The organism is Streptomyces barringtoniae (genome assembly GCF_020819595.1).
Lineage (GTDB): Bacteria > Actinomycetota > Actinomycetes > Streptomycetales > Streptomycetaceae > Streptomyces > Streptomyces barringtoniae.
The window spans coordinates 339,554-396,953 of record NZ_JAJHNP010000005.1 but is presented as its reverse complement, the minus strand read 5'-3'; the positions used below and the strand labels follow the sequence as shown (position 1 = coordinate 396,953).

Annotated in this window: 47 protein-coding genes (2 of these 47 cut by a window edge); 15 read left to right on the top strand and 32 right to left on the bottom strand. The window is 72.1% G+C overall.

The annotated features are described in order from the left end of the window. Both LMU33_RS11140 and LMU33_RS11135 read right to left on the bottom strand, forming a co-directional pair. Window positions 1-1,854: the 5' portion of a fumarate reductase/succinate dehydrogenase flavoprotein subunit gene (locus LMU33_RS11140; protein WP_228619621.1), read on the bottom strand. Its footprint begins 96 nt before the window's first position; 1,854 of the gene's 1,950 nt are visible here — the first part of the coding sequence; the start codon lies at window positions 1,852-1,854; its stop codon lies off the left edge, out of view. Between the two features lies 1 nt (window position 1,855). After that, entirely contained in the window at window positions 1,856-2,527 is a 672-nt protein-coding gene (locus LMU33_RS11135) for a succinate dehydrogenase (RefSeq protein ID WP_228619770.1), read from the bottom strand. 119 nt (window positions 2,528-2,646) lie between these two features. Between LMU33_RS11135 and LMU33_RS11130 the strand changes: the two genes are divergently transcribed. Next, window positions 2,647-3,531, top strand: coding sequence for a LysR family transcriptional regulator (locus LMU33_RS11130; RefSeq protein WP_228619619.1), 885 nt, complete (start codon window positions 2,647-2,649; stop codon window positions 3,529-3,531). A 51-nt stretch (window positions 3,532-3,582) separates the two neighbouring features. Here LMU33_RS11130 and LMU33_RS11125 read toward each other — a convergent pair whose 3' ends face one another. From LMU33_RS11125 to LMU33_RS11115, 3 genes are all read right to left on the bottom strand, one after another. Next, the gene (locus LMU33_RS11125; RefSeq protein ID WP_228619617.1) at window positions 3,583-5,727 is read right to left on the bottom strand and encodes a putative bifunctional diguanylate cyclase/phosphodiesterase; all 2,145 of its coding nucleotides are present in this window, start codon (window positions 5,725-5,727) and stop codon (window positions 3,583-3,585) included. Beyond that, window positions 5,724-6,536 (bottom strand): SAM-dependent methyltransferase, encoded by an 813-nt coding sequence (locus LMU33_RS11120; protein WP_228619615.1) that lies wholly within the window; start codon window positions 6,534-6,536, stop codon window positions 5,724-5,726. Before LMU33_RS11120 ends, LMU33_RS11125 begins: the two co-directional genes overlap by 4 nt. Before the next feature lie 258 nt (window positions 6,537-6,794). After that, entirely contained in the window at window positions 6,795-7,757 is a 963-nt protein-coding gene (locus LMU33_RS11115) for an SCO0930 family lipoprotein (protein WP_228619613.1), read from the bottom strand. A gap of 312 nt (window positions 7,758-8,069) precedes the next feature. On the opposite strand from LMU33_RS11115, the gene LMU33_RS11110 reads away from it, so the two are divergent. Beyond that, the gene (locus tag LMU33_RS11110; RefSeq protein WP_228619611.1) at window positions 8,070-8,627 is read left to right on the top strand and encodes a hypothetical protein; all 558 of its coding nucleotides are present in this window, start codon (window positions 8,070-8,072) and stop codon (window positions 8,625-8,627) included. A 33-nt stretch (window positions 8,628-8,660) separates the two neighbouring features. Next, on the top strand, window positions 8,661-9,425 hold the full coding sequence (locus LMU33_RS11105) for a bestrophin-like domain (RefSeq protein ID WP_228619610.1): 765 nt from the start codon (window positions 8,661-8,663) through the stop codon (window positions 9,423-9,425). Between the two features lie 94 nt (window positions 9,426-9,519). Here LMU33_RS11105 and LMU33_RS11100 read toward each other — a convergent pair whose 3' ends face one another. Then, window positions 9,520-10,272 (bottom strand): hypothetical protein, encoded by a 753-nt coding sequence (locus LMU33_RS11100; RefSeq protein WP_228619608.1) that lies wholly within the window; start codon window positions 10,270-10,272, stop codon window positions 9,520-9,522. 333 nt (window positions 10,273-10,605) lie between these two features. Here LMU33_RS11100 and LMU33_RS11095 point away from each other — a divergent pair, with 333 nt between their 5' ends. Next, on the top strand, window positions 10,606-11,277 hold the full coding sequence (locus LMU33_RS11095) for a class F sortase (protein WP_228619606.1): 672 nt from the start codon (window positions 10,606-10,608) through the stop codon (window positions 11,275-11,277). A gap of 38 nt (window positions 11,278-11,315) precedes the next feature. On the opposite strand, the gene LMU33_RS11090 is transcribed toward LMU33_RS11095, so the two are convergent. Further along, window positions 11,316-12,152, bottom strand: coding sequence for a polysaccharide deacetylase family protein (locus LMU33_RS11090; RefSeq protein WP_228619605.1), 837 nt, complete (start codon window positions 12,150-12,152; stop codon window positions 11,316-11,318). Window positions 12,153-12,322: 170 nt separating this feature from the next. On the opposite strand from LMU33_RS11090, the gene LMU33_RS11085 reads away from it, so the two are divergent. Further along, on the top strand, window positions 12,323-13,807 hold the full coding sequence (locus tag LMU33_RS11085) for an MFS transporter (RefSeq protein ID WP_228619603.1): 1,485 nt from the start codon (window positions 12,323-12,325) through the stop codon (window positions 13,805-13,807). On the opposite strand, the gene lysX is transcribed toward LMU33_RS11085, so the two are convergent. Beyond that, on the bottom strand, window positions 13,752-17,030 hold the full coding sequence (lysX, locus tag LMU33_RS11080; protein ID WP_228619602.1) for a bifunctional lysylphosphatidylglycerol synthetase/lysine--tRNA ligase LysX: 3,279 nt from the start codon (window positions 17,028-17,030) through the stop codon (window positions 13,752-13,754). The genes LMU33_RS11085 and lysX overlap by 56 nt on opposite strands. A 627-nt stretch (window positions 17,031-17,657) precedes the next feature. Here lysX and LMU33_RS11075 point away from each other — a divergent pair. Together LMU33_RS11075 and LMU33_RS11070 are read left to right on the top strand one after the other, a co-directional pair. Next, window positions 17,658-18,131, top strand: coding sequence for a universal stress protein (locus LMU33_RS11075; RefSeq protein ID WP_228619601.1), 474 nt, complete (start codon window positions 17,658-17,660; stop codon window positions 18,129-18,131). 258 nt (window positions 18,132-18,389) lie between these two features. After that, window positions 18,390-19,814 carry an amino acid permease gene (locus LMU33_RS11070; protein ID WP_228619599.1) on the top strand — a complete coding sequence of 475 codons (1,425 nt, stop codon included), beginning with the start codon at window positions 18,390-18,392 and terminating at the stop codon, window positions 19,812-19,814. Here the strand turns inward: LMU33_RS11070 and LMU33_RS11065 are convergent. Next, complete coding sequence (locus LMU33_RS11065) at window positions 19,772-20,023, bottom strand: hypothetical protein (RefSeq protein ID WP_228619598.1); 252 nt, start codon at window positions 20,021-20,023, stop codon at window positions 19,772-19,774. The genes LMU33_RS11070 and LMU33_RS11065 overlap by 43 nt on opposite strands. A gap of 182 nt (window positions 20,024-20,205) precedes the next feature. Between LMU33_RS11065 and LMU33_RS11060 the strand changes: the two genes are divergently transcribed. From LMU33_RS11060 to LMU33_RS11050, 3 genes are all read left to right on the top strand, one after another. Further along, complete coding sequence (locus LMU33_RS11060; protein WP_228619596.1) at window positions 20,206-20,775, top strand: sigma-70 family RNA polymerase sigma factor; 570 nt, start codon at window positions 20,206-20,208, stop codon at window positions 20,773-20,775. A 143-nt stretch (window positions 20,776-20,918) separates the two neighbouring features. Continuing rightward, window positions 20,919-21,434, top strand: coding sequence for a hypothetical protein (locus tag LMU33_RS11055; RefSeq protein ID WP_228619594.1), 516 nt, complete (start codon window positions 20,919-20,921; stop codon window positions 21,432-21,434). Between the two features lie 172 nt (window positions 21,435-21,606). Further along, entirely contained in the window at window positions 21,607-22,260 is a 654-nt protein-coding gene (locus tag LMU33_RS11050; protein ID WP_228619592.1) for an anti-sigma factor family protein, read from the top strand. Window positions 22,261-22,286: 26 nt separating this feature from the next. On the opposite strand, the gene LMU33_RS11045 is transcribed toward LMU33_RS11050, so the two are convergent. From LMU33_RS11045 to LMU33_RS11035, 3 genes are all read right to left on the bottom strand, one after another. Beyond that, window positions 22,287-23,150 carry an Fpg/Nei family DNA glycosylase gene (locus LMU33_RS11045; protein WP_228619590.1) on the bottom strand — a complete coding sequence of 288 codons (864 nt, stop codon included), beginning with the start codon at window positions 23,148-23,150 and terminating at the stop codon, window positions 22,287-22,289. A gap of 38 nt (window positions 23,151-23,188) precedes the next feature. Then, window positions 23,189-25,270, bottom strand: coding sequence for a SpoIIE family protein phosphatase (locus tag LMU33_RS11040; RefSeq protein WP_228619589.1), 2,082 nt, complete (start codon window positions 25,268-25,270; stop codon window positions 23,189-23,191). An 85-nt stretch (window positions 25,271-25,355) separates the two neighbouring features. After that, complete coding sequence (locus tag LMU33_RS11035; RefSeq protein WP_228619587.1) at window positions 25,356-26,618, bottom strand: DUF6777 domain-containing protein; 1,263 nt, start codon at window positions 26,616-26,618, stop codon at window positions 25,356-25,358. Window positions 26,619-26,748: 130 nt separating this feature from the next. Between LMU33_RS11035 and LMU33_RS11030 the strand changes: the two genes are divergently transcribed. Beyond that, window positions 26,749-28,170, top strand: coding sequence for a lipase maturation factor family protein (locus LMU33_RS11030; RefSeq protein ID WP_228619585.1), 1,422 nt, complete (start codon window positions 26,749-26,751; stop codon window positions 28,168-28,170). Between the two features lie 55 nt (window positions 28,171-28,225). Here the strand turns inward: LMU33_RS11030 and LMU33_RS11025 are convergent, their stop codons facing one another. Genes LMU33_RS11025 through LMU33_RS10985 form a run of 9 tightly spaced genes read right to left on the bottom strand, consistent with a single transcriptional unit; the run spans window position 28,226 to window position 36,629 of the window. Beyond that, window positions 28,226-28,726 (bottom strand): cupin domain-containing protein, encoded by a 501-nt coding sequence (locus LMU33_RS11025; protein ID WP_228619584.1) that lies wholly within the window; start codon window positions 28,724-28,726, stop codon window positions 28,226-28,228. Window positions 28,727-28,779: 53 nt separating this feature from the next. Then, a complete protein-coding gene (locus tag LMU33_RS11020) occupies window positions 28,780-29,619 on the bottom strand; it encodes an amidohydrolase family protein (RefSeq protein ID WP_228619582.1) in 840 nt (279 codons plus the stop codon). Next, window positions 29,616-29,963 carry an L-rhamnose mutarotase gene (locus tag LMU33_RS11015; protein ID WP_228619580.1) on the bottom strand — a complete coding sequence of 116 codons (348 nt, stop codon included), beginning with the start codon at window positions 29,961-29,963 and terminating at the stop codon, window positions 29,616-29,618. Before LMU33_RS11015 ends, LMU33_RS11020 begins: the two co-directional genes overlap by 4 nt. Continuing rightward, window positions 29,960-30,931 carry an aldo/keto reductase gene (locus tag LMU33_RS11010; RefSeq protein WP_228619578.1) on the bottom strand — a complete coding sequence of 324 codons (972 nt, stop codon included), beginning with the start codon at window positions 30,929-30,931 and terminating at the stop codon, window positions 29,960-29,962. The genes LMU33_RS11015 and LMU33_RS11010 overlap by 4 nt, the downstream gene beginning before the upstream one ends. Continuing rightward, entirely contained in the window at window positions 30,928-31,683 is a 756-nt protein-coding gene (locus tag LMU33_RS11005; protein ID WP_228619577.1) for an SDR family NAD(P)-dependent oxidoreductase, read from the bottom strand. The genes LMU33_RS11010 and LMU33_RS11005 overlap by 4 nt, the downstream gene beginning before the upstream one ends. After that, window positions 31,680-33,020, bottom strand: coding sequence for an L-fuconate dehydratase (locus LMU33_RS11000; RefSeq protein WP_228619575.1), 1,341 nt, complete (start codon window positions 33,018-33,020; stop codon window positions 31,680-31,682). Before LMU33_RS11000 ends, LMU33_RS11005 begins: the two co-directional genes overlap by 4 nt. A gap of 36 nt (window positions 33,021-33,056) precedes the next feature. After that, the gene (locus LMU33_RS10995) at window positions 33,057-34,085 is read right to left on the bottom strand and encodes an ABC transporter permease (protein WP_228619574.1); all 1,029 of its coding nucleotides are present in this window, start codon (window positions 34,083-34,085) and stop codon (window positions 33,057-33,059) included. Continuing rightward, window positions 34,078-35,568 carry a sugar ABC transporter ATP-binding protein gene (locus tag LMU33_RS10990; protein ID WP_228619572.1) on the bottom strand — a complete coding sequence of 497 codons (1,491 nt, stop codon included), beginning with the start codon at window positions 35,566-35,568 and terminating at the stop codon, window positions 34,078-34,080. The genes LMU33_RS10995 and LMU33_RS10990 overlap by 8 nt, the downstream gene beginning before the upstream one ends. After that, on the bottom strand, window positions 35,565-36,629 hold the full coding sequence (locus LMU33_RS10985) for a sugar ABC transporter substrate-binding protein (RefSeq protein WP_228619570.1): 1,065 nt from the start codon (window positions 36,627-36,629) through the stop codon (window positions 35,565-35,567). The genes LMU33_RS10990 and LMU33_RS10985 overlap by 4 nt, the downstream gene beginning before the upstream one ends. Window positions 36,630-36,792: 163 nt before the next feature. Between LMU33_RS10985 and LMU33_RS10980 the strand changes: the two genes are divergently transcribed. Continuing rightward, window positions 36,793-37,524 carry a FadR/GntR family transcriptional regulator gene (locus LMU33_RS10980; protein ID WP_228619569.1) on the top strand — a complete coding sequence of 244 codons (732 nt, stop codon included), beginning with the start codon at window positions 36,793-36,795 and terminating at the stop codon, window positions 37,522-37,524. A 246-nt stretch (window positions 37,525-37,770) separates the two neighbouring features. Here LMU33_RS10980 and LMU33_RS10975 read toward each other — a convergent pair whose 3' ends face one another. From LMU33_RS10975 to LMU33_RS10950, 6 genes are read right to left on the bottom strand one after another with little or no spacing between them, the layout of a single operon-like run. Continuing rightward, window positions 37,771-40,788 (bottom strand): alpha-mannosidase, encoded by a 3,018-nt coding sequence (locus LMU33_RS10975; RefSeq protein ID WP_228619567.1) that lies wholly within the window; start codon window positions 40,786-40,788, stop codon window positions 37,771-37,773. A 38-nt stretch (window positions 40,789-40,826) separates the two neighbouring features. Further along, entirely contained in the window at window positions 40,827-42,866 is a 2,040-nt protein-coding gene (locus tag LMU33_RS10970) for an endo-beta-N-acetylglucosaminidase (RefSeq protein WP_228619565.1), read from the bottom strand. After that, a complete protein-coding gene (locus LMU33_RS10965) occupies window positions 42,863-44,119 on the bottom strand; it encodes a glycoside hydrolase 5 family protein (RefSeq protein WP_228619564.1) in 1,257 nt (418 codons plus the stop codon). Before LMU33_RS10965 ends, LMU33_RS10970 begins: the two co-directional genes overlap by 4 nt. Window positions 44,120-44,145: 26 nt before the next feature. Beyond that, window positions 44,146-45,051 (bottom strand): carbohydrate ABC transporter permease, encoded by a 906-nt coding sequence (locus LMU33_RS10960; RefSeq protein WP_228619562.1) that lies wholly within the window; start codon window positions 45,049-45,051, stop codon window positions 44,146-44,148. Then, a complete protein-coding gene (locus LMU33_RS10955) occupies window positions 45,048-45,935 on the bottom strand; it encodes a carbohydrate ABC transporter permease (RefSeq protein ID WP_228619560.1) in 888 nt (295 codons plus the stop codon). Before LMU33_RS10955 ends, LMU33_RS10960 begins: the two co-directional genes overlap by 4 nt. A 6-nt stretch (window positions 45,936-45,941) precedes the next feature. Next, window positions 45,942-47,228 (bottom strand): ABC transporter substrate-binding protein, encoded by a 1,287-nt coding sequence (locus tag LMU33_RS10950; protein WP_228619558.1) that lies wholly within the window; start codon window positions 47,226-47,228, stop codon window positions 45,942-45,944. Window positions 47,229-47,447: 219 nt separating this feature from the next. Between LMU33_RS10950 and LMU33_RS10945 the strand changes: the two genes are divergently transcribed. Further along, entirely contained in the window at window positions 47,448-48,515 is a 1,068-nt protein-coding gene (locus LMU33_RS10945) for a LacI family DNA-binding transcriptional regulator (RefSeq protein WP_228619556.1), read from the top strand. A 320-nt stretch (window positions 48,516-48,835) separates the two neighbouring features. On the opposite strand, the gene LMU33_RS10940 is transcribed toward LMU33_RS10945, so the two are convergent. After that, on the bottom strand, window positions 48,836-51,172 hold the full coding sequence (locus tag LMU33_RS10940) for an alpha-L-fucosidase (protein WP_228619555.1): 2,337 nt from the start codon (window positions 51,170-51,172) through the stop codon (window positions 48,836-48,838). Between the two features lie 230 nt (window positions 51,173-51,402). On the opposite strand from LMU33_RS10940, the gene LMU33_RS10935 reads away from it, so the two are divergent. Then, window positions 51,403-52,752, top strand: coding sequence for an amidase (locus tag LMU33_RS10935; RefSeq protein ID WP_228619553.1), 1,350 nt, complete (start codon window positions 51,403-51,405; stop codon window positions 52,750-52,752). A 24-nt stretch (window positions 52,753-52,776) separates the two neighbouring features. Here the strand turns inward: LMU33_RS10935 and LMU33_RS10930 are convergent, their stop codons facing one another. Together LMU33_RS10930 and LMU33_RS10925 are read right to left on the bottom strand one after the other, a co-directional pair. Then, window positions 52,777-53,262 (bottom strand): GNAT family N-acetyltransferase, encoded by a 486-nt coding sequence (locus LMU33_RS10930; protein WP_228619552.1) that lies wholly within the window; start codon window positions 53,260-53,262, stop codon window positions 52,777-52,779. Window positions 53,263-53,324: 62 nt separating this feature from the next. Continuing rightward, window positions 53,325-53,498 (bottom strand): hypothetical protein, encoded by a 174-nt coding sequence (locus LMU33_RS10925; RefSeq protein WP_184966741.1) that lies wholly within the window; start codon window positions 53,496-53,498, stop codon window positions 53,325-53,327. Window positions 53,499-53,909: 411 nt separating this feature from the next. Between LMU33_RS10925 and LMU33_RS10920 the strand changes: the two genes are divergently transcribed. Beyond that, the gene (locus tag LMU33_RS10920; RefSeq protein ID WP_228619550.1) at window positions 53,910-54,305 is read left to right on the top strand and encodes a hypothetical protein; all 396 of its coding nucleotides are present in this window, start codon (window positions 53,910-53,912) and stop codon (window positions 54,303-54,305) included. Window positions 54,306-54,385: 80 nt separating this feature from the next. Here LMU33_RS10920 and LMU33_RS10915 read toward each other — a convergent pair whose 3' ends face one another. Further along, window positions 54,386-55,888 carry an SDR family NAD(P)-dependent oxidoreductase gene (locus LMU33_RS10915; protein WP_228619549.1) on the bottom strand — a complete coding sequence of 501 codons (1,503 nt, stop codon included), beginning with the start codon at window positions 55,886-55,888 and terminating at the stop codon, window positions 54,386-54,388. A 208-nt stretch (window positions 55,889-56,096) separates the two neighbouring features. Continuing rightward, window positions 56,097-57,400, bottom strand: partial view of a wax ester/triacylglycerol synthase family O-acyltransferase gene (locus tag LMU33_RS10910; RefSeq protein WP_228619547.1) — the 3' portion only. 28 nt of this gene lie beyond the right edge of the window; 1,304 of the gene's 1,332 nt are visible here — the last part of the coding sequence; its start codon lies beyond the right edge, outside the window — the gene reads right to left on this strand; the stop codon is at window positions 56,097-56,099.

Here is a 57,400-nt window from a genome sequence, read left to right as displayed (position 1 = left end):
CGCCGCGTAGCCGAACGCGTCGTCCCGGCGGGCGGCTTCGCCGTCCGGGGTCTGGGACTCCTCGCGGAAGTGGCCGCCGCACGACTCGTCGCGGTGCAGCGCGTCGAGGCACATCAGCTCGGCGAGCTCCAGGTAGTCGACGATCCGGTTGGCCTTCTCCAGCGACTGGTTGAACTCCTCGCCGGTGCCGGGCACCTTGATGCGCCGCCAGAACTCCTCGCGGATCTGCGGGATCCGCTCCAGGGCCTTGCGCAGCCCGGCGTCGGTGCGGGCCATGCCGCAGAACTCCCACATCAGTTCGCCCACTTCGCGGTGGAAGGAGTCGGGGGTGCGGTCGCCGTCGACGGACAGCAGCCGGTTCAGCCGGTCCTCCGTCTCGGCCAACGCCTCCCGGACCACCGGGTGTTCGGCGGTGACGGGGTCCTGGTGGGGGTTGCGGGCCAGGTAGTCGTTGATGGTGGCCGGGAGCACGAAGTAGCCGTCGGCCAGGCCCTGCATCAGCGCGGAGGCGCCGAGCCGGTTGGCGCCGTGGTCGGAGAAGTTGGCCTCGCCGATCGCGAACAGGCCCGGGACGGTGGTCTGCAGGTCGTAGTCGACCCACAGGCCGCCCATCGTGTAGTGCACGGCCGGGTAGATGCGCATCGGCACCTCGTACGGATCCTCGTCGGTGATCCGCTGGTACATGTCGAAGAGGTTGCCGTACCTGGCCTCGACGGCCCCCCGGCCCATCCGCCGGATCGCGTCGGCGAAGTCCAGGTAGACGCCCTGGCCGCCGGGCCCCACTCCCCTGCCCTCGTCGCAGACGTTCTTCGCGGCGCGGGAGGCGATGTCACGCGGGACCAGGTTGCCGAACGACGGGTAGATGCGCTCCAGGTAGTAGTCGCGCTCGTCCTCGGGGATCCGGTTCGGCGGGCGGGTGTCGCCCTTGGCCCTGGGCACCCAGATCCGGCCGTCGTTGCGCAGCGACTCGCTCATCAGGGTCAGCTTGGACTGGTGGTCGCCGGTGCGCGGGATGCACGTCGGGTGGATCTGCGTGAAACAGGGGTTGGCGAAGTACGCGCCACGCCGGTGCGCCCGCCAGATCGCGGTCGCGTTGGAGTTCATGGCGTTGGTCGACAGGTAGAAGACGTTTCCGTAACCGCCGCTGGCCAGTACGACGGCGTCGGCGAAGTACGTGTCGACCTTGCCGGTGACCAGATCCCGGGCCACGATGCCGCGGGCCCGGCCGTCGATCACGATCAGGTCCAGCATCTCGGTGCGCGGGTGCATCTCCACGTTGCCCGCGGCGATCTGCCTGCTCAGGGCCTGGTAGGCGCCCAGCAGCAGCTGCTGGCCCGTCTGCCCGCGGGCGTAGAAGGTGCGGGAGACCTGGACGCCGCCGAAGGAGCGGGTGTCGAGCAGGCCGCCGTACTCACGGGCGAAGGGCACGCCCTGGGCCACGCACTGGTCGATGATCTCCACCGAGATCTGTGCGAGCCGGTGGACGTTGGACTCGCGGGCCCGGAAGTCGCCGCCCTTGACGGTGTCGTAGAACAGCCGGTGGATCGAGTCGCCGTCGTTGCGGTAGTTCTTCGCCGCGTTGATGCCTCCTTGGGCGGCGATGGAGTGGGCGCGGCGCGGGGAGTCCTGGTAGCAGAACTGGACGACGTGGTAGCCCTGTTCGGCCAGGGTGGCGCCCGCCGAGCCGCCGGCGAGGCCGGTGCCGACGACGATGACGGTGTGCTTGCGCCGGTTGGCGGGGTTGACCAGCTTGGCCTCGAAGCGGCGCTTGTCCCAGCGCTCGTTGATCGGGCCGGACGGGGCCTTGGAGTCGGTGACCGGCTCGCCCGTCGCGTAGTTCACGTATTCGGTCATGTCAGCTCACCACTCCGGTCATGACGCCCACGGGTACGGCGATGAAGCCCGCCGTGAGCAGCAGCGCGAGGACGTTGGCGATGGTCTTCAGGGCGCGGTCGCGGGCGCGGCTGCCGACGCCGAGGGTCTGTGCGGCGCTCCAGAAGCCGTGCCGGATGTGCAGGCCGAGCGCGAGCATCGCGACGATGTAGATGACGTCGCCGTACCAGGTGGAGAAGGTGTCGACCACGTTCTGGTACGGGTGGCCCTCCTGGAAGCCGCCGGAGTGCACGGTGCCGGTGCTCAGGTCCAGGAGGTGCCAGACGAGGAACAGGCCGAGGATGATCCCGCCCCAGCGCATGGTGCGCGTGGCGTAGCTGGCCCGGGGCCTGCTGTGGACGTACTTGCTGGGCCGCGCCTTGATGTCGCGGCGGCTGAGCTGGTACGCGGAGGTGGCGTGGGCGACCACGGCGACGATCAGGACGACCCGGATGAGCCAGAGCGTCCACTCGTAGTGCATGAAGGGTTCGCCGACGGTGCGCAGCCAGTGGGCGTAGTGGTTGAACTCGCCCGCCCCGAAGTAGATCTTCAGGTTGCCGATCATGTGCGCGACCAGGTAGAGCAGCATGATCAGGCCGCTGACGGCCATCACGGTCTTCTTGCCGACGGTGGAGTCCCACATCGTGCGCGCCATGGACGGCCGTCGGTCCGTCCGCGTTGCCAGAGCCATGGCCAGAACGCTAGGGCCGATGGTCCCGATCAGTCCAAGACATGGTCCAGCTCGTTTCCATAGGCGGTGGCTATCCTTGCAGGATGCAGTTCCAGCAGCTCCAGTACTTCGTGGCCGTCGCCGAGACCCGGCACTTCACCCGCGCCGCCGAGCTGGTGCACGTCGCCCAGCCGTCGCTGTCGCAGCAGATCAAGGCGCTGGAGCGGGAGCTGGGCGCGGATCTGTTCCTGCGCGCCCGGGGCAACATCACGCTCACCGACGCCGGTGAGTCGCTGCTGCCGCTGGCCCGGCGGATCCTGGCCGACGCGGACACGGCCCGGTACGAGGTGCAGGAGCTGGTGCAGCTGCGCCGGGGCCGGGTGCGGCTGGGAGCGACCCCGAGTCTGTGCACGGGCCTGCTGCCGGACGTGCTGCGCGCCTTCCACGACCGCTACCCCGGCATCCAGCTGTTGATCGAGGAGGGCGGCTCGCACGACCTGGTGCGGGAGCTGGCGCGCGGCGCCCTTGATCTTGCGCTGGTCGTCCTGCCGCTGCCGACGCCGGCGCCCGCGCTGTCGACGGTGGAGCTGCTGCGGGAGGAGTTGGTGGTGGTGTCCTCACCCGAGGCGCGGGCTCCCGGGCGGGGCGGGCGGGTCGTGCACATCGCCGATCTGGAGGGCGAGCGGCTGGTGATGTTCCGGCACGGGTACGACCTGCGGGAGCTGACCGTGGCGGCATGTCGCTCCGCCGGGTTCGAGCCCGAGTTCGCCGTCGAGGGCGGTGAGATGGATGCGGTGCTGGGGTTCGTCCGGGCGGGGCTGGGGATCGCCGTGGTGCCGCGGATGGTGGCCACGCGGTCCGGGCAGGGGCTCAGGGTGACCCCGCTGGCCCGGCCCGGGCTGCAGCGGACCATCGCGTTGGCGCACCGCAGTGACGTGGCTCCGCCGCGGGCCGCGCGGGAGCTGCAGCGGATGCTTCTCGAGCGGTGACGGTTACAGCCCCGCGCCGTGTGGGGGGCTGCGCCCCCCACACCCCCGACATCACCCCGTTGCGTCCACCAGGGCCAGGTCGTGCAGGCGGTCCGGTGGGCCCGGGCGGGCGTAGTACCAGCCCTGGGCCGTGTCGCAGCCCAGTATCCGCAACTGTTCGGCCTGGGCGCCGGTTTCCACACCCTCGACCGTGACCGCCAGGTCGAGGCTGTGGGCGAGCGAGACGATCCCTTCGACGATCTTCAGGTCGACGGGGTCGGCGGGGAACTGCTGCATGCCCCGGGTGAAGGAACGGTCCAGTTTGAGGATGCGCACCGGCAGCCGGCGCAGGTTGGCGAGGTTGGAGTAGCCGGTGCCGAAGTCGTCCAGGGCGATGTCGACGCCCATCTCGGCCAGCCGGTGCAAGGGTTTGAGGAGGTCGTCGTCGGCGCCGATGAGCGCGGACTCGGTCACCTCCAGGCACAGGGCGTCCGGGGCGACACCCGCGCGTTCCAGGATGTCCACGGTGTCCTGGACCAGACCCGGATGGCTGAGCTGGCACGGCGACAGGTTGACGTTGATGCGCAGGGGCCCGGCGGTGGTCTCCTCGCCGTGGCGTTCTCGCCAGGCGCGGGCCTGGCGGATGGACTCCTCCAGGACCCAGCGGCCGAGCGGGACGATCAGGCCGGTGTGCTCGGCGAGCGGGATGAAGCGGTCGGGGCCGAGGACGCCGTGCTGCGGGTGCAGCCAGCGCACCAGGGCCTCGGCGCCGCGCACACTGCCGTCGCCGAGGTGGACGAGCGGCTGGTACTCGATGAAGAACTCGCCGCGTTCCAGGGCCGTGGGCAGGGCCGTCGTCAGGCCGTGCCGGGTGATCGCGCGGGCGTCCGCCTCCGGGTCGGCGAGTTCGGAACGGTTGCCGCCCGCGGACTTGGCCCGGTACATGGTGATGTCGGCGCTCCGCAGGACCTCCGCCGCCGTACGCTCGCCCGCCGGGCCCTCGACGATGCCCAGACTGCCGCGCACCAGCAGGTCACGGCCGTCGATGCTGACCGGCGTGACGAGGACGTTCATGATGCGCTCGGCGAGCTCGTCCACCTTGCGCTCGGTGCCCGGTCCGGTGGTCAGGGCCACGAACTCGTCGCCGCCGAGCCGGGCGACCATCTCCCCGGGCGCGGTCGCACAGGACTGCAGCCGGTCGGCGACCTCCACCAGCAGCCGGTCGCCGGCCGCGTGCCCGAGGCTGTCGTTGACGGTCTTGAAGCCGTCCAGGTCGAGGTAGCACAGGCCGAAGCGCTGGCCCTCCCCCGCGTTCAGCGCCTTCTCCAGGCGCTCGAAGAACAGCGAGCGGTTGGGCAGGCCGGTGAGCGCGTCGTGGGTGGCCTCGTAGCGCAGCCGGAGGTTGAGCAGGCGGCGCTCGGTGGTGTCCTCCATGAGGGCGAGCTGGTACTGCGGGTTGCCGTCGGCGTCGCGCAGCAGGGAGACCGTCAGGTTGGTCCACAGCACCGTGCCGTCGGGGCGGTTGAAGGCCTTTTCGAGGTGGTAGTGCTCGCGCTCGCCGCGGACGAGTTCGTCGTAGAGCTTCCAGGTCTGCGGCGCGTCCTCGGGGTGCACCCAGTCCTGGACGCGGCGATCGCGCAGGGCGTGGCCGGACTGCCCGAACATCCGCAGCAGCGCCTCGTTGACCTGCAGGACGTTGCCGTCGAGGTCGGCGATGCCGATCCCTATGGCGGCGCCCTCGAAGACCGCGCGGAAGCGGGCCTCGCTGGTGTGCAGCGCCTGCGCGACCACCCCCTGGGCCCTGAGCGCGGCCTGGGCGATGGACTCCTGCTCGGCGAGGGTGCGTTCGCGCAGCGCCCCGGCGTAGCCGGCGGCCATCGCGTGCTGCAGCCGCGAGGAACGCAGGCGTGCGTCGTCCTGGGGGCCGTCCCCGGCGCAGTACAGCACCAGATAGGCGTCGACGCAGTCCAGGGTCCGGGTGAGCGCCTCGGGATCGGTGCAGTGCGCGCCGACCAGGGCGGCGCCGACCGCCTTCGCACCGTCGCCGTCGAAACCGTGTGCCCGCAGCAGCTCGCTCAACCGGCGTGCGAGCGGAATGAGTTGTTCCTCGAACTCGGCGCGGGTCAGCGACGTGGAGGTCACCGGGTAGACCGCCCGGCTCCAGATCGTCGTGAACCGGCGCAGTCTGTCCTCCGGCCCGTCCGGCTCGGCGCTCACGCCGTGCGCCCCACGCCGGCGAATCCGGAGAAGGCGAACGGATCCTCGTCCTCCGGCGCCGACTCCGGCCGCCAGTGCGGCATCGGCACCAGTCCCGGTTCCACCATGTCGTACCCCTCGAAGAACCGCGCGATCTCGTCGCGCGAGCGCATGATGAGCGGATTGCGAATGTCCTTGTATACGTCCACCGCGCCCTCCGCCCGCTCGGCGGGCAGCGGGATTCCCTCGTACGAGGCATGGGTCAGGATCAGCAGGCTGCCGGGCGCGAGCGCGTCGCGCAGTTCGGCCACCGCACCGTAGGGGTCGTCCGCGTCTTCCACGAAGTGCAGTATGGCAACGAGGAGGAGGGCGACTGGGCGGTTCAGCTCGATCAGCCCGTCCACCTGGGGGCTGGAGAGGATCTCCTGGGGCTTGCGCAGGTCCGCGGCGACGACGTCCGCGGTGTCGTTTCCGGCCAGGACCGCCTGGCTGTGCGCGACGGCGACCGGGTCGTGGTCGACGTAGACCACGCGGGCGCCCGGTACGGCCGCCTGGGCCACCTCGTGGACGTTGCCGAAGGTCGGGATGCCGGAGCCTATGTCGAGGAACTGGGTGATGCCCTCCCCGGCCGCGAACCGCACGGCACGCCGCATGAACGCCCGGTTGGCCTGCATGATCTTCGGCAGGCCCGGCATGAACTCCATCGCCTTGCGGGCCGCTTCCCGGTCCACCTCGAAGTTGTGCGAGCCGCCCAGGTAGTAGTCGTAGATCCGCGAGACGCTCGGCACCGTGATGTCGATGCTCCGTGGGGCCCAGGCGGGGCGCTCCATCTATCTCTCCAAGGGTAGGCGACAGGGACAGGCGATCCGGTGTTCGAGCAGAGGCTACTGATCGCCCGGCAAAGGAGCGACCCAAACCGGAAATTGACCGTCCGTTCCCCGCCACTGCCTGCGGCAAGTGCCCGTATGGCACCGCTGTGTCATGGATTCCCGCACATACAACGGTCCGCCCCCTCCGTGCGGTGCGGAGGGGGCGGACCTTCGGTGGCGCTCCGGGCCGGGCGGGGCGATCGACCCTGGGGAGGTGATCTAGTTGCCCGGCGCGCCGACCGGCTTGCCGTCGGGCGAGACGGCGTACCAGGTGCCGCCCACGCCCTGACCGTTGGTGTCGCCGGGGGCCTTGTCCCCGGAGAAGGTGTAGATCGGCCAGCAGTTGACCGTCATCTGCTGCACACCGTCGGGACGGGTGAAGCCCATCAGACCCTTCTTCTTGACGCCCTGGGTGTCCCCGGGCTTGACGATGCCGACGGCCGGCCACTTCTGCAGGCAGGCCCCGGTGCAGTTGGAGACGGACTTCGGCCAGGCCTTGTCCTTGAGGAAGCGGTAGACCGTCATGCCGTTCTTGTCGACGACGATGTCGCCCAGCTTGGGGTCCTTGCGGACGGAGAGACCGGGCAGGGCGGCCAGGGAGGCCTTCTTGCCGTTCGGGGCCAGCGCGAACCACTTGCCGCCCACGCCCTGGCCGTTGACGTCTCCGGCGTTGACGTCCTTGGCGTAGCGGTAGGCGGGCCAGCCGCCGATGGTGAGCTGCTTGCTGCCGTCGGCGCGGGTGACCTCGCCGAGCAGCGCCTTGTCGATGCCGGCTCCGGCCGTGGCGTCGTCGGCGGGCACGGGCGGCCAGGTGGTGGCGCAGTCGCCGGCGCAGTTCGACTTGGGCGGGTTGGCGGTGTCCTTGTCGAACCGGTAGAGCGTGAGGCCGGAGCCGTCGGTCAGTACGCTGCCCAGGTCGGGGTTGGTGGCCACGGTGAGCTTGCCCGCGGGGGCGGCCGGGGTCGGCGAGCTGGAGCTCTGGTTGCCGTCGGCGCCGTAGCCGTTGCCCGATCCGGTACCGACCCCCGCACCGGTGGTCGGGCTGCCCGCGGGCGCGGTGGCCCCGACGTTCTGGGCCGCCGATGCCGGGGTGGTGCTGTTGTCCTGACCGCACGCCGTCGTCAGCGCCAGCACCGCGGCGGCTGTGGCCACCAGTGAGGCGGTCCGCCAGGAGGTCTTCATTTCCAACTCCCCATATTCGCCTGGATGTTGCAGCGCCCTGCCGCGCCGCCGCACGGCCATGGGTACGCACCGAGGGGGCCGGAGCGTTCAACGGGGAGCGGAAGTTCTTCGGGAAATTCTTTCCGCCTCCTGTGATCCGGTGCCGCACGTGCCGGCGTGCCGGGCGCGTACGGGCGTCCGCATCGCACCAATCGCGCTCTTCTTCGCGTCAAACCATTGATCGCGCTATGTCCTCCCTTCGGAGCAATCCGGGCGCACTGCGGCGTACGACCGCTTTCCGCACCCCATGATCTTGGCGTGCATGGACCCGAAGTGACCCGATGCGCAGCCGCCGCTCGGGTGTTGGCACTGGTGGCGCTGACCTGGACCCTGGTGGGCTGCCCGGTCGGCAGCGCGTCGGCCGACGCCTGCGCGTACGCCTCCACGGGCCCGGACGGCACGGTGGCGGTCGCCCGTGCCGGCGGCCACTGGCCGATTCCGCTGCCCTGTGCGACGCCCGCCCCGCCCACACCCACGCCGACTCCCAGCCCGACGCCCCCTGCGCCGCCGGAGCCGGCACCGCCGAAGCCGAAGCCGGCTCCGCGCCCGGTGCCGAAGCCGACGCCGACGCCGAAACCGAAGCCGCCGGCCCGGCCCGCCCCGGATCCGCCGCGGCCGACACCCCCTCCCACCCCCACACCTGCGCCGACGCCACCGGCCGACCCGAAGCAGAAGGCCACCCCGCTGCCCTCGGCGACGCCGGTGAGCTATCCGGCGTACCACCCGCACCACACCGCGCACCTCGCGCCCGGTCACACCACGCCGGTCACCTATGTCCTGCTCATCACCGTTCCGGCGATCGTCGCCGTCGCGGCCCTGCGCCCGCGCTGACGCGCCGGCCCGCTCACCTTCTGGAGGTATCCGTTGCCGGATTGGCTTGTTCTCGTCCTCGCGATGCTGGCGGCCTGCGCCGTGGTGGTGGTCGTCACCGTCGTACGGCACAAGCGTGCCCCCGAGGACGAGGATCCCAACGAGACCCCGGACGTCATCGAGTACATGACGATGTGGATCGGCGTCGTGTACGCCATCGTCCTGGGCCTCGCCATCGCGGGCGTGTGGGAGGCCCGCAGCTCCGCGCAGGACTATGTGCAGTCCGAGGCCCAGGCGCTGCACGAGATCTCGGAGCGGGTGCGGGTCTATCCGCCGGACGTGCGTGACAGGGTCCGCGACGATGTCAACGCCTATGTCGGCTATGTCGTGCACCACGAGTGGCGGGCCATGTCGCACGACGAGCGCGTCACCGACCGCGGCGCGCAGCTGCTGCAGAAGGTCCGCCAGGACGTCACCGACTACCAGCCGAAGAACGACTTCGAGGCGCAGGCCTACCAGCCGCTGCTGGACCAGATGACCGCCGCCGACCAGGCGCGCAACGCCCGCGCCGACTCCACCGGGGCCACCATGCCGCCGGTGGTGTGGTGGGGCCTGCTCACCGGTGCGCTGGTCACCGTCGGCATGGTGTTCGCGCTGCAGATCCGGCGCACCAGACGCGAACTGGTCCTGGCGGGGCTGTTCTCCGCGACCATCGCGTTCATGCTGTTCCTCATCTGGGACTTCGACGCCCCCTACAGCCGGGGCATCGCGGTGACCGCGGAACCCTTCATGAACATGTTCCCGGGGGTCACCGGCTAGCACCCCACCGTACGATCGCCGGCAGGCCTTCGCCCCGGATCCCCCGAGGGACCGGGGCGACTGCCGTGTCGGCGTCCGCCGGGCGACCGGGGCGTCAGGTCCGCTTCTCGTGCCGGCGGCGCAGCCAGAACGCGCCGCCCCCGACGACCGCCAAGGTCACGAGTCCGGCGCCGATGGCCATGTCGGCCGGCGTGGCGCCGGTGGATCTGCTGCCGCCCACACCGCCCTGGACGCCGCCGAGCACAGTGAACGCGGCCGGGCGGACCAGGGTCCGGCCGTCGCAGTGGATGGTGACGTCGTACCGGCCGGGCGGGGCGTCACGGTCGATCTCGGTGGTGCCGCGCGCGGTGTCGTCGTTGAAGTCGTTGAAGTCGGTGGTGGGGAAGGCACGGGAGGACATGGTGCCGCCGTGGCAGCCGTCCACGCTGACGGCGAGCCGGCCGCCGGCCGGGAGCACGCCGGGCGTGGAGACGATGTTCCGGAGGCCGCCGTCCCCATGGTCGGCGGAGTTGTCATCGCTGCCGCCGGAGTCGTCGCCGCGGCCGGAGTCGTCGGCTCGGCCGGAGTCGCTACCCCGGCCGTCGTTCCCGTTGTCCTCGCCCGGACCGGAGTCCTCCGTCCGGCCGGCCTCGCTGCCCTGCTCCCCGTTGTCGTCGAAGTTGCCGTGCCTGCTGAAGTTGCTGCGGTTGTTGTTTCCGCGGTTGTCGGCGCTTCCGTGGTTGTCGAGGTTTCGGTGGCTGCTCAGGTGGCCGCCGTTGCCCGTGCCGTCCGCGACGGCCACGGGGGCGGCGAACCCGAGCACGGCGGCCGCGGCGCACGCGGCCACCAGGGCGCTTTGGTTTCGCATGGTGATCCTCCGCGGGAGGTGCCCGGGGCCCGTCCCCGGTCGATCGGCGAGAAATCACCTCCCGGGAAGACCCTCTGGCGCGCGGAACACGCCCGCATGTCGAGAATGGTCCGTCCTGGTGAGCCAACAGGCCGCACGAAAAGCACATAATCGGATATTGCTGCAGGTCACGGAGCGTCAGAGATTTTCTGTGAACGGCAACTCGGATGGCGCACCCCAAAGGCCCGTGGGCCACCCGTTCGCCACTCGTCCCGTCGCCCGCCGCTCGTACGGGACTTAGCGTTTTCCCATGCCCGATGGCCGTGGCGAGGCCGCGTCGAGAGGGGATGGCGAATGTCTGCGTACGGGCTGTCCGAGCTCGCCGAAGAGGAGGAGCGGCGGAGGAGGCGCGCTCCGTGGGGCGTCATAGCGCTTGTTCTGCTGACCGGTCTGGCGCTCATCCGGAATGGTTCGGGTGAGTTCGACGTCGGTCCGCCGCAGCCCGCCTCGGCGGCGGCCCCGGACAGCCACGTCGGCGCCGGCACCTTCTCCACGGTTCCGATGCCGCTCGGGTTCTCGGCCGCCAACCGGGTCCGCATCCCCGCGATCCGGGTGAACGCGCCGGTCATGCCCGTCGGTCTGGACGCGGCCGGCTGGGTCGCCGCGCCGCCGCCGGACGATCCCAACCTGGCGGGCTGGTTCACCGGTGCCGTCTCCCCCGGTGAGAAGGGGACCGCCGTCGTCGTCGGGCACGTCGACAACCAACGGGGCCCCGCCGTGTTCTACGGGCTCGGGGCCCTGAAGAAGGGGAACCGGATCGAGGTCCTGCGCAAGGACGGAAAGACCGCGGTGTTCGAGACCTATGGGGTCGAGGTCTTCTCCAAGAGCGCCTTTCCGGGCGACCGCGTGTACGGCTCGAAGGGAACACCGGAACTGCGGGTCATCACCTGCGGCGGCGGTTTTTCCAGGAAGAACGGTTACGACGGGAACGTCGTCGTCTTCGCCCGTCTGGTCGCGGTGAACTGAAACCATCGCGGCCGGGCGGGCGAAGAACCGGGAATCGGTCATACGCGCCGGCGTGGCGGCACGGTCATGTGGTATCCGGAGTCGAGGAGATAGGGCAGCCATTCACGGATCGCGCGGACGGTCTGCGACCGGTCGCCCCCGGCGTCGTGGGAGAGCACCACGACGCCGGGGGCGGCGCCGCTCTCCACCCGGTCGACGATGGTGCCGGTGCCGGGCTCCGTCCAGTCGGTGGTGTCGACCGTCCAGGCCATCGGCTCCATGCCCATCTCGGCGCCCAGCTGGAACGCTGCGCGGTTCCAGGCGCCGTAGGGGGCGCGGAACCACTGCGGGCGCTCGCCGTAGGTGTTCTCGATGACGTCGCTGGTGCGCTTCATCTCGGAGCGGATCTGCTTGCGGTTGAGGGTCGTCAGCAGCGGATGCGTCCAGGTGTGGTTGCCGACGACATGGCCTTCGTCGGCCATCCGGGCCACCAGCCCCTTGTTGTCGACGACGCACTCGCCGCACACGAAGAACATGGCCCGTACGTCGTACTTGGCGAGGGTGTTGAGGATGTGCGGGGTGTAGTCCGGGTTGGGGCCGTCGTCGAAGGTCAGCATCATTCTCCGGCCACGCCCGGAGATCTGGAGGATGGGCTCCTTGCGGACCTTCAGCTGGTGCGGCGCGGCACGCGGCGGTCCGTCCCCGGTGAGCGGTTGGAGCCGGAAGGCGGAGGACTTGGGCACCTGGCGGGCCTGTGGTCCGGGAGCGGGGGCGGCGGTCCCGGCGCCGTCCTCGGCGCCAGTCGCGAGTACGGCCCCGGCGGCACCCGCCGCCCCCAGCGCGGCGGCACCGCCCAGGAGCATCCGGCGCCGTGTGAGCAACTGATCCTTCTGCATGACTCATCAGTCGCCCCACCGGACTTCGGCGCACCACAACGACACCGGTGCGGCGGCGGGAATACACCCGGACGGACCAGTTCCGGGGCCGGCGCGGAACCTGCCGCGGGCTTTTGATAGTCATTCAGTCCGCGACAATGGTCCGACAACGGGTATGGGGGAGAGCCGTGTTGACGCATGCGGGAGCGAGCGGGCTGCGCCGCGGGGGGCCGGCGGTGGTGCTGCTGGCGGCCGCGCAGGTCCTGGTCGTCTTCGACACCACCGTCTTCACGGTGGGGCTGCCGTGGATCGCAGTCCGGTCGCAGATGTCCTTCCAGGGGCTGACCTGGCTGCTGAGCGTGTACAGCGTGTGTTTCGCCGCGCTGCCGGTGCTCGCGGGGGCGCTGGGTGAGGCGATCGGGCAGCGACGCGTGCTGATGGGCGGCCTCGCCCTGTCGAGCCTCGCCGCCGTGGCGGCGGCGGTGACGGCGGACTCCGAGGTGCTGCTCGCCTCGCGGGCGGTGCAGGGCGTCGCGGCGGCGGTGATCACCGCCGGCGCGCTGGCGCTGATCGACTCCACGCATCCGGAGGGACCCGGCCGGGACCGGGCGCTGAGCGTGCATTTCGCCGTCGTCGCCTGTGCCGGACCGGCCATGCTGCTGCCCACGGCCATGCTGCTGGATGCCTCGATGCGGGGCGAGACGGTGTTCTGGCTGCAGGCCGCCGCCGGGGCCGTGCTGCTGGTGCTGACCCCGGTGGTGCTCACCGAGTCCGTGCCCCTGCCCGCGGCCGGGGCACGGGTGGGCCGTGCGGCGCTGGGCGTCGTCCCGCTGGGCTTCCTGGCATGGTTCGCCGACTGGCTGGGCGGCCACAGCGTGTCCGCGACGACGGTCGTCGTCATCGCGGTGGCGGGCGCGCTGGTGCCCTCCGCGCTGGGCCTGCTCGGCCGGGGCGAGCGGATGCCGGAGCTGTTCGCCCGGCTGGACCGGGAGCGAGCCGCGTTCGGCGGGTACACGGTGGTGGCGTTGCTGGCGTCCGGTCTCGCCGGTGTCCTGTACGCCCTCACGCTCGCCCTGCAGGTGATCGGCGGGCTGTCCGTGATGCAGGTCGGCTGGGCCCTGCTGTCCACCGTCGCCGGGGTGCTGCTGGGCTGCCTGGTCCTGCCCCGGCTGGCCGCGCGCATCGGGCTGGGTGCGGCGGTGGCCGGGGCCTGCGGGGTCGCGGCCGTCGGCTTCGTCCTGCTGAGCCGGGAGGACGCCTTCCGCTTCGCCGATGTGCTGCTGCCGCTGCTGCTGGTCGCCTTCGGCTGCGCGGTGCTCGCCCTGCCCGCCGGTTTCGCCCGCTCCGGGAGCGGTGCGCTGCCCCGGGGCCTGAACTCCTCCCGGCAGCTGGGCGCCGGCCTGGGCGTGTCACTGTTCGCCGGGATCGTCTCCGTCGCCATGCAGCGGATACCGGCGTCCGCCCCCACCGGGGACTCCTACAAGCACTACAAGGCGTTCATGACAGGGGCGGTCCGGGACTGCTTCGAGCTGGGCGTGGCGCTGTGTTCGGCCGGCGCCGTGGTCGCGCTGCTGACCCTGCCCCGGCGCCGCTTCCCGGCCCCCGCCGCGGACCCGACGCTCAGCGGCGGCGCACCAGCGGGAACGGCAGGGTCTCCCGGATCGTCAGGCCGGTGAGGAACATCACCAGCCGGTCGACGCCCAGGCCGAGGCCGCCGGTAGGGGGCATCGCGTACTCGAGGGCCTCCAGGAAGTCCTCGTCCAGCTCCATGGCCTCCGGGTCGCCGCCGGCGGCCAGCAGCGACTGCTCGGTGAGCCGCCGGCGCTGCTCGACGGGGTCGGTCAACTCCGAGTAGGCGGTGCCGAGTTCGGTGCCGAAGGCGACGAGGTCCCAGCGCTCGGCGAGCCGTGGGTCGGTGCGGTGCTGCCGGGTCAGCGGAGAGACGTCGGTCGGGAAGTCCTTGTAGAAAGTGGGGAGTTGGGTGCGCTCCTCGACGAGCCGCTCGTACATCTCCAGGACGATGTCACCGGGCCCGTCGTCGGCGGTGTACGGCACTCCGGCCCGGTCGCACAGCCGGTGCAGCCGCAGCAGTTCGGTGCCGGGGCCGATCTCCTCCCCCAGCACCTCGGAGATCGCGCCGTAGACGGTTCTGACCGGCCACTTCCCGGAGATGTCGTACTCCTGCCCGTCCTTGCGGGCCACCGGGGAGCCGAAGGCGGCGGTCGCCGCGCCCTGGATCAGCTCGCGGGTCAGGTCGAGCATGACGTCGTAGTCGGCGTACGCCTGGTAGGCCTCCAGCATGGTGAACTCGGGGTTGTGCTTGTAGGAGACGCCCTCGTTGCGGAAGGTACGGCCCAGTTCGAAGACCCTCTCCAGGCCGCCGACGCACAGGCGCTTCAGGTACAGCTCGGGGGCGATGCGCAGATAGAGATCGAGGTCGTAGGCGTTGATGTGGGTGGTGAAGGGGCGGGCGTTGGCGCCGCCGTGGATCTGCTGCAGCATCGGGGTCTCGACCTCGACATAGCCGCGGTCCAGCAGGCCCTGGCGCAGCGCCTGTACGGCGGCGGAGCGGGACCGGATCACGGTGCGGGCGGCGGGGCTGGTCGCGAGGTCGAGATAGCGGCGGCGGACTTTCGCCTCGGGGTCGGTGAGGCCGCGGCGTTTGTCGGGCAGCGGGCGCAGACACTTGCCGGTGAGCTGCCAGGAGGTGACGAAGACGGTGGGTTCGCCCCGGTCGCTGAGGCCGGTGCGGCCGGTGGCGGTGATGTGGTCGCCGATGTCGGTGCCGGCGGTGAAGCGGTCGAGGGCGGCGCCGGAGCGGTCGCGGGTGAGGGCGATCTGGTGGTCGCCGGACCAGTCGCGCAGCACGGCGAAGACGACGCCGCCGAAGTCGCGGATCAGCATGAGCCGTCCGGCGACGGTGACGTCCTCCTCGGGGGGCACATCGGCGAGGGCGTGGGTGGGGGCGGGGACGCCGACCGGGTAGGGGTCGGTGCCGCCGGCGCGCAGCCGGTCGAGCTTGTGGTGCCGGACACGGACCTGGTCGGGCAGGCCGGCGGCCGGTGCGACGGTCCCGGCCTCGCCCCCTCCGCCGAGGCCGAGCGCCGTCAGGGACGGCAGCCCTGCCGTGGTGGCGGGCGGCTGCCCGGCCTTCGGGTGCCCCTTTCCCCAGAGTTTGCGCAACGACGGTACGGAGACGAAGCCTTCGGCGATGCCGGAGGCCAGGCCGATGCGGGCGAGGGCGGCGGTGTCGCCGTAGCAGATGAACCGCGGGTACCACTCCGGGTGGTACTTGGCGTTGGAGCGGTACAGGGCCTCCAGCTGCCACCAGCGGGAGAAGAACAGCAGCAGGCGCCGCCAGAGCCTGAGGACGGGCCCGGCGCCGATGCGGGCGCCCTCCTCGAAGACGGACCGGAAGACGGCGAAGTTCAGCGAGATCCTGCGGATGCCCAGCTTGGGGGCGGCGGCGCACAGTTCGGCGACCATGAACTCCATGACCCCGTTGGGTGCGGCGCGGTCACGGCGCATCAGGTCCAGGGAGATGCCGTCGCGGCCCCAGGGCACGAAGGAGAGCAGGGCGAGGAGCCGGCCGTCCTCGCCGAGGGCCTCCACGAGCAGGCAGTCGCCGTCGGCAGGGTCGCCGAGCCGGTCCAGGGCCATGGAGAAGCCGCGCTCGGTCTCGGTGTCGCGCCAGGCGTCGGCCTTGTCGACGACCTCCTCCATCTCCCGTTCGGTGAGGGTGGCGTGCCGGCGGATGCGGCAGGTGGCGCCGGTACGGCGGACGCGGTGCACGGCCTGCCGGGTCACCCGCATGTCCCGGCCGTCCAGGTCGAAGGAGGCCACGCACACGATCGCCTCGTCGCCGAGCTGGAGGGCGCCGAGTCCGGCTCGGGCGTAGGCGCGGGCACCGTCCTCGGAGGCGCCCATCACGGCGGGCGCCCAGGCGTAGCGGCGGGCCACGTCCAGCCAGGCGGCGATGGCGTGCGGCCAGGCCTCGGGGTCGCCGACGGGATCGCCGCTGGCCAGGCAGACGCCGGCCTCGACACGGTAGGTGACGGCGGCCTTGGCGCTGGGTGAGAAGACGACGGCCTTGTCGCGGCGGGTGGCGAAGTAGCCGAGGGAGTCGCGATCGCCGTAGGCCGCGAGGAGGGCGCGGATACGGGCCTCCTCGTCGCCGTGCAGGGCGGCTTCCAGGCGCTGGGAGCGGAACAGTGCGGCGGCGGCGTTCAGCAGGGCCAGGGCGCCGAGCAGGCCGAGCACGAAGGTGACGTGGCGGGGCGGGCGGCCGGAGAAGGAGCGGCCCGAGACCAGCCCGCCGCACACCCGGTCGGCCGCCCAGGCCAGGTGCTCGTTCGCCGGGAGCGTGCCCGGGAACAGCATGACGAGCCCCCACCCCAGCAGAATCGCCACCACCAGACCGCCCACCAGCACCGCGAGCGCCCGCCAGACGGCGCCGTGGCGGGAGGCGGCGTAGAACTCCCCGCGGGCCACCACGAGCAGGAGCAGCAGCAGGCCGCACAGCACCAGGGACGGCAGCGACTCGGCGTACATGCCGAGGCCCACGCCGACCGCGTCGGTGAGGACGACCAGGCCGAGATAGACGACTACCAGCCACCAGGCGACCTTCTTGCGGGCGGCGGTGGCGCCGGCCAGCAGGAACAGGAAGACGGCGTAGGCCAGGTTGGCACTGATGGGCAGGAGCAGCAGGTCGAGGGCGTGCACGAGGGGGCGGAGCAGGCGGCGCAGCGGTTCGATGAGCGCGAGCAGGGCGCACAGCAGGCCGAGCGCGGCGAAGAGCGTCGCGAAGGCCTCGGGCATCCAGCCGAGCCGCCCGCCGGCGGGCGGGCGTATCGGGGCCGTGGGGTCCCTCCGTGCGGCGGGCTCCGCGCTGGCGGTCATGGTTCCGACTGTAGGAAGGGCTCGCGCGCCTCGCCCGTCGAGGGGCCCGGGGAGACCGACGGACTCATGCACTGGGACGCGGGGAATGCCAGGGGCGGCTCCGGGGAGACCGACGGACCCGCGCGCCGAGACACAGCGAATGCCAGGGGCAGCGCGGGGAGCACGACGTACCCGCGCGCCGAGTCACAGGGAATGCCGGGGGCGGCCCCGGGGAGACCGACGGACCCGCGCGCTGGGACGCAGGGAGGCCGGGCAGCCCCAGGAAGACCGACAGACCCGCGCGCCGAGACGCGGGAGGCCGGGCAGGGCGGGAGTCCGGCGTTCCGTGCTTCGCGGCGGCTCGGGGTGACCGCCGTCCCGTGGGCCGGAACGGGCCCGGGAGACCCGCATCCCACACGCAGGGTCGGTGGCGGGGCCCCCGCCGGCCCGGCATCCACCCGTCGAGCCGGTACCGCACGGCCGCCGGCCCCGCGCGCCGAGACCACGCCCGCGCCCTGCTGCCCGCCCCGCCCGCCGAGACCACGCCCGCGCCCTGATGCCCGCCCCCAGCACCGCACACCACCGCCCGGCACTCGCCGGGCGCCCCACGGCTCTGCAGGAACAGCGGATTCCGATAGCCTCGCGATCGTGACGGAACAGCACTCGCACACGCCCTCGCACCAGTTCGAGCGAGGTACGGACGGGCCGAAGGTCATCCTCGTCGGGGTGGACGGCTCCGACTCCTCGCTGCGTGCCGCGGCGTACGCGGGCGGGCTCGCCCGGCGGCAGCACGCGCTGCTGGCCGTGGTGTACGTGCAGCCGGTGCTGGCCGCCGGGGCGGCGCTCGGGGCGCCGGTGGCGGAGACCACCGACGAGATCGCCGAGGACCTGGTCACCTACATCCGGGAGGCGGCCGAGCGGGTCAAGGGGATATTCGAGGTGCGCTGGGAGTTCCACACCTTCCGCGGCGACCCGTACAGCGGGCTGGTGAAGGCGGCCGACGAGCTCAAGGCGGACGCGGTGATCGTGGGCGCCTCGGAGCAGGCCGGTCACCGGATCATCGGCTCGGTGGCGATCCGGCTGGTGAAGGCGGGGCGCTGGCCGGTGACGGTCGTCCCGTAGGGCCGCGCGCAAGCCCCGCGGGTCGGTCACGGCGGCGGTGACGGCCTTGCCGGCCGCTCGGCGGGGGCGCGGCCGTACTGCCGGAACTGGTCGCGCTGCGCGCCCGTCCCACCGCCCTGCTGCGGGCCCGGCCCGATCCGGCCCCGCGGCACCAGCCTGGACGCCCGCCCGGGCCATGCGTGGCGTCTTCCCTGTGCGAGGCCCCTGAGCCATCATGATCCGCCGTCAGCCGTTGCCGTCGGCGAAGAGGTGAGGCGCATGGCCAGGCTCCGCGCGGGTGAGGGGATTCTCCGCCGCAAACCCATCGAACACATCGAGGAGACCGAGGTCGGCGAGGGCACCCGGCTGGACCGCTCGCTCGGACTGTGGCAGCTCACCGCGATCGGGGTGGGCGGCATCATCGGCGCCGGCATCTTCACGCTCGCGGGCACGGTCGCCAACGGCACGGCGGGCCCGGCGGTGATGGTGTCGTTCCTGATCGCCGGTGTGGCGAGCGCCTGTGCGGCGCTGTCGTACGCCGAGTTCGCCGGACTGATCCCGAAGGCGGGATCGGCGTACACCTACGGCTATGCGGTGCTCGGCGAGTTCGCGGGCTGGTTCATCGGCTGGGACCTGCTGCTGGAGTACACCGCGATCGTGGCGGTGGTGGCGATCGGCATCTCGGGCTACTTCGGCTTCCTGGTCCAGGAGATGGGCGCGAATCTGCCGCAGTGGATGCTGGGGGCGCCGGGCACCGGGGCCGGGCACCGGGTGGACCTGTTCGCGGCGATTCTGTGCCTGCTGATCGCCTGGCTGCTGAACCGGGGGATGCGCAGCGCGGCCCGCTTCGAGACGTTCGTGGTGGCGCTGAAGGTCCTGGTGGTGCTGCTGGTGATCGGGGTGGGCGTGTTCCACATCGACTCGGCGAACTACCACCCGTTCTTCCCGTTCGGCATCGGCGGCGCCGTCACCGGCGCGGCGACCGTGTTCTTCGCGGTGTTCGGCTACGACGCCATGTCGACGGCCGCCGAGGAGTCCAAGGACGCCCAGCGGCACATGCCGAAGGCGATCATCTACTCGCTGGTGATCTCGATGGTGCTGTACGTGGCGGCCTGCCTGGTGCTGACGGGCATGCAGGACTACAAGCACATCGACCCGGAGAGCGGCTTCTCGAGCGCGTTCAAGTCGGTGGGTCTGAACGTGCTGGCCGACGTGATCGCGGTGGGCGCGATCATCGGCATCCTCACCGTGATGTTCACGTTCATGCTGGGCGTGACGCGGGTGTGGTTCTCGATGTCCAGGGACGGGCTGCTGCCGCGGTGGTTCGCCAAGACGCACCCGACGCGGCACGTGCCGACCCGGGTGACCTGGATCGTCGGTGCGGCGTCGGCGGTCATCGCCGGGTTCGTCCCGATCGGCGAGGCGGCCGAGCTGACCAACATCGGCATCCTGCTGGCGTTCGTCGTGGTGTGCACGGCGGTGATCGTGCTGCGCTACCGGGCGCCGGATCTGCCGCGGACCTTCCGTACACCGTGGATGCCGGTCGTGCCGGCGCTGGGTGTCGTCTTCTCGGTCTGGCTGATCACGTTCCTGATGTGGCAGACGTGGGTGCGGTTCGCCGTGTGGTTCGTGATCGGCTGCGTGATCTACTTCGGCTACTCCTACAGGCGCTCGGTACTGGCTGAGGTACGGCCCGCCGCATGACCGGCCGCGGGGTCGTACCGGTGCGGGACGAACCCGGCCCCGGTGACCTGCGGGCGGGCGGCCGCTCCCGGCGGGGCCGGGTGCCGGGACTGCTGTCGCTCGTGGTTCTGGCACGCGGCGGCGGCCGCGAGGACGGCGGTGAGGGCCAGCGCCACCTGTTGTCTGCGTCCGATCATCAGCTCACCCCAGGGATGTCGTATGACCGACAAGCCGTTGACGGTATATGGGTATGAATACGACTCGTCGGATAAACGGCCCGAGGGCCCTCATTAGCCCGTCCGGTGCCGCGCCGGACCGTTGACCCGACCGTTCGCCGACGGGATCGACCGCCCATCGCAGAGCCGTGCGCGCACCCTGTCCCCCGGCCGCGCCCTGCGCTGCCATAACGGCCATGACGGCCGGAACCTCACTGATCCACAAGGCGGCGGCACGGGCTCACCGGACGACGACCGCCGAGCACGAACTGGCCGCGCTCCAGCGCGAGCACGGCGGACCGCTCTTCGCCCTGCTGCTCAGGCTCTGCGACGGCGACCGGCAGCGCGCCGAGGACCTGCTCCAGGAGACCCTGGTGCGCGCCTGGCAGCATCCCGAGGCGCTGCACGCGGAGGACTTCGACTCCGTACGGCCCTGGCTGCTCACCGTCGCCCGGCGGCTCGCGATCGACGCCCGGCGGGCCCGGCAGGCCCGGCCCCGGGAGACCGGCGCCGAGATCCCGGAGAGCGCCCGGGTGACCGCCGATCACGCCGAACGGGCCGCCGCGATGCTCGATGTCCGGCAGGCTGTGAAGACACTCACGCCGGAACACCGTGACGTGCTCGTACTCGTGTACTTCCTCGGGGCCAGTGTGGCGGAAGCGGCGCAGACCCTGGGCGTTCCACCCGGTACCGTGAAGTCCCGCGCGTACTACGCGCTGCGCGCGCTGCGCCGGGTCCTTCCGGATTATGCGGCCGACCTGCACTGAAACCGGAGGCCGGGTCAAACCTCGGCAAAGCGCCTTGCTGTGGGCCCCGTTCGGGCAATGGGCTGTCCTCATCCGCGTTCCGGGCGGGCGGCCGGACCCAGGGGCCGGGCGACGCGCACGTACCGGAGGAAGGGCAGGAAGGGATGCTGCACAGAGGGCACGAGAGCACGGACGGCACCGACGGCGGTGAACTGGTCGTTCCCATGGCCTGGTTGTACGCCGAGTACATCGCCGACGAGCTGCTGCGCACCGGCGACCTGATGCCGCCGACGTCCTTCGAGTTCCGGGCCGGCCGGGACGCGCTGGCGCTGACCGTCTTCCTGTCCGACACCGACGGGGAGCTGTCCGGCATCCGGGTGATCTCCCAGCTGGAGAACTGGCTCTCCCTGACCGCCTACGACCAGCCGTGGCGGGACTGGGTGGGCGAGCGCATGGCCGAGCTGGCCGAAGGGGCCGACCGGTCCGGTACCCGCTCGCCCGACCTGGCCCTCGCCGCGGACGCCTGGCGCTGGCTGGAGGAGACCGAGCTGCTCGCGCCGGACCTGGACGCGGTGCCGGGCGGCGGAGGGCCGGCCGGCGAGGACGACGGGCCGAAGGTGTGGACACCGGCCTGGCGGCTCGGGCTGCCCCTCGGGCACCTCGCGATCCACCTGTTCTGACCCCCGCTCCGGGGCTTTCCGAAGTTTTCCGGAATCGGACCAATCCGCGGGCCGTGCCGCTCCGAATCTCTCGTCCGGGATTCTGCGGTGGCTTGAGTGATTCGGCTGTCGGCTGCGTACGGATGGGTGCACGGAGTAACCCCACCCCCACCCATCGGCACGAGGATTCGGCATGAGGTCCCTGGAAAGGCATCGCGACGTCGGCGCTTACGCGCTCGGCGTGCTGGACGAGGCGGAGGCCTTCCGCTTCGAGGACCACCTCATGGAGTGCCCTCAGTGCGCGGCACAGGTGACCGAATTCGGTCCCGCCACACGGCAGTTGATGCTGTACCGCCGGGCCACGCCGCGTTTTGTGCACCCCATGGCACAGCCCGGTACCCCGCTGCTGGACCGGCTGCTCGGCGAGGTCGCGCACCGGCACCGGGCGCGCCGCCGGCGCTTTCTGTACGGCCTGGCCGCCTCCGTGGTGCTGGCCGTGGCCGGTCCCGGGATCGTCGCCTTCACCGGCCATGAACAGCGGGCCGCGCACGTCACCGCGGCGACCGATCCGAGCACCGGGGTGTGGGCCGAGGTCACCGCCGACGACGGGGACACGGGCAGCCGGCTGATGCTGAAGGTGAAGGACGGCACCGGCCCGCACGCCTGCCGGCTCGTCGTCGTGGGCCGCGACGGCACCGAAGAGGTCGCCGGCACCTGGATGGAGCCCGGCCACGCCACCGGCACCTTCACCACGCTCGGCTCCTCCACGATGCACCCCGACGAGATCGCCCACTACGACGTGCGCACGACGGACGGGCAGCACCTGGTGTCCGTCGACGCGCCCTAGTCACGCCGCATCGCGGTCGCCGGGCCTCATTTCAGCAACCGGGACAGTCTGCGGTCCGCCAGGGGCTTGCCGCCCGTCTGGCAGGTGGGGCAGTACTGCAGCGAGGAGTCGCTGAAGGAGACCTCACGGATGGTGTCGCCGCACACCGGGCAGGGCTCGCCGGTCCGGCCGTGGACGCGCAGGCCGCTCTTCTTCTCTGCCTTCAGCCGTCCGGCGGCGAGGCCGCGGGAGCGGTCGACCGCCTCGGTGAGCGTCGAGCGCAGCGCCTCGTAGAGCCGGTGGGTCTCCTCCGGGGTCAGGGAGGCGGCGAGCTTGAACGGGGACATCTTCGCGGCGTGCAGGATCTCGTCGCTGTAGGCGTTGCCGACGCCGGCGATCAGGGACTGGTCGCGCAGGGCGCCCTTCAGCCGGCGTCTCTCGTCCTTCAGGAGGGCGGCGAGGCGTTCCTCGTCGAAGCCGGCGGCGAGCGGATCGGGGCCGAGCCGGGCGATGCCCTCGACCTGCTGCGGATCGCGGACGACGTACACCGCGAGGCGTTTCTGGGTGCCGGCCTCGGTGAGGTCGAAGCCCTCGCCGGTCTCCAGTGCCACGCGCAGCGCGAGCGGGCCCTTGCCCGGCTTCGGCGGGCCGTCCGGCAGCCGGTCCTTCCACTGCAGCCAGCCGGCGCGGGCCAGGTGGGTCACCAGGTGCAGCCCGCTGTCCGCCGCCAGGTCCAGGAACTTGCCGTGCCGGTGCACGGCCGTCACCTCGCCGCCCTCGAAGGCGGTGACGGGAGGGTCGTACGTCTTCAGGACGCTGACGGCGACCGGCAGCACCCGCACCACCCGGCGGCCGACCAGGTGCTCGGTGAGGAAGTCCTTCAGCGCTTCTACCTCGGGCAGTTCCGGCATGGGTCCAGAGTGCCATCCGGCACCGACAATGCCGCGCTTCAGCCGCCCCGGCGGAACTCGCACCACACCGCCTTGCCGCCGCCGCGCGCCTCCACGCCCCACTCGTCGGCGAGCATGTCCACCAGCAGCAGACCCCGGCCGGAGACGCCGTCCTCTCCCGCCTCGCGGCGGCGCGGCAGGGCGCTGGAGGAGTCCTCGACCTCGATGCGCAGTCTGCGGTGACCGCCGTCGAGGGCCCGCAGGGTCACGATCGCGGAGCCCTCGGTGTGCATCAGCGCGTTGGTCATCAGCTCGTCGGCGACCAGTTCGATCTCGTCGGCGCGGTCGCGGTAGCCCCAGGAGCGGACCGCTGCGCGGATCAGGTGCCGGGCCTGGCTGAGCGCCGCCGGGTCGCCGGGTGCCACGTGCTGCTGGAGCCGGCCGCCGGCGGGCGGGGCCTCCGGGGCCCGCCGGCGCAGCAGGAGCAGCGCCACGTCGTCGTCGCCGCCCCGCTCCTCGGCCAGCAGGATCAGCCGGTCGGCGAGCGCACGCACGTCCTCGGGGCCGGCCGCGACGAGCTCCGAGAGACCTCGCATGCCGTCGTCGAGGTCGGCGCCGGGCTTCTCGACGAGCCCGTCGGTGCACAGCAGCAGGGTGTGGCCGGGGTCGAGTTCGAGGGTGGAGACGGGGTACTCCAGCCGGCCGAACTCGGCGGACAGCCCGAGCGGCAGCCCGCCCTCGACCGGCACCCGGTGGCAGCTGCCGTCGCCGTGCCGGATCAGCGGGTCGATGTGCCCGGCGCGGACCGCCTGCACGACTCCGGTGGACAGGTCGGCCTCGGCGTACAGGCAGGTGGCGAAGCGGTCGGTGTCGAGTTCGTGCAGGAAGACGGAGGCGCGGGCCATCACGGCGGCCGGGGTGTGTCCCTCCGCGGCGTAGGCGCGCAGCACGATCCGCAGCTGGCCCATGACGGCCGCCGCGTGGGTGTCGTGGCCCTGGACGTCGCCGATGACCGCGCCGACCCGGCCGCCGGGCAGCGGGATCAGGTCGTACCAGTCGCCGCCGATGTCCCGGCCGAGGGCGCCCGAGGCGGTGCCGGCGCGGTAGCGGACGGCGACGTCGGCGCCGCGGACGCTGGGGATGGTGCGGGGCAGCATGGCCTGCTGCAGGCCCTGGGCGAGGTCCTTCTCCTGCTCGTAGAGCATGGCGCGCTGCAGGCTCTGTGCGACGGTGCTGCCGAGCGCGACCAGGACGGCGCGTTCCTCGGTGGAGAAGCCGCGCCGGTCGCTGTAGAGCAGTCCCATCGCGCCGACCGGGCGGGCCTGGGCGATCAGCGGCAGATAGGCGGCCGAGGTGATGTGCAGGTCGGTGATGTGCGGCCAGAGGATCGGATAGCCCTCGGCGAACTCCTCCGGGGACTCGATGAACCGTGGCAGGAGCGTCCGGACGACCTCGCTCATCGGGTACGGCTCGTCGATCCGGGTGATCCGGGTGCCCGGGACGGACGCTTCGACGGGCCCCTCCGCGACCAGCCGGATGCGTCCGGCCTCCACCAGCCCCATGACCAGGCTGGCCGCGCCGAGATGGCGGATGCCGCGGGTGTCCTTGAGGGCGTCGATGACGTCCTGGACGCTGCGGGCGTGGGCGAGGGCGGCGGAGACGGCCTGGACGACGTTGGTCTGCTGGCGGAACGCCTCGTCCTGGGCGGCCCGCAGGCTGCGCACCTCGCTCTCGGCGAGTTCCTCGGTGGCGTCGCGGACGATGCCGACGACCCGGCGCGGGCGGCCGGTGTCGTCCCGGCGGATGTAGCCCTGGGTGTGGGTCCAGCGGAGCCTGCCGTCACGGCAGCGGATGCGGAAGTAGCCCCCGTAGTTCTCGCTGCCGTCCTTGATGGCCTGGGCGACCATGGCATCTATTCGGGCCACCTCGGGCTGCGGCACCCGGGCGTACAGGGACTCGGGGTGTCCGTCGTACTCCCCGGGCAGCAGGTCGAACACCTCGTGGGCCTGGGCGTCCATGTGGAACAGGCCCGTGTCCAGGTCCCAGTCGAAGCTGCCCATGCGGTTGAGCGCCAGGATCGGATCCGGGTGGGCGGGCCAGTCCTCCGGGAGTGACACGGCACTCGCTCCCCGAACTGCCATGGGCCCACCTTGCCAGGATTCGTCCAATTCTTCGACCTGTTTCTGCGGCCGGCTCCCGGGCGTGGGCGGCCGGTGCAGGAGGGGCTCAGCCGCCGGGGAGGTCGGCGGACGGGTCCGCCGCCGTCGGGCGAGCCGGGGGTGTCGGGGACGCCCGGTGAGCCGGTCCCGTCTCGCCCGGCGGGCCGATCCCGTCCGGCGGGCCCGAGGCGTCGGGCACGCCCGGCGGGCCGATCCCGTCCGGCGGGCCCGAGGCGTCGGGCCCGCCCGGCGGGCCGATCCCGAAGGGCGGGCCGGTCCCGTAGGGCGGGTCGGGGCTGCCGGGGGCTTGCGGAACGGGACCGCCGGAGGGCGAGGTCCGCGGGCCGGCCGTACCGGCGGCCGGGGTGCTCTGTCCGGTCGGGGTGGCGGCCGTGGGCGGAGGGGTTCCCGGCCGGCTGTGCCGTGGACCGGGTGCGGTGGGGTACGGCGGTGCGGTCAACGGGGAGACGGTGTCGGCCGGGTCGCGGCCGCCGTCGGGCGTCGCGGTGGCCCAGGCGGGCGGGGGTACGACCCGGTCGTGGCGTACGTCGGAACCGACGCGGCGTTCGATCCAGGTGCGGGTCTCGGCGTTGACGATCGTGATGCTGGTGACCGCCCGGGGTGCCGGTGTCACCGCGATCACCCGCACCGGACGGTAGCCGGACCAGGCGCTGCCACGCGCCCCGAAGCCGCCGCCGTGGGCCGGCGCGGGTGACCCGAGCGGGTTGCCGCAGGCGCAGCGCAGGCGGGGCATTCCTCGGTTGTCGACGAGGATCGGGGTGCCGGCCTGGAGGACGGCCTGGTAACCGACGACGTTTCCTTGGCGGTAGCCGCGGTCGGTGACCCGGGTGTCGGCGCGCAGCACGACGGGGGTCAGGCCGCGCAGATAGCCGGGCAGGCCGCTCGTGGAGACACCGGCCGCGTGGGCGAAGGCGTCGGCCTTGGCCCGGTCCGCCGTCAGATACCGGATCTGCCGTTCGACGTCGCAGCCGGCGACGCGTGCGGTACCGCCGTAGAGGCCGGGGGTCGCGCCGGACAGGACGCGCATGGCGCCCAGGGGCACGACGACCAGCCCGGCGGGCAGCGCCGGCGGGGAGGACCCGGCGACGGGCGGTCCGGTGGCGGGGGAATCGGCGCTTCCCGCGCCGGACGTCACCGGCGCGAGGACCGTGGACCCGGTGAACGGGTCGGGTCCCTGGACCGCGGCGGGCAGGAGATAGACCTCCTCGGCCATCCGGGCTTCCCTGACGCCGGGGCGGGCGCAGCCGGCGACGAGGAGCGCCATCGAGAGGGCGCAGGCCATGGCAATGGATCCGAGGGGTATCCGCACCGTACACTCCGCATCACTGTGGGTGATTTCACCCCATTGTTTGCATCGTGCCCGTTTGGCTGGCAACTCGGGGGCAGGTCATGATGAAGACGACACGACGGCTCAGCCGCGACGAAGGGCGCGCACGGCCGTGAACTGGTTCACCGCTGCCGACTACTGGCTGACCCGGCTGGTCTTCCAGCGGGCGCTGGCCGCCCTGTACCTGGTGGCGTTCCTCACCGCGGCGCTTCAGTTCCGGGCGCTGCTGGGCGAGCGCGGCATGCTGCCGATCCCCCGCTTCGTGGCACGGATCCCCTTCAGACGGGCGCCGAGCCTGTTCCATCTGCACTACTCCGACCGCTTCTTCGCCGGCTGTGCCTGGGCCGGCTGCGCGGTGTCGGCGGCGCTGCTGGCCGGCGCGGACTCCCTGCTGCCGTTGTGGGCCGGGATCCTGCTGTGGCTGGTTCCGTGGGCCCTGTATCTGTCGATCGTGAACGTGGGCCAGACGTGGTACGCGTTCGGCTGGGAGTCGCTGCTGCTGGAGACGGGCTTCCTGGCCGCGTTCCTCGGCAACGACGAGGTGGCGCCGCCGGTCGTCGTGCTGTTCCTGCTGCGCTGGATCCTGTTCCGGGTGGAGTTCGGCGCCGGGCTGATCAAGATGCGGGGGGACGCGTGCTGGCGGAAGCTGACCTGCCTCGACTACCACCACGAGACGCAGCCCATGCCGGGCCCGCTGAGCTGGTTCTTCCACCATCTGCCGAAGCCGCTGCACCGGGTGGAGGTGGCCGCCAACCACGTGACGCAACTGGTCGTGCCGGTGCTGCTGTTCACACCGCAGCCGATCGCCTCGGCCGCCGCCGCGCTGATGATCGTCACCCAGCTGTGGCTGGTGCTCTCCGGAAACTTCTCCTGGCTGAACTGGATCACCATCGTGCTGGCCGTGTCCGCGCTGCGGCTCCCCGGTTCCGCGCCGTCCGTGCCGGCGGCGCCACTGTGGTACGAGGTCCTGGTGCTCGCGGTCGGCGCGCTGCTGCTCTTCCTGAGCTACCGCCCGGTGGTCAACATGATCTCCCGCCGCCAGGTCATGAACCGCTCCTTCGACCCGCTGCACCTGGTGAACACCTACGGCGCGTTCGGCAGCGTCAGCCGGGTCCGCTACGAGGTGGTGGTCGAGGGCACGCTGGACGACGTACCGCGCGAGGACTCGGAGTGGCGGGAGTACGAGTTCCGCGGCAAGCCCGGTGACACCCGGCACTGGCCCCGCCAGTTCGCCCCCTACCATCTGCGCCTGGACTGGCTGATGTGGTTCGCGGCGCTGTCCCCCGCCTATGCCGGCGACTGGTTCGGCGGGCTGGTGGAGCGGCTGCTGGAGAACGACCGCGACACCCTGCGCCTGCTGCGCCGCTCTCCCTTCCCGCCGGACACCCCGCCCCGGTACGTCCGCGCCCGCCTGTTCCAGTACCGGTACACCACCTGGCGGGAGCTGCGGGCCAGCGGGGCCTGCTGGGAGCGGCGGTACGTCCGGGAGTACATGCCACCGGCGCGGCTGACGGCGGTGGCCGAGCGGTCGTGAGCGGCCGGGCCTCCGACACGCGGCTTCGACCCGCGGGATCGGCCCGATGCTCGGCCTACGGCTCCTTTCGGCTCTCCGAGGGGACCGGGTAGGACCGGGTCCGGTAGCGGCTGCGGAACTCGGCCAGCAACGCCTCGGTCGCCTCGGCCCCGGCGCTCACGGCGGCGTGCACGTCACGGAAGTAGTTCTCGTACCCGGCCGGGGTGAAGAGGCACAGTGCGCGTGCCGGGTCCGGGCCGGCGTTGCGGAAACCGTGCGGGGTGCCGCGGGTGGCGGCGAGCAGGTGCCCGGGGCCTGCCGTCACCTCGCCGTCGCCGGTGTGGAGCGTCAACTCGCCCTCGAGAACGTAGAAGTACTCGTCGTGTCCGTCGTGCACATGGGGCCTGGCACCGATGGTGCCGGGGGCGAGGCTGAACTCCTCGAAGGCGAAGCGTCCGCCCGTGTGCTCGCCGGTGAGCCGGAAGAAGTGCGCGACACCGGCGACGTCGATGTGTTCACCGTCCTCGGGGGCGCGGAGCAGCGGAGCGACGGGAGTGCGCGGCTGGTCATCGGTCATGTCGGCAATTGTGGGGCAGACGTTGCCGAGACGCCCGTCGCCCACGCCGCGCGTCACAGACCGTAGACGGCTGTGGCGGTGCCCTCGAAGAGGGCATGGCGGTCCGCATCGCCGAGGTCCGCGGTCAACTCGGCCATGGCGGTGCACACGTCGCTGTAGGTGGCCGCCAGCGTGCACACCGGCCAGTCGGAGCCGAACATCAGGCGGTCGGGGCCGAAGGCCTCCAGCGCCGTGTCCGTGTACGGCCGTAGGTCGGCCGTCGTCCAGGAGGCGGGGTCGGCCTCGGTGGCCAGGCCGGAGAGTTTGGCGACGGTGTTGGGCAGGGCGGCGAGTGCGCGCAGGGCGGACGCCCAGGGGTCGTGCTCTCCCGCGGCGATCGGCGGTTTGCCCAAGTGGTCGAGGACGAAGGTCAGTTGTGGCAGGGCGTGGGCGACCTCGGCGCAGGCCGGCAGTTGGTGGGGCAGCACCACCAGGTCGTACACGAGCCCGGCCGTCGCCACGGCCGCGAGGCCGCGCTGTACGTCCTTCCGCAGCAGCCACTGCGGGTCCGGCTCGCCCTGGACCTGGTGGCGGATGCCCTTCAGGAAGGACCCGCCGGGCAGTTCGCGCAGCCGGGAGAGTTCGTCGGCGATGTCGGGGCGGGTGAGGTCGGCCCAGCCCACGACCCCGGCGACGAGATCGTGTCCGGCCGCGAGCGCGAGGAACTCGGGCGTCTCCTCGGCGACGGTGACCGTCTGGACGAGGACCGTACGGTCCACTCCCGCCGCGCGGGCCTCCGGCGCCAGATCGGCGAGGGTGAAGTTCCGGCGCAGCGGCCGGAGTCCGGGCCCCTTGATCCAGTCCTGGTCGCGGACGGACAGGTCCCAGACATGGTGGTGGGCGTCGACGGTCACGGCAGCTCCCGGACGTGCTGGGCGCCGGCGCTTGGCAGCTCCCAGACGACGGGCAGCCCGGCGTCCGCACCGTCCCGGGAGTAGTCGTGCACGACGTCGAGCAGCTCGGCCATGCGGGCCTGCCAGGCCACGTTGACCGGCAGGTGCTCCAGTTCGGCGAGCAGGCGGGTGTAGTCCGCGCACTCCAGCAGGTGGAACAGGTCGGTGCCGCTGCGCCAGATGGTCCAGGAGGTGGCACCGGCGGCACGGATGGCGTCGGTGAGCTCCTTCGGGACCTCGCGGTGGGCCGCCTCGTACGCGGCGATCCTGTCGGAGCGGACCTTGGTGTGCAGGGCGACCCTCATGACGGGCCCTCCTCTCGGGGCAGCAGAGCGGACTCCCGCAGCTCGTGCCAGAACTGAGCCGGGACGGCGGACGCGAACTGGTCGGCGCAGTCGTGGACTTCGGGCGCGGAGCGCGGCCCGGGCAGGACGCTGGCGACGGCCGGGTGGGCGGAGGCGAAGGCCAGCGCGGCGGCGCGCAGGGTGGTGCCGTGCCGCTCGGCGACCGCCTTCATGCGCAGGACCCGGTCCAGCAAGCGTGGTGGGACACGGCTGTAGTCGTACGTCGACTCGGGCGTCGGGTCCGCCAGCAGGCCCGAGTTGAAGACGCCGCCGAGGACGACCGACACTCCGTGCTCGGCGGCCGCGGGCAGCAGTTCGGCGCCGGCGCTCTGGTCGAGCAGGGTGTAGCGGCCCGCGCACAGGACCACGTCCACGTCGGTGTCGCGGACGAACCGGGTGAGCATCGCGGTCTGGTTCATGCCGGCGCCGATCGCGCCGACGACGCCTTCGGCGCGCAGCTTCTCCAGGGCCGGGTAGGCCTCGCGGAAGGCCTGCTCGGCGTGGTCGTCGGGGTCGTGCAGATAGACGATGTCGACGCGGTCCAGGCCGAGGCGGTCCAGGCTCGCCTCCAGGGTACGGCGGACGCCGTCGGCGCTGAAGTCCCACACCCTGCGGTGGGCGGCGGGTACGGCGAAGCCGTGCGCCAGGTCGTCGCCGGTGCCGTCGGCGGGTTCGAGGCGGCGGCCGACCTTGGTGGAGACGGTGAACAGGGCGCGGTCGTGGTCGCGCAGGGCGGCGCCGAGCCGGCGTTCGGACAGGCCGAGCCCGTAGTGCGGGGCGGTGTCGAAGTACCGGATGCCGCGCTGCCAAGCGGCCTGTACGGCCCCCCGCGCCTGCTCGTCGTCCACCGGGCGGTAGAGGTTGCCGAGCGTCGCGGCGCCGAAGCCGAGCGGGGTGACCTCGACGCGGCTGCGGCCGAGCCTCGTCACCGGCCCACCGGCCGCAGCCTGAGGCCCTGCATGCCGCCGTCGACGGCGAGGGCGGTGCCGGTGGTGGCGCCGGACAGCGGACTGGCCAAGTAGGCGATGGCGCCGGCGACTTCGGCGGCGGAGACCAGCCGGCCGGTGGGCTGGCGGGCCTCGAGGGCGGCGCGTTCGGCGGCCGGATCCGGGGCCGCGTCCAGCAGCCGTCCGATCCACGGGGTGTCCGCCGTACCGGGGTTGACGCAGTTGACCCGGATGCCCTCACGGACGTGGTCGGCGGCCATGGCGAGGGTCAGGGAGTACACGGCGCCCTTGGTGGCGCTGTACAGGGCGCGCTGGGGCAGTCCGGCGGTGGCCGCGATGGAGCAGGTGTTGACGATCGCGGCGCGGTCCGAGCGGCGCAGGTGCGCAAGGGCGGCGCGGGCGGTGCGGACCATGCCGAGGACGTTGACGTCGAAGACGCGTTGCCACTCGGCGTCGTCGTTGTCCTCGACCGTGCCCTGGGCGCCGATCCCGGCGTTGTTGACCAGGACGTCCAGCCCGCCGAGGTCCTCGGCGGCCCGCTCGACGGCCGCGCGGACCGAGGCGTCGTCGGTGACGTCGGCGCGGTAGGCGAGGAGCGGCTTGTCGACGTCCGCCGGGTCCCGGTCGAGGACGGCGACCCGGGCGCCGCGGGCAGCGAGGAGGTCGGCGGTGGCCCGGCCGATGCCGGACGCGCCGCCGGTCACCAGGGCCCTCAGACCCTCGAAGTCGCTCATGCGGCCTCTCCCTTCCGGGTGTCGGGGTCGGCGGCCCAGTAGGTGCCGCCGGGGAAGGTGTACCGCGCGACGGACTCCGGGCGCAGGGCGGCGGAGAAGCCGGGCGCGGTGGGTGCGGTGTAGTGGCCGTCGTGGATGACGACCGGGGTGACGAAGTGCTCGTGGAGGTGGTCGACGTACTCGATGACCCGGTCCTCGGTGGTGCCCGAGACGGCCAGGTAGTCGAACATCGACAGGTGCTGGACGAGTTCGCACAGGCCGACGCCGCCCGCGTGCGGGCAGACGGGCACGCCGAACTTGGCGGCGAGCAGCAGGATGGCGAGGTTCTCGTTGACGCCGGCGACCCGGGCGGCGTCGATCTGGACGATGTCGAGGGCGCCCGCCTGGAGGAGCTGCTTGAACATGATCCGGTTGTGCACGTGTTCGCCGGTGGCGACCTTCACCGGGGCCACCGCGCGGCGGATCGTGGCGTGGCCGAGGACGTCGTCGGGGCTGGTGGGCTCCTCGATCCAGTACGGGTCGAACTCGGCGAGGGCCTTGGTCCAGCGGATCGCCTCGTCCACGTTCCAGCGCTGGTTGGCGTCGACGGCGAGCCGGATGTCCGGTCCGACGACCGCGCGGGCGACCCGGCAGCGCCGGATGTCGTCGTCGAGGTCGGCGCCGACCTTCAGTTTGATCTGTGTGAAGCCGTCGGCGACGGCCTGCGCGGCGAGCCGGCCGAGCTTGTCGTCGTCGTAGCCGAGCCAGCCCGGGGAGGTGGTGTAGGCGGGGTAGCCGCGCTCCAGCAGCCGCACCCGGCGCTCCCCGGCTCCCTCCCTCCCCCGCCTCAGCAGGTCGAGGGCCTCGGCGGGGGTGAGCGCGTCCGCGATGTACCGGAAGTCGATCTGCCCGACCAGCCACTCGGGTTCGGCGTCGGCGAGCAGTTGCCACAGCGGCTTGCCGGCCCGGCGGGCGGCGAGGTCCCAGACGGCGTTGACGACGGCCCCGACCGCCATGTGCATCACGCCCTTCTCGGGACCGAGCCAGCGCAGCTGGCTGTCGCCGATCAGGTCCCGGAAGAGCGAGCCGGGGTCGGCGCACAGCTCGGCCACGTCGCGGCCGAGCACATGGTCCCGAAGCGCGTCGATCGCGGCGACCTGGACGTCGTTGCCCCGCCCGATGGTGAAGACGAACCCGTGTCCCTCGTGCCCGTCGGCGGCGTCGGTGCGCAGCACGACGCAGGCCGCCGAGTAGTCGGGGTCCGGGTTCATCGCGTCGGAGCCGTCCAGCTCGCGCGAGGTGGGGAAACGGATGTCGTGGGTGTCGACCGCGGTGACGCGGGCGGGGGCCTGGGACACTGAAGTCCTTTCGTTCGTGGGGCACTTGGCGGCGGGTCAGTCCTGGGCGCGGCCCGTCGTCACGCGCGCGATCACGAGGGCGACGAGGATGATCCCGCCGTAGATGGCCTGGATCCAGAACGACGGGACCTGGGCGAGGGTGAGCAGGTTCTGTACGACGCCCAGGAGGAGGACGCCGGTCAGCGCGCCGAACATGGTGCCCTTGCCGCCGTCCAGGCTGATGCCGCCGATCACCGCGGCCGCGAACACCGTGAAGATCATGTTCTGGCCCTGGTTGGCGCTGATCGCACCGACGTAACCGGTCTGCAGCAGTCCGCCGAGCGAGGCGAGGACGCCCGCGACGACGTACACCCCGAGCATGACCCGATCCACCCGGACGCCGGCCGCGCGGGCGGCGTCCGCGTTGCCGCCGATCGCGTACAGGGCGCGGCCGGCGCGGTGGTACTTCAGCACGAACCCGGCGACGGCGAAGGCGACGGCGGCGAGCCACACCGACAGCGGCACGTCGAGGAAGGTGGTGGTGGCCAGGGAGTAGAAGCTGTCGGGCATGCCGAACAGGGTCTTGCCCTTGGTGGCGCCGACCAGCAGGCCGCGCAGCACGATGAGCATCGCGAGCGTCACGATGAACGCGTTGAGCCGGAACTTCACGACGAGGACGCCGTTGAAGGCGCCGATGACCGCGCCGACCACGGGGATCGCGAGCAGGGCGAGTCCGGCCGGGAAGCCGGTGCCCCAGCCGGACTGGCTCGCGGGCAGCACCAGCAGGGCGCCGACGGCCGGTGCGATGCCGACCACCGACTCCAGGGACAGGTCGAACTTGCCGGTGATCAGCACGAGCGACTCGGCGAGCACGACCATCGCGAGTGCGGCGGAGGCACCGAGGATCGAGATCAGGTTCCGCTCGGTCAGGAACGAGTCGTTGACCGCCGCGCCGAGCACCATGAGCAGCAACAGCGCGGGGACGAGTGCGAGTTCACGGGCCCGGCGCAGCAGTACGGTCCTGGCCGACCGGGCGTCCGGGGTCTTCGGGGGCGCGAGCGGCGGGGCGGCCCGGGTGTCAGCCATGGTCAACTCCTTCGATGGAGGCGATCAGCTCGTGGTCGCGCCAGCCGGCCGGGTGCTCGGCGACGACACGGCCGTGGAAGAGGACGAGGACGCGGTCGCAGCGGCGCAGGTCGTCTAGCTCGTCGGAGACGACGAGGATCGCGGTGCCGTCCTCGCGGGCGCTGTCCATGCGGGCGAGCAGTGACTCCTTGGACTTCACGTCGACGCCGGCGGTGGGGTTGATCAGGACCAGCAGGCGCGGGTCGGAGGCGAGGGCGCGGGCCATGACGACCTTCTGTGCGTTGCCGCCGGACAGGTCGGAGACGGGCTGGTCGGGGCCCTCGGCGTGGATGTCGAGGCGTTCGATCAGCTCGGCGGCGAAGCGGCGCCGTGCGTCGGTGGAGACGAATCCGGCCCGGCCCAGCCGGTCCAGCACGCTCAGCGTGGCGTTGTCGCCGATGCTCAGGCCGGACACCAGCCCCTGCTCGTGCCGGTCGCGCGGCACACAGCCGACCCCGGCCCGCAGGGCGGCCCGTACGTCCCCGAACGGCAGTTTCTCGCCGCCGAGTCGGGCGGTTCCGCCGGTCGGGGTGTGCAGCCCGGCGAAGGACTCGGCGAGCTCGGTCTTGCCGCTGCCGCTGGAGCCGGCGAGCCCGACCACCTCGCCACGGCGGACGATGAGGTCGACGCCCTCGTACGCCGGTGAGCTGAGCCCCTGTGCCTCCAGCAGCACGGGGGCGCCGGTCTCGGCTCCCCCGCCGTGTACGGCCTGCTCGGCGACGGACTCCCCGGCCATGGCCTCGACCAGTGCCGCCTTCGGCAGGTCGGCGACGGGTGCGGTGGTGATCCAGCGGGCGTCGCGCAGCACGGTGACCGTCTGGCAGACCTCGTACACCTCCTGGAGATGGTGGGAGATGAACAGGAAGGTGACGCCGGAGTCCTGCAGGGAGCGCATGCGGGCGAACAGCCGCTCGATCTCCCGGTTGTCGAGCTGGGCGGTGGGTTCGTCCAGCACGATGAACCGGGCGCCGAAGCTCAACGCCCGTGCGATCTCCACCATTTGCCGGTCCTCGACCCTGAGGTCGGCGGTGCGCGCCTCGGGGTCGACGCGCACGTCCCAGGTGTCGAGGAGTTCGGCGGCCTGCCGGCGCAGCCGGCGCCAGCTGATGACGCCGCGGCCGGTCGGCTGCCGGTTGAGGAACAGGTTCTCGGCGACCGTCAGCTCCGGCACGACGGTGGGCTTCTGGTAGACGCAGGCGACCCTGCGGCGCCAGGCGTCCCGGTCGCCGAGCGAGGGCGCGGGCTCGCCGTCGAAGCGGACCGTGCCCGCGTCCGGGGCCTGCAGGCCGGTGAGGACGTTCACCAGGGTCGACTTGCCGGCGCCGTTGCGGCCGACCAGGGCGTGGGACTCGCCGGGCAGGACGGTGAGCCGGCCGTCGGCGAGGGCGACGGTGGGGCCGTACCGTTTGACGATGCCCTCGGCTGCTACAAGCGGTGTGCTCATTTGACCGTGTTGCCCCACAGCTTGGGGTCGTCGACGTTGGCCTTGGTGACCAGTGGCGCGGGCAGCTGGTCCTCCAGGATCCCGCCGGGCAGCCTGACGATCACGGAGCCGTGGTCGGTGGGCCCGGTCTTGAACGTCTTACCGGCCATCGCCGCCTTGATGTAGTACAGGCCGTACTTGGCGTAGGCGTCGGCGGGCTGGGAGACCGTGGCGTCGATCTGGCCCTTGCGGATGGCGTCGAACTCCTGCGGGATGCCGTCGTTGGAGACGATCGCGATGTGGCCCTGCTGCCCGGCCGGTTTCAGCATGCCCTTGGACTTCAGGGTCTGCAGGGTCGGCGCGAGGTACACACCGCCCGCCTGCAGGTAGATGCCCTTGATGTCCGGGTTGGCGCCCAGCAGCGTGTCCAGCTTGGCGGCGGCCGTGTCGGACTCCCACTTCGCGGGGATCTCCAGCACCTTGAGCTTCGGGTACTTCTTCTTCACGCAGGACCGGAAGGCCTCGGAGCGGTCGCGGCCGTTGACCGAGGCAAGGTCGCCCATGACCTGTACGACCTTGCCGGTGCTGACGTGCTGTCCGAGGTAGTCGCAGGCCTTCTCGCCGTAGGCCACGTTGTCGGCGCGCACCACCATGGCGACCTTGCCCTTGTCGGGCGCGACGTCCACGGCGACCACGGGCACGCCCTTGCGCTCGGCCTGGTCGAGTCCGGCCTGGATGGCGGCGCTGTCCAGCGGGGCGACGACCAGTCCCTTGACGCCCTGGGTGAGTTCGTTGTCTATGTCGGTGATCTGCTGCGACGGGTCGCTGTTGGAGTTGACCGTCTTCAGCACCTGGACGCCCTCGGACTTGGCCATCTTGGGCACGTAGTCGTTGTACGACTGCCAGAACGGCGAGGTCAGCAGCGGCAGGATGACGCCGACCTTGCCGGTGCCGCCGCTGCCCGCGCTCGCGGTGTCCTTGGTGCTGCCGCAGGCGGCGAGCATGAGCGAGGCGCCGGCGGCCAGAGCCACCGCGCCGATGATCCGGGACCTGCTGCGCTTCCTGACAGTGCTGGCGGGCATCTCGCGGCTCCTCGTCGAGGGTGTTCGAGCAGACGCCGCATATTTATCAGACCAATCAGCCGAGTCAACACCCTCGTGCACGGAAAATTCGAGGATTCCGGGCGTAGTGGTCGGACCACTTGGCTGACTAGACTGCGGCCCACCGGGGGGAAGGAGGAACGGCGTGGACGAGGAAGAGGTGCCGCAGAAGGGCACGGTGACGCAGCGCGCCATCGAGGAGATCAAGGCGATGATCGCCGAGGGCCGGCTGGAGCCCGGCGAGCGGCTGCCCACCGAGCGGGATCTGGCGGCCCGGCTGGGCATCTCCCGCAGTTCGATGCGGGAGGCGATCCGCGCCCTGACCGTGATGGGCGTCCTGGAGGCCCGGCACGGCTCCGGGATCTACGTCACCGCGCTGGAGGCCGGGGACCTGCTGGAGACCTTCGGGGTGGTCGCGGACCTGTCCCGGGGGCCACGCCTGGTGGAACTCCTCGAGGTGCGCCGGATCCTTGAGTCGACGGCGACCGCGCTGGCCGCCGCGCGCATCACCGAGGACCAACTGGCCGCCGTGGGCAAGCACCTGGCGGCGATGAACGCCACCGACGACCCCGAGGAGATCCTCGCCCACGACCTCGCCTTCCACCGCGAGATCGCCGCGGCCGCGGGCAACGAGACCATGGCCGCCATCCTGGAGGGCCTGTCCTCCCGCACCTTCCGCGCCCGCGTCTGGCGCGGCTACCAGGAGGAGGGCGCCTTCGCCCGCACCCGCCGCGAACACGCCGCCATCCACCGCGCCCTCACCGCCCGCGACCCGGAGGCGGCACGCGCGGCGGCAGCGGCCCATGTCGGCGAGGTGGAGGAGTGGCTGCGGGCACAGCTCGGGGGGCAGAGCGGGGGCGGACAGGCCGGCGAGTAGGCGACGCCGGGGTCGGACGGGGCCGGGGAGCGGGTCAGGCCGGGGTCCGGCGGCGGGCGGGGCCGGGACGGCGACCCGCACGACCGGGCCCTGCCGGCCGAGCTGCCGCGCTGCGGGTGTCCGGCCGCGAAGTCGGTCGATGATTCTCTGCGCAAGGAGGTCGCCGCTGCGCCATGAGCATCCGTCCGGCGATCCGGTGCCGCCCGCGTCACCCCGGGGGCTGACGCGGGCGGCACCCGCCTCGGGTCAGCGCCGCAGCCGCAGCGTCATCAGCTGGAACGGCCGCAGTCGTACGGTGATCCGCTCGCCGCCGCGCTCCGGTGGCTCGGTGTCGCCGCCCGGCCGTTCCAGCAGGTCCGTCACCGTGACGTCCGCGACCTCGAAACCGGCCGTGAGGGTCGCCCGGGCCCGGCCGCCGTGGGCCTCGTGGAAGCGGACCACCACGTCTCCGCTGCCGTCGTCGGCGAGTTTGACCGCCGTGATCACGACGGCGTCGTTGTCCACCGCGACCAGCGGCGCGACCTCGTGGGCGCCGGTCAGGTGCCGTTCCGGCAGGTTGATCCGCCAGCCCTCGCGGACCGCGTCGCCGATCGAGGCGCCCGGGACGAGGGCGTGGCGGAAGCGGTGGACGCCCTGGTCGGTCTCGGGGTCGGGGAAGCGCGGGGCGCGCAGGAGGGAGACGCGCACCGTGGTCGTCGTACCGCGGTCGCCGTCGGCGCGTACCGTGCGGGTCACGTCGTGTCCGTACGTCGAGTCGTTGACCACCGCCACGCCCCAGCCGGGCTCCTCCAGGTGGACGAAGCGGTGGTTGCACGCCTCGAACTTGGCGGCCTCCCAGGAGGTGTTGGTGTGCGTGGGGCGGAAGGCGTGCCCGAACTGGGTCTCGGAGGCGTACCGTTCGGCGTGCAGGTCGAGCGGGAAGGCCAGCTTGAGGAACTTCTCCGTCTCGTGCCAGTCGACCTCGGTGTCGATGACCAGCCTCCGCTCGTCCGGCGGCAGCGTCAGCACCTGGGTGACCCGGGAGGCGCCGAAGCTCCGTACGATCCGCACCGACGCGCCGTCTTCGCCGGCCTCGACCGACTCGGCGTCCGTGAGGTCGGTGACGGTGTTGCGGTAGAAGGAGTCGACGTCCCAGGCGTCCCACATGTTCGGGAAGTCCGGGTGGAGTTGGAGCAGGTTGGCGGCCCGGCCGGGGGCGACGGTCTCGCGGCCGGCGTCGAGGTCGTACGCGGAGACGACGAGGCCGTGGGCGTCGATCCCGATGCGGAGCAGGCCGTTGTCCAGGACGTGACCGCCCGAGGTGCGGGGGGTCACGTGCGTTCCCTGCGGCAGGCTCGGCGTCCCGGCACCTCCGGCGGGAACACCGTGCCGGCTGTGCGGTGCCGGGTTGAAGACCAGGTGCCGGGTCCCCTCCCCCGCCAGGGCCCGCTGCGCCGCACCGGTGATCGCCTCCAGCTCTGCGGCGATCCGCTCGTACGTCGCCCGTGCCTCCCGGTGCACCCAGGCGATGGACGAGCCGGGCAGGATGTCGTGGAACTGGTGCAGCAGGACCGTCTTCCAGATCCGGTCCAACTCCTCGTAGGGGTAGGGGAATCCGGTGCGGACGGCCGCGGTGGCCGCCCAGAGTTCGGCCTCCCGCAGCAGGTGTTCGCTGCGCCGGTTGCCCTGCTTGGTCTTCGCCTGGCTGGTGAGGGTGGCGCGGTGCAGTTCGAGGTACAGCTCGCCGACCCAGACGGGCGGCTCGGGGTACTCGGCCTCGGCCTTGGCGAAGAAGGCGCGGGGTGTCTCCCAGACCACGGTGGCCGAGCCCTCGAGGTCGCGCAGCCGGGCCGCCTTGGCGACCATCTCGCGGGTGGTGCCGCCGCCTCCGTCGCCCCAGCCGGTCGGCGCGAGGGAGTGCCGGGCGCGGCCCTTGTCCTTGAAGTTGCGTGCCGCGTGGGCGAGTTCGCGACCCTTCATGGAACAGTTGTAGGTGTCGACGGGCGGGAAGTGCGTGAAGATCCGGGTGCCGTCGATGCCCTCCCACTGGAAGGTGTGGTGCGGGAACTTGTTCGTCTGGGACCAGGAGATCTTCTGCGTGAGCAGCCACTTGGCACCGGCCGCCTTGATGATCTGCGGGAGCCCGGCGGCGAAGCCGAAGGTGTCGGGCAGCCAGGCCTCCTCGTTCTCGATGCCGAACTCGTCCAGGAAGAACCGCTTGCCGTGCACGAACTGACGGGCCATCGCCTCCGAACCCGGCATGTTGGTGTCCGACTCCACCCACATCCCGCCGGCCGGCACGAACCGCCCCTCCGCCACGGCCTTCTTCACCCGTGCCCACACCTCGGGCCGGTGCTCCTTCACCCAGGCCCACTGCTGTGCCTGGGACATGGCGAAGACGAACTCCGGCTCGTCCTCGATCAGCGCGGTCATGTTGGAGGTCGTACGGGCCACCTTGCGCACCGTCTCGCGCAGCGGCCACAGCCAGGCCGAGTCGATGTGCGCGTGCCCGACGGCGCTGATCCGGTGCGCGGACGGTACGGCGGGGGCCGACAGCACACCGGTGAGCTCGGCGCGGGCCCGGCCGGCCGTGCCGTTCACGTCCTGGAGGTCGACGGCGTCCAGGGCCCGCTCGACGGCGCGCAGGACGTCGTGCCGGCGCGCGGAGTCCACGGGCAGCTCGGCCATCAGCTCGCCGAGCACCTCCAGGTCCATGACCAGCTGCCACACCGGCTCGTCGAAGACGGCGAGGTCCATGCGGGTGAGCGTGTACTGCGGCTCGTGCCCGGCGGTTTCCCTGTCGCCGAGCTGGGTGGGCAGGAAGGGGTGGTAGTCGAGGATGACCGGGTTGGAGGCGGCCTCGATGTGCAGGACCACCTCCTCGCCGCCCGCCACCGGGGTGCCGATGCGCACCCACTGGTTGCGGGGGTTGAGGCCCTTCACCGGGGTGCCGTCGGGCCGGTAGACCAGGCCCTCGCACTGGAAGCCGGGCATGTTCTCGTCGAAACCCAGGTCGAGCAGGGCCTCGACGGTCCTCCCGGCCCACGCCTCGGGCACGGTCCCGGACACCCGGAACCAGCTGGTGCCCCAGGGAGCACCCCACCGGGCGCCGACCTGGACGGGCTCCGGCTCGGCGGCGAGTCCCTCCTCGACCGGCACGGGTTCGCCGGGCGCGTGCCACACCGCGACCTGCAGCGGCACGGACTCGGGGTACACGGCGGGGCGGATGCGTTCGTCGAGGACACGCCTGAGGCGGGCTTCCACCAGAGTGCGGTCGTCATGCATGCGGGGTGCTCCCTGCGGGTTCCGGGTGATTGCGGTCGTTACCAGGGGTGGGTGACGGTGACGGGGGTGGAGGTGGTGTAGAGCTCCCCCACGGCACGCAGTTCGAATCGTGCGGCGGTCTCCCCTTGCTCGGGTTGCAGTCCGGTGAGGAAGCAGGCGCGCTGGCAGGTGCCGCCGAGGAAGCGGCGGGTGCCGTCGGGCAGGAGGCGGTGCAGTTCGTAGTGGCGGACGGCGCCGGGGGCGGCGTTCCAGGCGAGCCGGAGGTCGCCGCCGGTCGCGGCGGTGACGCGGGCGCCCGTGGGGGCCTCGGGGGCGGTGGCGGTGTCCCGGACGGCGAGGCCGCCGAGGCGCCAGCGCACCGGGCCCTCGGTGGCGGTGAGCCGGACACCGAGGGCGTGGACAGTGCCGGTGCCGGTGCCGGTCAGCCCGGTGAGCGGAAGTGTCACGGTCTGCCAGCCGTTGACCGACCTCACAGGCCTGCCCCTGTTGATCGAGTTCACAGCCAGATAGGTGTACGGCGGTGTCGCCCCGGCCGCGCTCGGCTCGGCCGTCGCCACCGCCAGCTCGACGTTCACCGCGCCGGCATCGGTCCGGTGCGTGAGCTCGACAACCGTGTTCACACCGACCGGCAGCCGGGTCGCGTACACGTCCACCACGACCGGTTGATCGAGTTCACCGTCCACCAGCACGCTGCTGCCGCCCCGCCAGGCATCGGCGAAGTCGAAGGAGACCGCCGGCCGCTGCCCCGCCGTGCGCACCACCCACCGCCGGGCCGGCAGCCGGTCCTGGAGCCCGAGGTGGTTCCAGGCCGCGTCCGAGGTGACCGCCCCGTCCTCGTACCAGCGCAGCCCGTGCCCCGTGTTGAACACGCTCGCGAACGGCAGCGAGGTCACCGTCGACCGGTCCGCGACCGACACCGCCGGCGCCCGCCACGGGTCACTCGCGTCCGGCCGGGACGGGTCCAGCGAACGCCCCGTCCAGAACCGGTCGTCCGCGGCGTGGAAGTCCTCCGGGGCGCGCTGGCCGGCGGGCAGGTGGTTGCGGGTCCACTCCGGCCGGTAGAAGCCGATCGAGGTGACGTGCGGCTTGCCGGACGGCACGATCGCGTCCCAGTCCACCGGCGTACCGGACCCGTTCGACTCGATGTCGACACCTGCCCACAACTCGTACCGGCTGCGGTTCAGTTGATCCGCTTTCGCCCCCGAGGAGGCGAGCGTGGCCGCGCTCCACCGGAAGTCCACGAACATGTCGTCGGCGGCCTGGAAGAAGGCCTGGTTCTGGCTGTTCAGCGCGCCCTGCCAGCTGACCGTGCCGTTCACCGTCATCGCGTCGTACCAGGTCACCCGCTGTCCGCGCGCCGCCCCGAGCGTCCGCAGCTCCTTGACGAACCCGAGCACGGCCCGGCCGAGTGCCGTGTTCCCGCCGCCCGTCTCGGCGTTCACGAACCAGCCGTCGAAGCCGTGGGCCGCCGCGACCGCGACGAGTTGCGCGGCGAGCGGACAGTGCCCGGAGGCGTCCTTCTGCACGAGGTCCCGGGTCCACTGGAGCTGTCCGCCGTACGCCACCGGTGGCAGGAAGATGTTCCCGAGCACCGGCACGCCGTGCCGGTGGGCCGCGTCCACGATCGGCGCGTTCGGCGCGAGGATCAGGCCCTCCCCGGCCGAGCCGCCCCAGAAGACCAGTTCGTCCAGGTAGGCCCAGTGGGTGAGGGCGTAGTAGTCGGCGGTGGCCGAGCCCTGGGAGGGGTTGGCGGAGGTGGGCCCGAAGGAGACCAGGGCCTGGACGCGGGCCTGGCCGGCGCGGGCGGTGGTGTTCGCCGGGGTCGGGGTGAAGCGGGCGGCGAGCGGCACGGACGCGGCGTTGAAGGCGAGGTCGGGGTCGTCGGCCGCGCGCCAGCTCTTCAGACTGCGCCAGGTGATGCCGGGGCCCGGGCTGCCGGCGGGCAGGGAGTCCGGGTACCAGTAGGAGGCGTACGGCGGGGTCGCCGCGGCTTTGGGGCGGGCGGCCGCGAAGGCGGGCAACGGGAAGAGGCCGGCGGCAGTGCCGGCGATCAGGACGGTACGTCTGCTGGGGTTCACGAGCGGGTTCCTCCATGTGGGGTGGGGAGTACCTGATCGGGAGTGACGACCTCGGTGATGCCGCGCGCGGCGAGGTGGTCCTTGTCGTCCGCGCGGCCGTCGAGGACGGTGGTGGGGCGGGCGCCGTCGGCGACGAGCCGGAAGAAGGCGTCGAAGACGACCCCGCCGGGGGCACAGCGGGAGCGGCGGCCCGGATCGTCGGGTACGACGAGGGCCGTGGTGCGCGGGGCCGGGGCCGGGCGCGGCCGGTGTGCCGCCTCGGCCAGCACGCGGGCGATGTCCTTGGGCCGGCGCTCGTCGGTGAACAGGCCCAGCCCGTATTCGAGTTCGGGGAAGTCGGCGAGGTCGCGCGAGACGTCGTAGGAGCACCACCAGGTGATCCCCCACAGGTCGGGGCAGTCCAGGACGTTTACCGTCGTCGCCTCGGCGAAGGCGGCGGCGTGCTCGGCGGGCACGAGCGGCGCGGGCGCCCCGACCTCCTGGAGCCATACGGGCCGGTGCGGTTCCTTGGCCCAGGCCTTGCTCAGCTCAACCAGGTAGGCGGCGTGGTGCTCGGCCGGCACGGAGGTACGGCCGTGGCGCTGGGCGGTGCCGTTGAACACCCAGGAGTGCACGGCGGTGAGGTCGCCGAGCCGGGCGGAGTGGCCGGGGGTGAAGGGCTGGTCGTCCTGGTACCAGGCGGCGTCGTAGGAGGCGTGCAGATGGAGCCGGCCGGGGGCGCCGTCGGCGCAGGCGGCCAGCATCCGTACGAGCCATCGCTCGGCCTCGTCCGCGGTGATGCGGTCGGGGTCGGGGTGGGGGCCGGCGGCGAACTGGTTGACCTCGTTGCCGACGGTCATGCCGAGGAAGTTCGGCCGGTCGGCGAGGGCGGCGGCGAGGGTGCGCAGATAGGCGGCCTGGCCCTCGACCACGTCCGGGTCGGTGAAGAGGTTGCGCCGGTGCCAGGTGCGGGTCCACGCGGGCAGGAAGTCGAAGCTGCTCAAGTGTCCCTGCAGGCCGTCGGCGTTGACGTCCAGGCCGCGTTCGGCGGCCGCGTCGGCGAGGGCCACGAGCTGCTCGACGGCGCGCGGGCGGATCAGGGTCCGGTTGGGCTGGAAGTAGGGCCACAGCGGGAAGACCCGGATGTGGTCGAGGCCGAGCGCGGCGATCGCGTCGAGGTCGGCGCGCACGGAGTCGAGGTCGAAGTCGAGCCAGTGGTGGAACCACCCGTCGCTCGGGGTGTAGTTGACGCCGAAGCGCACGGCAGGGGGCATGGAGTGTCCTTGTGACGTACGGGTGTTCAGCCCTTGACGGCGCCCTCGCCGACCCCGCGGAAGAAGTACCGCTGCAGGCAGGCGAACAGCGCGATGAGCGGGGCCACGGCGATCACGGTGCCGGCGGCGACGAGGCGTTCGTCGTTGGCGAAGGTGCCGTGCAGGTAGTTCAGGCCGATGGTCAGGGTGAACTTGGACGGGTCGCTGAGCACGATCAGGGGCCACAGGAAGTCGTCCCAGGCGCCCATGAAGGCGAAGATCGCGACGACGGCCAGCGTCCCCTTCACCGAGGGCAGGGCGACCCGCAGGAACCGCTGCCAGACGTCGGCGCCGTCGACGTAGGCCGCCTCCTCGATCTCGTAGGGCAGATTGCGGAAGGCGTTGCGCATCAGCAGCACGTTCATCGCGCCGATCGCACCGGGCAGCACGACCCCGATGAGCGTGTTGTTCAGGCCGAGTTCGCGCATGGTGGTGAACTGGGCGATGACGATGCCCTCGACCGGCACGAGCATGGCCAGCACGAACGCCAGCGTGGTCACGCGCCGGCCGCGGAAGCGCAGCCTGGCCAGGGCGTACCCGGCGAGGGCCGAGCCGACGCAGTTGGTGACGACGTTGGCCGTGGCGACCTTCAGGGAGTTCAGGGCGTAGTCCCAGACGGGGATGGTGTCGGCGACCCGTGTGTAGTTGTGCAGGGTGGGACGGGCGGGCAGGAAGCTCGGCGGCGAGCTGTAGATGTCCTCGGTCGGGCCCTTGAGGGAGGTGGACAGCTGCCACAGGAACGGGCCCACCGTCAGCGCGAGGACGACGAGGAGCAGCAGATAGCGCCAGACCAGTTCGCCGACGTGGATACGGCGGCCGTGTTCGTCGGTGACGCGCGGCTCCTTGCGCACGGTGACCGGCGGCTCGGGCCGTACCTTCTCCAGGACGCTCATGACTCGTCCCTCCGGTCCGCGCGCAGCACGAGCAGCATGAGCGCGACGGTGACGACGAACACGACGACCGAGAGCGCGGAGGCGTAGCCGACGCGGCCGGTCAGGCCGGTGCCGGTGCGCTGGACGAGCATGACGAGGGTGGTGTCCTCGCCGGCCGGGCCGCCGCTCGGGCCGGCCATCAGGTAGACCTCGGAGAACACCTTGAAGGCGGCGACCGAGGAGAGCGCGGCGACCAGCACCATGGTCGAGCGGACGGCGGGCACGGTGACCGACAGGAAGCGGCGCACCGGGCCCGCGCCGTCCACGGCGGCGGCCTCGTGCAGTTCGCGCGGCACGTTCGCCAGCGCCGCCAGATAGATGATCATGTAGTAGCCGAGGCCCTTCCACACCGTGACGGCCATCGCGCTCAGCAGGAGCAGCCACTGGTCGCTGAGGAACCCGACCCGGCCGATCCCGACCGTCTCCAACAGCGAGTTGACCAGGCCGCGTTCGTCCAGCAGCCACACCCAGATCAGCCCGACCACCACGATCGAGGCGACGACCGGGGTGTAGAAGGCGGAGCGGAAGAAGGTGATGCCGGGGATGTTCTTCTGCACCAGCAGCGCCAGCAGCAGCGGCAGGATCACCAGGGCGGGTACGACCCCGAGGATGTACAGGGTGCTGTTGCGCAGGCCGGTCCAGAACATGTCGTCGTGGAGCAGCTCGCGGAAGTTGGCGAGGTCCACGAAGTGGCCCGGCAGCAGGGTGCGGCGGTCGGTGAAGGAGTTCACCAGGGTGGAGACGAACGGGTAGAGCACGAAGGCGCCGGTGACGAGCAGCCCGGGTGCGGCGAACAGCCAGGGGCTGAACGGAAGCTGGCGCCTGATGCGGACAGGCGTGGCCATGGCCGGTCAGCCCTGCTGCAGGAGGCGGTTGGCGGCGTTGACAGCGTTGTCGAGAGCCTGCTTGGGACTCTCCTTGCCCTGGAGCGCCTTGGCCACCTCGTTGCGCAGTGCGGTCTTCATCTGGTCGCTGAACAGCACGGGTGTGTAATTGACCGCGCCCTTCAGGGACTTGGCGGCGGCGATGCGCACCCGGGTCTCGTCGGTGCCGTCCTCCTTGGTGAAGTACGGGTCGTTCAGGGAGCCGGCGGTGCTGGGGAAGATGGCGACCTTCTTGGCGAAGGACATCTGGTTCTGCGCGTCGGTGACGAAGTGGGCGAAGGCGACGGCGGCCGGGGTGTGCTTGGTGCGGGAGTTGACCATCACGCCCATCACGTACATGTTGACGTGTCCGGTGCTGGTGATCTGGTCGGTGATGCCGATGTTCCTGTAGAGGGTCGGCGCGTTCTTCTTGAAGTTGTCGAGGTCGAGGGCGCTGCCTGGGTTCATGGCGACGGCGCCGGTGAGGAACTTCTTGCCGGAGGACTCCGGGGTGGCGGTCAGGGCCTGCGGGTCGAGCGCCTTGGCGTCGTACAACTCCTTGTACTTGGTGAGGAGTGCGACTCCCTTGGTGTCGTTGAAGGCGAAGGCCGTGCCCTGCTTGTTCATCAGGGTGACGCCGTAGCGGCCGAAGTCCTCGATGGTGGGCACGTTGGCGAGGGTGGCGACCTTGCCGCCGCTCTTCCTCGCCATCTGCAGGGCGTCGGCGAAGAGTTCGTCGTACGTCTTCGGCGGCTGGTCGGGGTCGATCCCGGCCTTTCGGAAGAGGGCCTTGTTGTAGAAGAGCGGGCCGGTGTTCAGGTACCAGGGGAAGGCGTACGTACCGCTCATGCCCGGCACCTGGTGGCTGGCCCAGGCCCCGTCCAGGTACTCGGGCTTGTACTTGCCGGCCGCCTTGTCGAGGTCGAGCGCGAGGCCCGCCCTGGCGAGCGGGGCGACCAGGTCCGGGGAGACGTTGACGACGTCGGGCAGGGTGCCGCCGCCGGCGTCCGCGCTGAGCTTGTCGGGATAACCCTCGGCCGGCTGGTCGATCCACTTCACGTGCGTGCCGGGGTACTTCTTCTCGAAGTCGGCTATGAGACCGTCGAAGTACGACTTGAAGTTCGCGCGCAGATTCCAGGTCTGGAAGGTGATGTCGCCCTCGACCTTGCCGGAGGCGTCGGCCGAGCCGCCGCCGTCGCCTCCCGAGCCGCAGGCGCTCAGCGGCAGGACGAGGGCGACGGCAGCGGCGGCGAGGGCTCTGCGAGAGATGGGCACGGGACACGGCTCCCTTGCGACTGTCGGGCGGTGGGGTGGCGCGAGAGACCTTGCCCGCGCCGTTCGAGGAAAGTCAATGCATTCCACCCAACTAAAGAAATCAGCCCTTCATCAGTGCAGGTCAGAGACGTTTGGCCGAGAGCTTGCGGTCAATTGCTAATGCGCTTTAGGGTCTTGACACTCAAGCGCATTAGCGAGCACTGTCAGGAAGGGGGAGACGTGCCGACCAAACGGTCACCCGCACGCCGGCCCACGATGAAGGACATCGCCCGGCGGGCCGGCGTCTCCGAGAGCGCCGTCTCCTTCGCGCTCAACGACCGCCCCGGCGTCTCCGAGGCCACCCGGGCGCGTGTCCGCCGGGTCGCCGAGCAGCTCGGCTGGCGCCCCAGCACGGCCGCCCGCGCGCTGTCCGGCGAGGGTGCGGCCACGGTCGGTTTCGTCCTGGCCCGCCCCGCGCACACCCTGGGCGTCGACTCCTTCTTCCTCCAGCTCGTCTCCGGCATCCAGGAGGTGCTGGCCGAGCGGCACCTGGGCCTGCTCTTCCAGGTCGCGGAGGACGTGAGCGAGGAGTGCGCGGTGTACCGGCGCTGGTGGGCGGAGCACCGGGTGGACGGAGTGCTGGTGGCCGACCCCCGCGCCGACGACCCGCGCCCCGGCCTGCTGGACGAACTCGGCCTGCCCGCCGTGGTGATCGGCGGCGCACCCGACGTACGGCACCCAGGCCTGTCCACGGTCTGGGCGGACGACGCCGGGGCGATGGCCTCCGTGGTGGACGAGCTGACGGCGCTCGGCCATCACCGGATCGTGCACATCGCGGGACTGCCCGAACTGGCCCACACCCAGCGCCGTGTCGCCACGCTGCGCGCGGAGGCGGAGCGGCGCCGGCTCGCCGAGGTCCGCTCGGTCACCACCGACTACTCCGACGCGCAGGGCGCCGCCGTCACCCGCCGCGTCCTCGGCGACTCACCCGTTCCGACGGCCCTCATCTACGACAACGACGTGATGGCCGTGGCCGGCCTGGCCGCCGCCGCCGAACTCGGCTTCCGGGTACCGCAGGACGTGTCGGTGGTCTCCTGGGAGGACTCGGCCCTGTGCCGCATGGTCAGCCCCCGGCTGTCCGCCCTCTCCCGGGACAGCGCGGAGTTCGGCCGCACGGCGGCACGCGAGCTGCTGGCCCTGCTGGACGGCGACTCCGCCCGCTCGGTGGGGGTGCCGGTGCCACGGCTGACGGGGCGGGGCAGTACGGGACCCGTACCGGGCAACGCGCCGACGGGACGGGCTTCTTGAGCCACCGGCCCGCCACGACGATGAGCCGTCCGGCTGACGCTGTCACGGGGAAGGTGCCAAGGCCGCCGCCCCGCTCGCCGAAGACCGCCTACGCCGGGGACGGACTGGACGTGGGCAACGAGGCGGTGGCCGCCTACCGCAGGGTCCTGGAGTCCGAACCGGCGCAGCCCCCGCACCGCGTCCGGGCGGCACGGGGACGCGCGGCGTACCGCCCGGTCCGCGACCTGGCCGGGGAAGCCCCGAGGACGGTGCCGGCGGGCACCTCCGCCCCCGTCCCCGCCCGCGTCGAGGCCGCCCGGACCCTGCTCGGGTTCGCCCGCTCAAGCCCGCCAGTTCACCTTGAACACCCACACGTACCGTCCCGCGTTCCGCGCGGCCTCCGGTACGTCGATGACCAGTGAACCGTTCGTGACGGTCCAGGTCAGGGGCCGGTCGTAGCCGAGCATGGTCACCTCGTCCCCCGCCCGTACCGGCACCGGTGCCTCGACGATCAGCTTCGCGCCCGGGCGGGCCAGCGAGTGGACGTAGAACGCCTCGTCCGGGCGGACCGTGAAGCGCAGGTCCTCCCCGAGCTGGGCCGTACGGGACCAGTACGTGGTGTCGTACACCGCCTCCCCGTTGACCTTGAGCCACTCCCCCGTCTCCCGCAGCCGGGTCTGCATGATCTCCGGAATGGTGCCGTCGGCGCGCGGGCCGATGTCGAGGAGGAAGTTGCCGTTCTTGGAGACGATGTCGACGAGGCTGTGCACGACCTCCTCGGCCGTCATGTAGGCGTCGTCCGGGGTGGCCCGGTTGTAGCCGTAGGAGCGGGGGTCGAGGCCCCGGCTCGCCTCCCACTTGGCGACGACCGTGTTGGCGTACGTCGTGTACTCGGGCGTCGTGAAGTCGTGGAATGCGATGCCGGAGCGGTCGTTGACGGTCACGTCGATCGGCCGGGCGCGGTTCTTGGCGTGGTTGAAGTACTCGGCGAGGACGTGGACGCTGTCGTTGTCGCCGCCGATGTCGCACCAGATGATCTCCGGGTCGTAGCCGTGGATCAGTTCGAGCATCTGCGGGGCCTGATAGTCCCTCACATAGTCCTTGCCCGCGGTGTATCCCGTGTACGGGACCGGCTGCAGGGTGTACGGATTGCGCGGGGCGTGGCCCATCCAGGGGTGGTCGGGGTTGAACCACTCGGGCATCGAGAAGTACAGGCCGCGGTGGAGTTCGGGGGCGTGGCGGCGGCTCGCGTCGAAGAGTTCCCGCACCAGGTCCCGCTTCGGGCCCATCTTCGCCGCGTTGCGGTCGGAGACCTTGGTGTCCCACAGGGCGAAGCCCTCGTGGTGCTTGGAGGTCAGGACGTGGTACTGGGCGCCGGCGTCGCGGAACAGCTCCACCCAGGCGCGCGGGTCGAAACGCTCGGCGGTGAAGCGGGGGATGAAGTCGTCGTAGGCGAAGTCCTCGCCGTAGGTGGTGCGGTGGTAGGCGTACGTGGGGTTGGCCGGGTCCTGTATCTGGTCCCAGTACCACTCGGCGTACTGCACGCCGACCGGCGCCCACGCGGGCACCGAGTAGACGCCCCAGTGGATGAAGATGCCGAACTTGGCGCCCTGGAACCAGTACGGCGCCTGGTGGCCCGAGAGGGAGGCCCCGGTCGGCTGGTAGTCGGCGATTCCGAGCATCAACTCCGCCTGCCGCAAGGCGACTTGGGCGCCACGGCCGCGGACTGTCACCGTGCCGCCCTGGCGGGTCCCGGGTGCGGTGCCCGTGCGGTTGCGGATGCCGACCCGGACGCGGGCCTGTTCACCGGGGTCGAGACGGCGGACGCGGGCGGGCTCGACGGTGCGGGCGCCGGCGACCTCGACGCGTACGGACACGTCGTCGCCGGACAGGATCGGGACGGTGCCCGCGTTGACCACGGTGGCCTCGACGCTCTGGGCACCGGTCGCGTCCATGAGGGAGTTGGTGGAGTGCGCCTCACGCAGGGCCAACGCCCGCCCCTGGGCGACGGGTTGCAGGGAGAGCGCGAAGACGTGCAGGGAGGTCTTGTTCGCCGCGGCCGGGTTGGTCACGGGCAGGGTGACGGCGACCGCCTCGCGCCGCGGGTCGGTCCACACCTCCGACGTCCCGATCCCCACACCGTGCTCGTCCTTGGTGCCATCCGGTTTGTAGCGGTACGGCGCCGAGAGCGGGCCGCCCGCCGAGTACCAGTCGGCACCGCTCAGGCCGGCGGTGGTGGTGGAGCCGTCGGCGTAGTGGACGGTGGCCGTGCCGGTGGCGTTGCCGTAGCTGCCGGCGGTCAGGAAGACGGCCGACAGGTAGCGGCCCGGGGGCAGTTCGATGCGCTGGCCGAGGGCGACGACGTTGTTGTGGGCGCCTGCCGCCGCCCCGGGGAAGTCGAAGGGGACGCCGTCGACCTCGACGCGGCCCGCGGGCAGTTCCTCCCCCGGGAACGTGTAGCCGGAGCCGTCGAAGTCGCCGCCGCGCGCGGAGGCCGTGTCGATGCCGTCGTTGTCGTAGAGGGCGTCGAGCGGGACGGGCACCGGGTCGGGGACGGCGGCCCAGGGGCCCTGCTGTCCGGCGGCCCGAGCGGGTGTGGTGAGGGTGAGCGGCAGGGCGGCCGCGGCGGTCACACCGACTGCCGCGCCCAGGACCGTACGTCTGGGACACGTGCTCATGAGCGGCTCCCACGAACTCCGATTCATCGGACCTCTTGATGATTGTGTGGCGCCGACCAGCCTGTCAACGGGGCTGCACGGTAAGGAACTTGCCCCATTGATCGGATGACAAGCGGGTTGCCGGGAGCGAGCTCTCGACGTACCGCGCCCGACCAGGCACAGTTCTCCCTGCGCCGTGATTCGTACCAGCGAGTAGCCGACGGCCGAGCGAGACCGAGCGAGGAGTGCCCGTGGGTGACTGGGCCGGGCGGAGTGCCGCCGAGATTGCCGCCGCCGTACGCGGGAAGCGGGTGACGCCCCGGGAGGTGGCGGCCGAGCATCTCGCGCGGATCGAGCGGCTCGACGGCCGGATCGGGGCGTTCCGGAAGGTGCGGGCCGAGGCGGCGCTCGCCGAGGCCGACGAGGTGGCCTCCCGCGCCGAGCTGCCCGAACTGCCGCTCGCGGGCGTGCCGGTGGCCGTGAAGGACAACCTGGCGGTGCGCGGCGAGTCCCACCGTGACGGCTCCGCCGCCACCCCCGACACCCCGGCCGCCGAAGATCATGTCACGGTGGCCCGGCTGCGGGCGGCCGGCGCGGTGGTCGTGGGCCTGACGAACGTGCCGGAGCTGTGTGTGTTCGGCACGACGGAGGGCGTGTTCGGCACCGCCCGCAACCCCTGGGACACCTCCCGCACGGCGGGCGGCTCCTCCGGCGGCAGCGCGGCCGCGGTGGCCGCGGGCCTGGTCCCGATCGCGCTCGGCAACGACGGGATGGGGTCGCTGCGCATCCCGGCCGCGAACTGCGGCCTGGTCACGCTGAAGCCGGGGCACGGCCTGGTGCCGGCGGGGATCGGCAACGGCGACTGGTTCGGCATGTCGGAGAACGGCCCGCTGGCCACGACGGTCGAGGATCTGCGGCTGATGCTGGGCGTCCTGGCGGGCGCGGAGGTCCCGGGTGCGGCGGAGCCCCCGCGCCGGCGGATCGCCGCCGCCGTGCGCAGTCCGCTCGCCGGGGTGAGTGTGAGCAGACCGTATACGACCGCGGTCCGCGAGGCCGCCGGGGTGCTCACGCGGGCCGGGCACCGGGTGCGGCGGGCCGAGCCGCCGTATCCCCTGTCGCTGGGAGTGACCGCGCTGCGGCACTGGACGGCCGGGACCGCGGTGGACGCCGAGGGCCTGGACCGGGCGCTGCTGGCCCGGCGGACCCGGGTGCACGCGGCGATCGGCCGGCGGTTCGTCGGCCCGGTGCGCACCGGGGACAGCCGTGAGCGCCTGCGCGCGCGGCTGACCCCCTTCTTCACCGAGTACGACGTCCTGCTCACCCCGGCCCTGGCCCGGCGCTCCCCCGAGGCCGGCCCGTGGCACGAACGCGGCTGGCTGCGCAACGTCCTCGCCAACACCGCGTACTCCCCGTTCACCCCGCCCTGGAACCTGACCGGCTGGCCCGCGATGTCGGTCCCGTTCGGCACCCTTCCCTCGGGCGCCCCCTGTGCCGTGCAGCTCGTGGGCCGGCCGGGTTCGGAAGCCGTGCTGCTGGAGCTGGCGGAGGAACTGCAGACGCTGTGCCCGTGGCCGCGGACGGCGCCGGTGGCCGGTTCCTGAGTCCCGGCCGCGCCGGTTCGAGGCCTATTCGAGCGACCGGTACATGATGTGCAGGCCCACCCTGCCGTGCCGGGGGTGGTCGTAGGCCCCCGGGACGGTGCCGAGGACGGTGAAGCCCAGGGAGGTCCACAGGGCGACGGCGGGGTTCGTCTCGACGACGGCGTTGAAGACCATCGCGCGGTAGCCCTGGGCCCTGGCCTCGGCCAGGACGTGTTCGGCCAGGGCACGGCCGATGCCCTCGCCCGTGCGGTCGGGGTCGACCATGAAGCCGGCGTTGGCGACGCGGGCGGCGGGACCGCCGTAGTTGGGGGTGAGGTAGGCCGAGCCGACCACGGCTCCGGTCGCGTCCTCGGCGACGTAGACCCGCTTGGCGGGGTTCATCCAGAGTGCGCGGGCGTCGCCCTCGGAGGTCTCGGGATCCCAGGCGTAGGTTTCGGCGGCGGCGACGATCCGGTGCCAGAAGGGCCAGATCCGCGGCCAGTCGTCGGCCACGGCTTCTCTGATCAGCATGGGCGTGAGTCTGTCAGGTCACGCCCATGTGTGCGGCGGTCGTGAGGGGTCCGGCCCGAGGGTCAGTCCACGCTGGGCAGGATGTGGGGTTCGGCGAGGTCGTCCTCGTAGCCCGCCAGGCGGATCGGGGCGGACCGGGCCCACACGTCGAGGCTGCCGAGCTCTCCAGGCCGCCGGCCCACGCGTTCCGTGCGTTCCTTGGGACGCTGATCGCGATTCGTCTTCTCCGGTGTCACCGCGCACTCCTTATGTGTCGGTTCACCCTCGGGGGGCCTGCCGGACAGCTTGCGCTCCGGCACTCGGCGCCCGCTCGGGTCTGGTTGGAAGGCCAGTTCGGACGCGGTGGCGCCGGTACGGACGTGTGGGTCTGGGTGGGACCCGGTACTGCTGTCCGTCCCCTCCAGATTACCCAAATGAGCGGGCTTGCGCTCGATCGGGAGTGCAAACAAGGTGTAACTATCAGAAGTCGTTTCGCCCCCCAATACCTCCTAATATGCGGCCATTTACCTTGCGGCGCATCACCCGGCCGTCGGGCGAATCACCCACTCGGCCTACTTGCGGCTCAGTTCAGGTGCCGTTGGCCGGGGCGCAAGGTCGCCATGATCTGCTGATGAGCGGGAACGGCTGTCTCGCGGAAGGACTGACGCATGGAGCTGCGCAGCGTCGAGGAGCTGATGGATCTGCTGTACGCCGGCCGGCACCAGCACGCGCTGAGAACCGCCGCGCTGCTGCGCCGCAGCCGCCCCGCCGACAAGGAGCTCCAGGTGGCGGGGCTGGTGCGCGGCATCGGGCCGGTGCTGTGCCCGGGTGACGAGAGGGGCCGGGCGCTCGGCGCGGCCGAGGCGGTGCGCTCCCTGCTCGGGGATCGGGTGTTCCGGTTGGTGCGCGGGGACGCGGGCCCGGCCGACGACGATGTGCTGCGATTGCGCCAGGCCGACGAGGAGAGCCGTACGGCGGGATTCGACGCGGGCGTCCTGGAGGACTGGCGCACGGTGCTGGAGCTGGTCGCGGCCCGGCATTCCCGGCTCGGCGCCGTGGACTGACACCCGAGGCGCGGGTCTCGCAGGTGGCTGACCGCCCGCCGGTGGATCACCACCATGAAGAACGCATCACCCGCGCACTGTCACCACTTGCCCGGCGCGTAGTCCTTCAGGAAGACGCCGTACAGGTCCTCGCCCGCCTCGCCGCGCACGATCGGGTCGTAGACGCGGGCGGCGCCGTCGACCAGGTCGAGGGGGGCGTGGAAACCGGCCTCGGCGAGGCGCAGCTTGTCGTAGTGCGGGCGCTCGTCGGTGATCCAGCCGGTGTCGACCGAGGTCATGAGGATGCCGTCCGCCTCGAACATCTCCTCGGCGCTGGTCCGCGTCACCATGTTCATGGCCGCCTTCGCGGCGTTGGTGTTCGGGTGCCCGGCGCCCTTGTAGCCGCGGCTGAAGACGCCTTCCATCGCCGAGACGTTCACGACGTACGCACGCCCGCTGGCCGCCTTCCTCGCGGCGTCGGCCATGGCCGGGCGCAGGGCGCTGATCAGGATGAACGGCGACGTGTAGTTGCACAGCTGGGTCTCGAGCAGCTCGACCGGCGAGATCTGGTCGATGGTCTGCACCCAGGTGTTGGTGTCGACGACGTCCGGGACGAGGCCGCCGGCGTCGATGGCGGTGCCGTCGAGGTGCCTGGCGACACTGGCGTTGCCGGCGACCAGGGCGAGGTCGGCGACCTTCTGGGCGTCCAGGCCGCCGGCGCCGACGGGCAGCGCGGCGATGCCGTCGACGGCACCGGAGTTGAAGGCGCCGATGACGTGGTGGGCGGGGAGTTCACCGGCGGGCAGCGGGGCGCTCTCGCCCTCGACCAGGGCCGCGTACGCGGAGGGCAGGCGGCGTACGGTCTGGGTCGCGTTGTTGATCAGGATGTCGAGCGGGCCCGCCTCGGCGACCTGCTCGGCGAGGGCCACGGCCTGGGCGGGGTCGCGCAGGTCGATGCCGACGACCTCCAGCCGGTGGATCCAGTCCGCCGAGTCCTCCATGGCCTTGAAACGGCGGATGGCGTCCTTCGGGAACCGGGTGGTGATCGTCGTGTGCGCGCCGTCGCGCAGCAGCCGCAGGGCGATGTACATGCCGATCTTGGCGCGGCCGCCGGTGAGCAGGGCGCGCTTGCCGGCGAGGTCGGCGCGGGCGTCCCGCTTGGCGCGGTTCGTGCGGGCGCAGTCCGGACAGAGCTGGTGGTAGAAGTAGTCGACCTCGACGTAGCGGGTCTTGCAGGTGTAGCAGGAGCGGGGGCGCTGGAGTATGCCGGCGATCCTGCCCGCCTCGACCTTGGAGGAGGGCAGGATGCCCTCGGTCTCGTCGTCGATGCGCTCGGCGGAGCCGGTGGCGGTGGCCTCGGTGACGGCGCGGTCGTGTGCGGTCTTGGCGGCGCGGCGTTCCTGGCGGCGGCGCTGCTTGACCGTACGGTAGATGTGCGAAGTGGCCCGGCGGACCTTGATCGCGTCCGGGTGGTCGACCTCGAGCTTGTCGAGTTCCTCCAGCACGCTGAGGCAGACGGCCAGCCGCTCCGGGTCGATACCGGGGCCGTAGACCCCTTCCTCCATGGCCATGGAGGCCATGGAGCCGTCCTCTGTCACCGTCATCGCGCTGCCGCTTCCCTGGTCACCCGCGCAGCGCTCCGACTCGCGCCCGCTTTCGAACGGGGAATTTTACGGAGCGCACCGCCCCACCGCCAAACCCGCACGAACGGGCCCGGCCGCCGACGGCGCATCCGCACCGCGGGGCCGCCCGCACCCGGCGGCGAAAGCCGCACGGGTGCGGGCGGGAACCCCGTCCCGGCCGGAGGCCGGATCAGACGTCGCAGGCCGCCAGCAGCGTCGACACCTCGGCCGACACCGCGTGAGCGAACCGGTCGAGGTCCGGCACGGCCTGTGCATCGGCGACCAGCCCGTAGTGGACACGGCCGCGATAGGTGGAGATGGCCACCGCCAGCGACTGCCCCGGTGCGAGCGGCGCCAGCGGGTACACCTCGCTCAGCTCGTGCCCCCCGAGCCGCAGCCCCAGCCCCGGCAGCGGCACGCTGGTGACGAGGATGTCGAACCACAGCCGGGCCGCCTGCCCGACGAGCGGCCCGCCGAGCCGGTGGCCGAGGGCCGGTACGTGATCGGCGAGCAGCGCCACCGCACCCGCGCCCCGGTTCGGCCCCGCGTCCTTGTTGCGGAGCATCGCGGTGCGCACGGTACCGAGCCGGCCGAGCGGATCCGACTCGTCCACCGGGAGCCGTATCAGATAGCCGGAGAGCCGGTTGCCCTGTGGGTGCGCGGTGCGCGGGCGGCGCCGGGAGACGGGGATGAGCGCGCGGGGCGCCACGCCCTTCGTGCAGTCGCCGCGTTCCTCCAGCCAGCGGCGCAGGGCCCCGGCGACGACGGCGATCAGCACGTCGTTGACGGTGCCGCCGGCGGTCTTGCGCACACGGTGCACGTCGTCGATGTCGAAGACGACCCCGGCGGTGCGGCGGGTGCCGGTCGGGGCGGAGGTGAGCGCGGAGACGGGCCGCATGCCGAGGGTGGACCGGGCGAGGGAGGCACCGATGTCCAGGGCCCGGCCCACGTCGGACAGCGCACCCTTGACCAGCCCGGGGACGAGCCCCGGCAGCTTGCGCACGTCGGACAGCAGCCCGCGCGGCGGCTCGATGGCGCGCGGCGCCCGCTCGGGCAGGTCCACCGGGTCGAGGACGCCGGCGGCGAGCTTCAGCGCGCGCAGCCCGTCGGCGAGGGCGTGGTGGAACTTGAACAGCACGGCGAAGGACATCCCGTCCTCGCCGGGCAGCACATGCGCCTCCCACGGCGGCCGGCCCCGCTCCAGCGGGCGCTCCATGAGCCGGCCGGCGACGGCGTGGAAGTCCGGGGTCGGGGCGTGCAGCCGTACGTGGTTCAGCGGGTCGAAGTCCGGGTCGGGCTCCCGGGTGGCGCTGCCGAAGGCGAGCGGCTGCCACACGTCACGGATGCGCAGGCGCAGCCCGGGCACGGCGGCGGCGCGGGCGGCGAGCAGGTCGGCGGCATGGGCACCGGCGGTGGGCGAGTGCGCGCCGAAGACACCGAGCGCGCCGAGGTGCATCGGATGCCGGTCGGACTCGATGTTCCAGAACGCCAGGT

Coding starts and splice junctions, on each gene's coding strand:
- LMU33_RS11005 (WP_228619577.1), bottom strand. CDS start 31,683: ATGAGCGACTTCGAGGGTCTGAGGGCCCTGGTGACCGGCGGCGCGTCC.
- LMU33_RS11015 (WP_228619580.1), bottom strand. CDS start 29,963: ATGAGGGTCGCCCTGCACACCAAGGTCCGCTCCGACAGGATCGCCGCG.
- LMU33_RS11070 (WP_228619599.1), top strand. CDS start 18,390: ATGGCCAGGCTCCGCGCGGGTGAGGGGATTCTCCGCCGCAAACCCATC.
- LMU33_RS11055 (WP_228619594.1), top strand. CDS start 20,919: ATGCTGCACAGAGGGCACGAGAGCACGGACGGCACCGACGGCGGTGAA.
- LMU33_RS11045 (WP_228619590.1), bottom strand. CDS start 23,150: ATGCCGGAACTGCCCGAGGTAGAAGCGCTGAAGGACTTCCTCACCGAG.
- LMU33_RS11040 (WP_228619589.1), bottom strand. CDS start 25,270: ATGGCAGTTCGGGGAGCGAGTGCCGTGTCACTCCCGGAGGACTGGCCC.
- LMU33_RS11090 (WP_228619605.1), bottom strand. CDS start 12,152: ATGCAGAAGGATCAGTTGCTCACACGGCGCCGGATGCTCCTGGGCGGT.
- LMU33_RS11050 (WP_228619592.1), top strand. CDS start 21,607: ATGAGGTCCCTGGAAAGGCATCGCGACGTCGGCGCTTACGCGCTCGGC.
- LMU33_RS10995 (WP_228619574.1), bottom strand. CDS start 34,085: ATGGCTGACACCCGGGCCGCCCCGCCGCTCGCGCCCCCGAAGACCCCG.
- LMU33_RS11025 (WP_228619584.1), bottom strand. CDS start 28,726: ATGACCGATGACCAGCCGCGCACTCCCGTCGCTCCGCTGCTCCGCGCC.
- LMU33_RS10990 (WP_228619572.1), bottom strand. CDS start 35,568: ATGAGCACACCGCTTGTAGCAGCCGAGGGCATCGTCAAACGGTACGGC.
- LMU33_RS11120 (WP_228619615.1), bottom strand. CDS start 6,536: ATGGAGCGCCCCGCCTGGGCCCCACGGAGCATCGACATCACGGTGCCG.
- LMU33_RS11060 (WP_228619596.1), top strand. CDS start 20,206: ATGACGGCCGGAACCTCACTGATCCACAAGGCGGCGGCACGGGCTCAC.
- LMU33_RS10975 (WP_228619567.1), bottom strand. CDS start 40,788: ATGCATGACGACCGCACTCTGGTGGAAGCCCGCCTCAGGCGTGTCCTC.
- LMU33_RS11095 (WP_228619606.1), top strand. CDS start 10,606: ATGTCTGCGTACGGGCTGTCCGAGCTCGCCGAAGAGGAGGAGCGGCGG.
- LMU33_RS10920 (WP_228619550.1), top strand. CDS start 53,910: ATGGAGCTGCGCAGCGTCGAGGAGCTGATGGATCTGCTGTACGCCGGC.
- LMU33_RS10940 (WP_228619555.1), bottom strand. CDS start 51,172: ATGAGCACGTGTCCCAGACGTACGGTCCTGGGCGCGGCAGTCGGTGTG.
- LMU33_RS11135 (WP_228619770.1), bottom strand. CDS start 2,527: ATGGCGCGCACGATGTGGGACTCCACCGTCGGCAAGAAGACCGTGATG.
- LMU33_RS11115 (WP_228619613.1), bottom strand. CDS start 7,757: ATGAAGACCTCCTGGCGGACCGCCTCACTGGTGGCCACAGCCGCCGCG.
- LMU33_RS10985 (WP_228619570.1), bottom strand. CDS start 36,629: ATGCCCGCCAGCACTGTCAGGAAGCGCAGCAGGTCCCGGATCATCGGC.
- lysX (WP_228619602.1), bottom strand. CDS start 17,030: ATGACCGCCAGCGCGGAGCCCGCCGCACGGAGGGACCCCACGGCCCCG.
- LMU33_RS10955 (WP_228619560.1), bottom strand. CDS start 45,935: ATGGCCACGCCTGTCCGCATCAGGCGCCAGCTTCCGTTCAGCCCCTGG.
- LMU33_RS11130 (WP_228619619.1), top strand. CDS start 2,647: ATGCAGTTCCAGCAGCTCCAGTACTTCGTGGCCGTCGCCGAGACCCGG.
- LMU33_RS10915 (WP_228619549.1), bottom strand. CDS start 55,888: ATGACGGTGACAGAGGACGGCTCCATGGCCTCCATGGCCATGGAGGAA.
- LMU33_RS10930 (WP_228619552.1), bottom strand. CDS start 53,262: ATGCTGATCAGAGAAGCCGTGGCCGACGACTGGCCGCGGATCTGGCCC.
- LMU33_RS10960 (WP_228619562.1), bottom strand. CDS start 45,051: ATGAGCGTCCTGGAGAAGGTACGGCCCGAGCCGCCGGTCACCGTGCGC.
- LMU33_RS10965 (WP_228619564.1), bottom strand. CDS start 44,119: ATGCCCCCTGCCGTGCGCTTCGGCGTCAACTACACCCCGAGCGACGGG.
- LMU33_RS11100 (WP_228619608.1), bottom strand. CDS start 10,272: ATGCGAAACCAAAGCGCCCTGGTGGCCGCGTGCGCCGCGGCCGCCGTG.